This window comes from Tenacibaculum sp. MEBiC06402 (genome assembly GCF_049239625.1).
Classification (GTDB): domain Bacteria; phylum Bacteroidota; class Bacteroidia; order Flavobacteriales; family Flavobacteriaceae; genus Polaribacter.
The window spans coordinates 115344-173014 of sequence record NZ_JBMKKT010000105.1 but is presented as its reverse complement, the minus strand read 5'-3'; the positions used below and the strand labels follow the sequence as shown (position 1 = coordinate 173014).

The following is a 57671-nucleotide window of genomic DNA, read 5'->3' as shown; positions in this document are numbered from 1 at the left end:
CATAATAATTCGTTCCGTTTCTTTTTGATGTTGCTCCATTTCCACCACCCATTCTATAACTTTCTTTTGGTTTGAACATAAAAAAGTCTTTATCAGTGATAGATGTATTTAATTGATGAAGCGGAGTTAAATCATCAATAATCCATAATGATCTACCTTGAGTAGCCGCAATTAAGTTATTTTCTTTTACTGCTAAATCAGTAACAGGAACAATGGGTAAATTCAATTGGAATTTCTGCCACTCTTTTCCATCATTGAAAGAAACGTACATTCCTCTTTCTGTTCCAGCATATAACAATCCTTTTCTTTTTGGATCCGCTCTTAAAGCTCTGGTAAAATCTTCATTTCCGATACCATTTGTAATTTTTTTCCAAGAAGCACCGTAATCTTCAGTTTTATAAATGTATGGCTGATAATCTCCCGTTTTATATTTCGTTCCAACAATGTAAGCTCCTCCTTTTGTGAAAGGATCAATTTCAATACAATTAATCATCATCCATTCAGGCATTTTTTTAGGAGTAATGTTTGTCCAGTTTTTACCGCCATCTCTAGTGATATGCACCAAACCATCATCAGATCCTGTATAAATTACACCATCCTCATTAGGAACTTCTGCTATTGCGAAAATTGTTCCGTAATATTCAACTCCAGTATTATCTTTTGTGATTGGTCCACCTGAAGGTCCTAATGTTTTCGGATCATTTCTAGTTAAATCTGGACTAATAATTTCCCAAGATTGCCCTTCGTTTGTAGTGGCATGAACATGATTAGAAGTTGCATATAATTTTTTAGGATTATTCGGTGAAAATAACACTGGAAAATTCCACTGGAAACGATATTTAAAATCTTCAGCTCCATGTCCCATTGGATCATCTGGCCAAACGTTAATAGCTCTTACCGATCCTGTTTTATGATTAACACGGGTTAGCAATCCTCCATAACTACCTCCGTAGGCAATATCATTATTTAAAGGATCTACTGCAATATGCGCACTTTCTCCTCCTGCTGTACTTTCCCAATCTTGACTGGTAATAAATCTTCCATCTGTTCTATGTGAAATTCTAATCGTTGAATTATCCTGTTGAGCCGCATAAATTCTATAAGGAAAATGATTATCGGTTGTTACACGGTAAAATTGGGAAGTTGGTTGATTCAAATACGTTGACCAGTTTTCTCCAGCATCAAAAGAAATTTGTCCTCCACCATCATCAGCAATTATCATTCTTTGATTGTCTTCAGGAGCAATCCATAAATCATGATGATCTCCATGCGGAGCATTATAAGTTTTATATGTTTTTCCTCCATCAGTAGATTTATGGTAACGAACATTCATCACATAAACAATATTTTCATCTTGAGTATCTGCATAAATACGAGTGTAGTACCAAGCTCTTTGACGTAATTTACGTTCACTATTAATCAATTTCCATGTTTTTCCTGCATCCGTAGATTTATAAACTCCACCTTTTTCATTTTCTATTAAAGCATATACTATTTCTGAGTTTACTGGAGAAACCGTTAAACCTGAAATTCCCCAAATGCCTTTTGGTAATCCGTCATTTTCAGAAATATTTGTCCAAGTCTCACCTTCATCAGTACTTTTCCAAATAGCAGAACCTTCACCACCACTTGATAAACTATACGGAGTTCTTCTAACATTCCAAGTTGAAGCGTATAAAACTCTTGGATTATTAGGATCGATAATTAAATCAATAGCACCAGCATCTGCATTACTGAATAAAACTCTTTTCCATGTTTTACCACCATCAATTGTTTTATAAACACCTCTTTCTTCAGTAGATTTATATAAATCTCCTAAAACAGCTGCAAACGCAATATCAGGATTTTTAGGGTGAATTCTTACTCTTGGAATATGTCTAGAATTTGGTAATCCCATATGTGTCCATGTTTTTCCCGCATTTTCTGATTTCCAAACCCCATCTCCAGAAGAAACGTTTCCACGAACTGTTTTTTCTCCCATTCCAACATAAATAATGTTGTTGTCCCATTCGCTAACAGCTATCGATCCTACAGATCCTCCGAAAAATCCATCAGAAATATTTTGCCAAGTATTACCGGCGTCAATTGTTTTCCAAATTCCACCTCCGGTTGTTCCCATGTAGAATAAATTTGGTTTTTTGGAAACTCCTGTTACAGCACAACTCCTTCCACCACGAAATGGACCAATGTTTCTCCATTCGATTGCGTTAAAATATTCTTCAGAAAATTTGCTATTGTTTTTTTGAGCGTTAACTTTGAAATTTAAGAATAGGAGGAAACATACTCCTATAAAAAGTAGTTTTTTCATTTGATTTAGTTGATTAAGATGCTAAATATAAAATTTTGTTAATGGACTTATTGTTAAAGATTCCTAAAAATCAATTATTTAAAGATAGTATTGTTGTTTCTGGTTCAAAAAGTGAGTCAAACAGACTATTAATTTTACAACAATTATATCCTGAACTAGTAATCGAAAATTTATCTAATTCAGATGATGCTGTTCACATGCAACATGCCTTAAAAGGAGAAGGAGAAGTCGCAGACATTGGTCATGCAGGAACGGCAATGCGGTTTTTAACTGCTTTTTTTGCGTCTCAAGAAGGAACTACAAAAATTTTACAAGGATCGGAAAGAATGCATAATCGTCCGATTAAAATTTTAGTTGATGCGCTAAAAGATTTAGGTGGAGATATTACCTATTTAGAAAAAGAAGGATATCCACCACTAAAGATTAATGGTAAAAAACTTGAGAAGAGTAAAGTTGCAATACAAGGAAATGTGAGCAGTCAATATATTTCGGCTCTATTATTAATTGCATCAAGTTTACCAAATGGTTTAGAGATTGAATTATTAGGTGAAATCACATCGATTCCATACATAAAAATGACGTTGAGTTTACTCAGTCAATTAGGAATAAAAAATTCATTTGAAGGGAATTTGATTAAGGTAAACCCGTTAGAAAGCATTGAAGCAAAGAAAGTGGTTGTTGAGGCTGATTGGAGTTCTGCATCTTACTTTTATTCTCTGGTTGCGTTAAGTGAAATTGGTACAGAAATTTCACTATCATCATACAAAAAAGAAAGTTTACAAGGAGATAGTTGCTTGGCTGAAATTTATAAACATTTTGGTGTTACCACCACTTTTGAGGAGTACACAATCCTCCTGAAAAAAGAAAAGGAAACTGGCACTTCTTTATTAGAATTAGACTTAGTGAAAGCGCCAGATATTGCTCAAACTATTGCTGTTACATGTTTTGCGTTAGGTGTTCCTTGTAAATTAGAAGGTTTACATACGCTGAAAATTAAAGAAACTGATAGGTTGGAAGCATTGAGAGAGGAAATAACTAAGTTAGGAGGAAAGATTAAAGTTACCAATGAAGAATTGATGTTAGAGTCTTCATCCGAAATTAATGAGAATGTAGCTATCGAAACGTATAACGATCACAGAATGGCAATGGCATTTACTCCATTAGCTTTAAAAGTCCCAATAAAAATTAATGATGCTAAAGTAGTAACGAAGTCGTATCGAAACTTTTGGGAAGACTTTGAGAATATTGGAATTCCTCAGGAAGTTCTAAAATAATACATCAAACGCTTGACAAGGCCTGTTTCCAAATCGTATATTTGCGGCCACTAATAAATATTCTATAATGAAATTATCTCAATTTAACTTCGAATTACCTAAAGAGTTATTAGCCGAATACCCATCTGAGCACAGAGATGAGGCTCGTTTAATGGTATTAAATCGAAAAGAACAAACTATCGAGCATAAGTTGTTCAAAGATTTAATCAATTATTTTGATGAGGGAGATGTTATGATGTTGAATAACACTAAGGTATTCCCTGCTAGAATGTTCGGAAATAAAGAGAAAACAGGAGCGAGAATTGAAGTATTCTTATTAAGAGAATTAAATGCTGAGCATAGATTATGGGATGTATTAGTAGATCCTGCTCGTAAAATTCGTATTGGAAACAAATTGTTTTTTGGAGAAGATGAAAGTTTAGTAGCGGAAGTTATTGATAACACAACTTCAAGAGGAAGAACTTTACGTTTCTTATTTGATGGTTCTTACGAAGAGTTTCGTAAAAAGTTAATTGAATTAGGAGAAACTCCTTTACCAAAATATATCAAAAGAGAGGTTGAACCAGAAGACGAAGAACGTTACCAAACTATTTATGCGAAGCATGAAGGTGCTGTAGCTGCTCCAACTGCTGGATTACATTTCTCAAAACACTTAATGAAGCGTTTAGAAATCAAAGGTGTTGATTTTGCTGAAATGACTTTACACGTTGGTTTAGGCACTTTTAATCCTGTAGAGGTTGAGGATTTATCGAAGCATAAAATGGATTCTGAGCAAATCATTATCCCAGAAGAAGCATGTAATATTGTAAATAATGCTTTAGATAAAAAAAGAAGAGTTTGTGCGGTTGGTACAACGGTTATGAGAACAGTAGAGTCATCGGTTTCTGCTAACCACAGATTAAATGCATATAATGGCTGGACAAATAAATTTATTTTCCCTCCATATGATTTTAGTATTGCTAACTGTATGGTAACAAATTTCCATACACCAAAATCGACTTTATTAATGATGATTGCTGCTTTTGCTGGATATGACTTCGTAATGGAAGCATATGAGGAAGCTGTAAAAGAGAAGTACAAATTTTACTCTTACGGTGACGCAATGTTAATCATCTAAAGAAATAATAAAAGATTATAACATAAAAAAAGCCTCATAGATGAAACTATGAGGCTTTTTTTATATTTTGAATTTCCTTTAAGGATTAATTACGGGAGTTCCATTATCAGGTGGGAAAACTTTACACTTTCCCTGACTATTACAAGTCCCTAAAAGCCCATTTTTATCATAACACCAACTGCCAGTAGAAACTCCTTCACACCAAGGATCGGTTCCTCCGTTAATTGTTGTTTGTTCTTTTTTAGTGAGCTTTTTTCCTAAGTTAAAAATTGATTTTTTCATTTTTTTTGGTTTTAAATTTATTTTAATATAGGAGAGCAACCTATTTCAATTTTAGAAAATCTAAAAAATATCGAAAACAGGGTTTAAAATTCTTTTCTAAGTCCTTTCAGCTTCTTAAAGATAGCGATTTAATTTTGTAAGATGAAAATTTGCTATGGCAAGAATATTATTAACTTTTAAGAAAAAGTAGAAAAATCAAAAGACATAATTTTATTATTAACTCTTAATACAATAGTGTACTTTTGCACCAATGAAACCGCAGAAGAAAGATATACGTGCACTAACGAAAGATCAGCTTAGAGATTTTTTTGTTGAAAATGGTGATAAAGCATTTCGTGGAAATCAAGTTTATGAATGGTTGTGGAATAAAGCAGCACATTCTTTTGATGATATGACTAACATTTCTAAGGAAACTAGAGAAATGTTAGACGCTAACTTTGTAATTAATCATATCGAGGTTGATGCAATGCAGCGTAGTAATGATGGAACTATTAAAAATGCCATTAAATTACATGATGGTTTAATTGTAGAATCGGTTTTAATTCCAACAGATAAAAGAACCACGGCTTGCGTTTCAAGTCAAGTAGGTTGTAGTTTGGATTGTAAATTTTGTGCGACAGCGCGATTAAAGCGAATGAGAAATTTAAACGCAGACGAAATTTATGATCAAGTTGTAGCAATTGATAAACAAAGTAGATTATATCATAATCATAAATTAACGAATATCGTTTTTATGGGAATGGGAGAGCCCTTGATGAATTATAATAATGTTATCAAAGCAATCGATAAAATTACTTCTCCTGAAGGTTTAGGGATGTCTGCAAAGAGAATTACACTCTCTACTTCTGGAGTTCCTAAAATGATCAAAAAAATGGCAGATGATGAAGTGAAGTTTAATCTTGCTGTTTCTTTACATTCAGCCATAGATGATGTAAGAACCTCTATAATGCCATTCAATAAAACTTTTCCGCTGACAGATTTAAAAGAAGCGTTAGAGTATTGGTTTGAAAAGACGAAGCGAAAAATCACTTATGAATACGTTGTATGGCAGGGAATTAATGACCGCAAAGAAGATATTGATGCATTGGTTAAATTCTGTAAATATGTGCCTTCAAAAGTTAATTTAATTGAATATAATCCAATTGATGATGGAGAGTTTCAACAAGCCTCAGAACGTGCTTTGAATAATTATATTTCTAATTTAGAAATGAATGATATCGTTGTGAATGTTCGTCGTTCTAGAGGAAAAGATATTGATGCTGCTTGCGGCCAACTTGCAAATAAATCTTAAATGAAACAGGTGTACGATGTTATTATAATTGGAGCTGGTCCGGGAGGAGGGCAATGCGCGAGAGTGTTATCAAAAAAAGGATATAAGGTCTTATTAGTAGAAAAATTCGCAAGTTTTAGAGAGAACAACTATTCAAGCGCGGGTATGTCTTTAAGCCCATTGAAAGAGTTTGGTATTCCAGAATCAGTAGTCGGATCTTTTTGGAATAAAATCGATATACAGTGTACAAAGAATAAATACGCCTGGGAAAGCAAAAACATGCAAGGCGCTGTTCTTGATTTTGGTAGTTTAAAACAGTTTCTTGCAGATGAAACTTTATCAAATGGAGGCGATGTTTTGTTAGGATACAAATACTTCAAAAAGGAGCATCAAGAGGATAAAATTATCGCTCATTTTAAAAATACAAAAACAAAAGAGATCTTAACTCTAGAGTCTAAGTTATTAGTAGATGCTACCGGAGCAAATAGAAAGGTTATCTACGATAAAAAATCTGAAGAACCTGAATTTTTTATTGGCACAGGTATAGAATATCTTATTAAAGTGGAAGATGATGTTTATAAGAATTGCGATAATAAACTTACTTTTTTCTTAGGTCATAAGTGGGCAAAATATGGATATTCTTGGATTTTTCCAATGGGAGATAACATTCTTAAAGTAGGAGCAGGAAAAGTTTTTGTAGAAGACGAAAATGAGGCTAATGACAGTGTAAAAAAGTATACGCTGAAAGTTTTAGAAGATTTTTTAGGGTTGAAAAACTATGAACTTTTGGATATTCATGGCGGAGTAGTAAGGTATAGTGCTGGAATACATGATACCTTTTACAAAAATAGAGTTGTAGCCATTGGAGATGCTATTTCTGCTATTAATCCTAAAGGTGGAGAAGGAATAAAGTATGCAATGCGAAGCGCTGATACTGCCTCAAAATATATAGATTCATATTTAAAAACAGGAAAAGAAAGCTTCAACAATTACAGGAGAATTTGGCGTATGAAGTATTGGTTTTCTTGGAAATTAAGTGAAATAGCAGCAAGAAAAATTTATTATAAATATTCTGATGAAAAAATTGAGTACCGTATGAGTACTTATAACAAAACTTCAAATATGCAGGTTTTGGTTGATTCATTATTCGAGTTTAAACCACATAAAATATTCTATAAAATTCTAGCATTATATTTTCTCGATTTAAAATCAAAAGTGACTGGAGTTTTTAAATGATTTTTTTGTTTAAAAACTTCATTTAATGTGCTGTAAAGATTATAAACTAATGTATCTAGTTTAATTTATTTCAGTACTTTTGATCATTCACAGAGAAAGGAGAACTCTAATGAAACCTGTTGAAGAAATAAAACTTCCTATAGCTAAAGAAATGGAACTTTTTGAGTCTAAATTTAAAGACTCAATGCTTTCTAAGGTCCCTTTATTAAACAGAATTACTTATTATATCGTTAGAAGAAAAGGAAAGCAGATGCGACCAATGTTTGTGTTTTTGGTTGCGAAAATGGTTTCAAATGGAGGTTTCGATGAAAGGACCTATAGAGGAGCTTCTGTAGTGGAATTGATTCATACAGCTACCTTAGTGCACGATGATGTAGTAGATGATAGTAATAGACGAAGAGGTTTTTTCTCGATAAATGCGCTTTGGAAAAACAAAATTGCCGTTTTAGTAGGAGATTTTTTATTATCGAAAGGATTATTACTTTCAATAGATAATGAAGATTTTGATTTATTGAAACTGATTTCTATTGCAGTTAGAGAAATGAGTGAAGGGGAACTTCTTCAAATTGAAAAAGCTCGAAAATTAGATATTACAGAAGATGTGTACTTCGAAATCATCCGACAAAAAACAGCAACTCTAATAGCGGCATGTTGTGGTATTGGAGCAGCCTCAGTAGGGGCAAGTAACGATACTGTTCAAAAAATGAGGAAGTTTGGAGAGTATATAGGAATAGCCTTTCAGATTAAAGATGACTTGTTTGATTACACAGATGATAAAATAGGGAAACCTACAGGAATCGATATCAAAGAACAAAAGATGACCCTACCATTAATTTATACGCTTAATAATTGTTCTTCAGAAAAGAAAAAGTGGCTAATTAATTCGGTAAAGAAACATAATAAGAACAAGAAAAGAGTAAAAGAAGTTATTTCATTTGTTAAAGAGAGTGGAGGTATCGATTATACAGTTGAAAAAATGCACAAGTATAAGAATAGGGCATTAGCTATTTTAGATAATTATCCTGATTCTGAATACAAAAAATCACTACTTCAAATGATCGATTATGTTGTAAATCGAAAAATATAGCGAAAACACACGAATAGCAAATCATCGATTAAATTTTACCAATCAACCAAATATTATTACCGAAAAGTTAAAAAGTAAAGGCTTTTTCATGAGCTTTTTTATCTTTGTATATATGAAATCTGTTATTTCTAAAATATCATCAGTATTAATGGCACTTTTAGTGCTTTTTTCTACCTTTTCTTTTACGATAGAAAAGCATTATTGCGGTGATTTTTTAGTTGCAATTTCGTTTTTTGGAGAAGCTAATAATTGCGCAGATGAATTAGAAGAAGATGATTGCGACAGTCCAGAAGTGTTACAAGAAAAGAACTGTTGTAAAAATGAAATTCAAAACATTGAAGGGCAGGACGATTTAAGAAACTCTCTAGAGAAATTTGATCTTGATAAGCAGCAATTTTTAGTTGCATTTGTCACTTCATTCAACGATTTATTTCTTCCAGAAAAACAAGAAAAGAAGGAGAATATACATCATCTTCCTCCCAAACTTATTCAAGACCTACAAGTACTTCACGAAGTTTACATCATATGATTTAGAACATTTTTTCAAGCTAAAAAGCAAACAAAAAATGTAAAATATAAATCATATTAAATTCATGAAATTTAAAATTATCTTTTGTGCATTGCTAATGCTGTATGCTCAATTGATAGCTCAAAACTCATTCAAAGGAAGGATTATGGATAAAACGAATCCAAAAGAAAATCTAGGTGTTTTTGGAGCTAACATATACTGGTTAAATACCACAGTCGGAACCACAACAAATGAAAATGGTTGGTTCGAAATCCCTTATAGAAAAGAATATAAAAAATTAGTAATTAGTTTTGTTGGGTATAAAACGGATACTGTCGAAGTAAATAGTTTAAAGCCTTTGCATCACTTTATTTCGGAAGAAAATACACTTCAAGAAATTTCAATAGAAACGCAAAAGCAGGCTACGTCAAGATCATTTTTACAAACTCAAAATGTGTTTACAGTCAATAGTGATGAGCTTTTAAAAGCTGCTTGTTGTAATTTGGCTGAGAGTTTCGAAACGAATCCATCTATCGATGTAAACTTTTCTGATGCCTTAACTGGAACTCGTCAAATACAAATGTTAGGACTAAATAGTCCTTATTTACTTATCGCGCAAGAGAATATTCCAATGGTCCGCGGAGCTTCACAGGTGTACGGACTTACTTTTACACCAGGAACTTGGGTTGAAAGTATTCAAATTGGAAAAGGAGCTGGAAGTGTTGTAAACGGGTATGAAAGTATTTCAGGACAAATTAATGCAGAATTGGTAAAACCTCTTACAGATAAAAAGTTTTTTGTTAATGGTTACGGAAACTTAAATGGTCGATTAGAGTTGAATACTCATTTTAATCAGAAAGTAAGTGAAAAGTGGTATACAGGTTTGTATCTGCATGGTAATTTACGAAGTCAGAAATTTGATAATAACAACGATAATTTTCTTGATGCACCATTAGCAGAACAAATTAATGTAATGAATCGTTGGCAATATATAAATAACGAATCTGGTTGGGTGAGCTTCTTTAACTTACGCTTTTTAAATGACCGTAAACAGACGGGAGAATTAGGGTTTAATCCAGAAACAAATAAAGGTTCTAATACAATCTGGGGAAGTGAAATTAAAACCAAGCGTTTAGACTTTTCTGGAAAAGTGGGATATGTCTTTCCTGAGTTACCATTTCAAAGTATGGGGTTTCAATTATCTTATAGTAATCACGACCAGGAGTCTTATTTCGGATTGAGAGATTACAATATTAAACAGCAAAGTATTTACGCAAACTATATTTTTAACTCAATTATAGGAGATACTCGAAACAAATTTAAAACCGGAATTAGCTTTACCTACGATGATTATGAAGAATTGGTAGAAACTGCTGATTTTTCTAGAGACGAAAACTCTATCGGAGTCTTCTTTGAGTACGCATATGACAATAGCGATGATTTCAGTTTAACTGCTGGTCTTAGATTGGATAAACATAATTTAATCGGAACATTTGTAACTCCTAGATTGCATTTAAGATACGTTCCTTGGGAAAAAGGCGTGTTCAGAGCTTCAGTTGGAAGAGGTGTTAGAAGTGCTAATATTTTTGCGGAAAATCAACAGTTGTTTGCGTCCTCACGTCAAATTAATATAATAAACGGAGGAGGCAATATTTATGGTTTAAATCCTGAGAAAGCCTGGAATTATGGAGTTTCTTTTTTACAAGGATTTAGATTGTTCAATAAAAAAGGAGATATAACTTTCGATTTTTATCAAACGAATTTTGAAAATCAGATCGTTGTAGATTGGGAAAATCCTCAAGAAATATCGTTCTATAATTTAAATGGAAACAGTGTTGCAAATAGTTTTCAAGTAGAAACAAATTATACGCCTTTTAAACATTTTAATGTTAGAGCAGCATATAAATTTTTTGATGTATCCACAGATTATAATTCAGGAAATTTGACGAAACCAATTCAACCACAAAATCGTTTTTTTACAAATCTTTCTTACGAGACTTGTAAAACAGACAAATTGAGTTCTTGGAAATTTGATGTAACTTATAATTTTATAGGTAAACAGCGTTTACCAAATACTGCATCAAATCCTCTAAACTTTCAATTGCCGGAATACTCAAAAGGATTTAGTTTATTAAATACTCAAATCACTAAGGTTTTTTCTAAGAAGTTCGAAGTGTATATTGGAGGTGAAAATATTACAAATGTTAAACAACAAAACCCAATTTTAGGAAGTGAAGATCCATTTGGGGCTAATTTTGATAGTACAATAGTGTATGCTCCAATTTTTGGAAGTGCATACTACGCAGGGTTTAGATTTAAAATCAATTAAAAATTAAGACATGAAAAAAATTATAACAATTATTTGTCTAGTACTTATAGGATTTACCGGGCAAGCTCAAAAAAAGAGGAAAAATGCAAAATTAACCTTCGAAGTAGATGGTGTTTGTATGATGTGTAAAAAAAGGATAGAAAAAGCTGCACTTAATACAAAAGGTGTAAAATTTGCAAATTGGGATGTAAATAATCATCAGTTAATGGTGATTATTGATGAACGCAAAACAGACAAGAAAAAAGTATGTGAAAGTATGGCGAAAGCTGGACACGATACAAAAGAAATAAAAGCTACAGACGAGGCATACGATAAATTACATGCATGTTGTAAATATAGAGATGAAGAAATAAAAGAGCAACATCAAGAAAAACAACAATAAATGTAATGCTTACAATATTCTTACGACCTTATTTCTTATGAGGTCGTTTTTTTTTATTTTTTCACTACTTCTTTTAGTGTTACCAACTAATGCTCAAACTTGTTGTTCAGGAGGAGTTCCTTTGTCTAATAATATTGGATTACCTTTTTTGGATAAGGGTGCTTATCAGTTCGGGTTGTTTTACGACTACAATAATTTAAATACATTAAATGAAGGGTCAAAGGTCTTGAATGATGATTCTCGGCGAAGAATTACAAATTCGATATTGTTCAACTTTAGCTATAATTTTTCAGAGCGACTGTTGGTAGAAAGTTTGTTTACTTGGGTAAATCAACAACGAGAAATTACACTTGGTAATAATGTGAATTTTGATGAGACTTTTGGAATTGGTGACGCTATTTTGTTGCTGCGCTATATGCTTGTTAAAAAAGAATACTCGAGTTTGATAGTAGGAGTTGGTGGTAAAATCCCATTAGGTTCTACTGAAGAGGTAAATAGCTTAGGAATTCTATTAAATGCCGATTTACAGCCTGGAAGTAATGCCTTCGATTATGTTTTCACTTCTACATACTCCAAGATTTTTGATTTTAGAAAATCATTACAGTTTTACTCTCGAGCTACTTATAGAAATACTGGTGTAAATAATTCTTATTTAGGTGCTAGCGATTATAAATTTGGTAATGAGTTTCAACTATTTTTTGGAGCGACTGATTCATTTATTATTTGGAGGCAAATTGTAAATCCAAGTCTAGAGTTTAAATACAGAAATGCTCAAATGGATGAGTTAAATACCAATGATGTTGCAAATACAGGAGGAGAGTGGATTTTTTTGAATCCATCAATTAGTATTGCTATCTCTCCTAAAATAATCTTTTCAATACGTTTTGAATTACCTATATACAGTAATGTAACAGGAGTTCAATTAACGCCAACGTATAGAATTAATACTGGAATTTCGATTCAATTTGGTAATAATAAAATAGACAATTCACTAATAAACTAAATGATGCATTATGAATTATAAAAAGTATTTGTATCTACTATTTTCACTAGTTATTATAGTAGCTTGTTCTTCAAGTCCTGAAAATGATGTTGTTTCTGATGATGGAAACAATCCTGTTTCAGGAGGAAACGGAGGAAGTGGTTCAGATCCTAATAATGGAGGGGGAAACCCTTCTTCAAGCACTTGGTCAATTCCTAAAGATCAAATTGTAGATGTATCTGGAAAAGATGGAATACCATCAATTGATAATCCTGTTTTTATTTCTGCTGATGATAGTCGAGTAAGTACATATATGGATGATAATGATTTGGTTGTCGGAGTTAAACTTGGGAATGTAATTAAAGCTTATCCGCATAAAATTCTGGATTGGCATGAAGTGGTAAATGATGAGTTTTCGGGAAGAAAAATTACCATCAATTACTGTCCGCTAACAGGAACAGCATTTGCATGGGAATTTAAAAAAGATAATACCCCTTATACTTTCGGAGTTTCTGGGTTATTATATAAATCAAACTTAATTCTTTATGATAGAGAAACTGATAGTAATTGGTCTCAAATGGAGTTAGCTTGCGTAAATGGTGCTGAAAGAGGAAAATTACCTAGCTTAATTCAATTAGTAGAAACAAACTGGAAAACATGGAAGAATAGTTATCCAGAAACAGAGATAATGTTGAATCAACAAGGCTTTGATCGAAATTATCAAATTTATCCCTATGTTGGTTATTTAGATACTGATGATTTTTTGATTTTTCCAGTGACACCACTAGATAATCGATTGTTGTTAAAAGAGAGAGTTCATGGCTTAATAGAGGGAGGTAATGTAAAAGCGTTTAGGTTTCAGGAATTCGTAGATGGTAATACTATTAAAGACAAATATCAGGCAAAGGATTTCTTGCTCGTCGGAAATGAAAACGTGATTAAGAGTTTTATACTTTCTCCCGATTTGAAAGATGTAGAATTTACCTATTCATATGCTGATAACACTGAGTTTTTCCAAGATAGTTTAGGTAATAAGTGGTCTATAATAGGAGAAGCAATTGAAGGGCCAATGATAGGTAGAAAGTTGCAAGATGCTACTTCTGTTACCGGATTTTGGTTTTCATTAGCATCTTTTTATCCAAATCCTGCGATTTATTAAAGCACGAAGTAATAGATATAATAAAAAACTCCCAACTTAATTGGGAGTTCTTTCTGTTGTTATTTTATATCTAATGTAATTTTTTTCGAAATTAGTTTACCAGATTCAGTGATTCCTTCAATATAAACTTGCATTGCTTTTTGTGCATTGGTTGGTATTGTAATTGTTTCACTTTCTTTTCCTTCTAAATGAATATTTGGTTCCCAAAAAACACTACCAAATTTTTGATAAGTATCATCTGTAAAAGATGGGTATAATGGATTATAATATTCCTTTTCAGCTACAAAACCTATGGGAGCTTTTACATGAGCAAAACGAGATGTTTTATTTATATATTCAAGAGGAGAAAGACTAAAAATATGAATTTCTTCACCAAACCCACCAGGGTGTCTTCCATAAAAAATCTCCTTAACAGTATCCAAATAGGTCATTTCTGCTATCCAGGTACTAAAAGTAATCTCATCGTTGTCAAGAAACATTCTTACTGCTGATCTACCTCTATTCGAACCTATCTTGCCAAAGCCTCTTGGTATAATTACAGGAGCTCCAATTGCATTATATCCAATACCATAATTTTTAGAGCGTAAAAAGTCTATCACCGTTTCACCAGAAGCTATAATTCTTTTGTCAAGATTTCCTCTTCTAAACATGGTAGCTCGTCCATAAAACTTGTAATCTTCTTTCTTTTTTTTCTTTGCTTTAACTTCTACTTCGTCTAAATCTTCAAATTCACTTTTAAGTTGTTTAAAATTACTTACTTCTAGCTCAGTTCTTCGCTCTGATTCTATTTCTGAATCGTCAATATCTTCATATAATTTACCACCAGTGAAGGATAGTGCTGGTGAAATTTTGTAGTAATTATCTCTGCTATTTAAACCAAAATTTAAGGTTGAATTCTTTTTAACAAAAGAATTTTCTAGCTTGTATGGAGTTTCATTATGAGCGATAACTCTAACTAAGTTATTAGCTTTTGACGAAAGCAAAATAGATTGCTTTGACGACAAGCTTTTATTAATTCTTGCAGTTATATCAATTCCGTTTTCAAAATCAAAAAGTGTTTTAGGAGGAGAGTTAAAAATCAAGTTCCAATTGTATTTACTCCATCCTTGAATAAGTAGTAATAAATCTAAATCTCTTTGTTGACCTTTATAGCTTTTTCCTAGTAGTTTTGATGGACTCTGGATATCACCTTTAATATAAGGTTTTAATAGAAAGGAAGAAATGATATTATTTTTTGGCTTATAAGCTTTGCTATTTTCTGGAAGGAAAGAAGCACTGACGCGCGCAGCTTCGTTTGCAAAATTTTTAAGTTTTACATCAAGCGAGTCCTTTGTTCTATTTCTAGTATCACTAATGTTAACTTCTTGAAATAATTCCTCAGACTTAACGAAAAATAATCTTTCTGAAATAGGTTTGTCTTCTTCATTAAAAACCGTTACGATATTTATTCCAGGTTGAAAATTGTCTTTATTTAAAAGTAAAGCATGATTTAAGTGGTTTTCATGTAATTTAAAAGGATAGTTCTTAAAACTCCTAGTATTATGAATCATCACTCTATATTGTTTACCGGCTATTGTTTTTAAAGTTTCATTGTTAGTAATAACATTAATACTTACTTTTTTCGAATCTTTACTATTAACAATTAAAGAGATACCTCTAGATTCAGGTTTTGGTAGATTTGCTTTTAATTCAGTTCCGTTTTCTAGAATTACATGAAATGAATAAGACTCGTTTTCTTTCAAGAAAAGTTTAACACTATTCATTCCAAATAAGTTAGTAGAAAAATGACGAACCGTATTATCGTTTTGGTCCTTGATAATACCTTTAGCTATTTTAACACCTTGGTTTTTGTCGTTTTTAACAAGTATACCTATGTTATTTAATGTATTAGATACTAAATGACCTCCTTCTGGAAACAATTTAAATTCGTAAAAGTCTGTTTCTCTAAGTATAGTTCGTTTATTGTTCTTGTCTGAACTAACAATCTTTATTTTTTGATAGAAAGCATTATCGTCTTCAAAATTTTTCATCCACTTTGTCGAAGCTTTCAAATAATAGGAATCACCAGTAAAAGTAGAATCTACAAGAATATTTCCTCGACCTGTTCCATCTGTAATATGAACAAGTTGTTGATCTTTTAAGGCACCATTTTTATTGAATATTGATACATAAAGATTTGTGGTAGTTGGATGAAGTTTTTGCGTGTTTTGCTCTTGAACATAAGCTTTGTACCAAATTTCTTCTCCTCTTAAAAAACTAGTTTTGTTTAAATGTAAGAAAGGAATTTCCCTAGTGTTTTCAAAGTAATTGACATAGCTAGAGTCAATTGTTTTTTGCGCGAAAACATTGTAGTACTGGATAACCAGTAAAAAAAGTAATAGTGTTTTTTTCATAGTAAAATAGGTTGATTAAAGGTCGAAAAATATCAAGAATGATGCCGAAACCCTTTTTTTACTATTTAATTATAAGTTCCACTTTTTTTGAAATTAATTTTCCAGATTCAGTAATTCCTTCAATATAAACCTGCACTTTTTCCTGAAGATTAGCGGGTATTTGAATGGTTTCATTTAAGTATCCTTGGAGTTTTATATTTGGTTCCCAAAACATACATCCATACTTTTGATATGTCTCATTTGTAAAGGAGGGATAAATAGGGTTGTAATATTCTTTTTCAGTTGCAAAACCTATCGGGATTTTTATATGTGAAAACTCAGCTCTTTTATCGATATATTCAGCAGGATTTAACCTGAAAATATGTATTTCTTCACCAAGTTTTCCAGGATTTCTGCCGTAAAAAATTTCCTTGATTGTATTTAGATAAACTTGTTCCAAAACCCAATGTTCCTGTGATATATCATACCCATCAAGAAAAATTCGTAGAAGAGGTCTTCCAAATCTATCGGACTCTTCAACACTATCTGTAATTAATGAGGCTTTAGGCCCTAATCCTCTAGGGACAACTTTTTCCTGAGCATAATCGTAATATCCTTTTTCTTTGAAAAAATCAAGAAGCGTCTCACCTGAGGCAATCATTTTATTTTCTAACCTTGCACTAGTGAGCATGGTTATCCCTCCGTAAACTTTGTCATGATTTTCAGTTTTTCTTCTTTTTTTATTAGCGTCAACTTCTACTTCATTTAAATTTTCATATTCATTTTTAAGCGGTTTAAAATTACTTACTTCAAGTTCTAGTCTTTTGGATAATTCCATTTGAGAGTTAGTAATCTTCTCTCGTAATATACCTCCAGAGTAGGATAGTGCTGGAGCTATTTTAAAGTAATTATCATTACTACTTAATCCAAAATTTAATATTGAGTTTTTCTTTAGAAAAGAATTCTTTAAAACCCAAGGATTCTCTTTGTGAGTAATTATTCTGATTAACTTGTTTTTATTTGATGATAAAACAATTGATTGTTTCGAGGATAACGTTTTATTCAATCTGGCCGTTAGATCAATCCCGTTTTCAAATTCAAAATTGGTTTTAGGTGGATTGTAAAAAATGTTATTCCAATTGTATTTACTCCATCCTTGAATTAGTAATAACAAATCTAAATCTCTTTGCTGACCTTTGTAGGTTTCTCCTAAAAGTTTAGTTGGGTTTTGTATGGAACCTTTTATATAAGGTCTTAATAAATAAGTTGAAATAATATTATTTTTAGGTCGATAAGCTTGGGTGTTTCCAGGCAAGAAAGAGGCACTTAAGTACACTTTTTCTTTGGTAGGATTTGTGAATTTTACAGCAACCGAATCATTGCGCATTCTTTTAGTGTTACTAACTCGAATGTTTTGGAATAAATCATCAGATTTTATATAAATCAATCGCTCAGAAATAGGTTTGTTTTCATTATTAAACACTGTAATTATGTTTATTCCAGGACTCAATTCTTCTGGTTTTAAAAGTAAAGCATGGTTGTAGTTGTTTTCTTTAAAAGTAAATGGAAAGTTTCTATAATTACGGGTATTATGAACCAATATGCGATATTGTTTTCCTGCAATTTCTTTGAGTGTTTCTTTGTTCGTAATAACATTAACAGTTACTTGATTTTTATCTTTACTGTTAACTATCAAAGAAATTCCTTTTGACTCTGGTAATGGAGTTGAAGCTTTAATTTTAGAGCCGTTTGAGAGCGTTGCATGAAAGGTATAACTTGTGTTTTCTTTTATAAATAATCGAATATTGTTCATTCCGAACTCATTAGTGTTGAACTTTCTAATGATATTGTTGTTCTGATCTTTGATAACTCCTTTCTGAATTTTTACACCTCTATTTTGATAGTCCTTGATAAGAACTCCTATATTGTTTAAAGTGTTTGCTACAAAATGACCTCCTTCGGGAAATAATTTAAACTCAAAAAAATCTTTTTCGGATACAGTAATTTTTTTTTCTTCTTCATTAGAGGATACAATGCTAATTTTTTGATAAAAGGCGTTATCCTCATTAAAGTTTTTCATCCATTTTGTAGAAGCTTTTATGTAATAATTTTTACCATTGTAAGTGGAGTCTAAAAGAATGCTTCCATAACCTACACCATTTATGATATGAATTAATTGCTGATCTTTAAAACTGGTATTTTCATTAAATATGGAAACATAAAGATTGGTAGTGGTAGTGTGTAATTTTTGAGAATTTTGTTCTTGTATATAAGCTTTAAACCAAATCTCCTCTCCTTGTAAATAGCTTGTTTTATTAAGATGTAAATAAGGGACTTCTCTAGTGTTTTGGAAATACTTGACGTAACTACTATCAATTTCCTGTTGAGCAAAAATTGAGTATTGAAATACTAATGTTCCGATTAGGAGGATAAATATATTTTTTTTTCTAAGCATTTTGAGATGTTAATAGGTTAATTTTATTTGGATAAAATGACTTCTTGTGAGATTAATTTTCCTGATTTTGTAATTCCCTCTAAGTGAATTTTTATTTTCTTTTGTGCATTCAAAGGAACTTTTACCTCTTTAGTTGAATTCGCTTCAATGTCAATTATTGGTTCCCAAAAAACACTACCATATTTTTTATACGTTTCGTTGGTGAAAGAAGGGTAAACAGGATTGTAATATTCTTTTTCAGTAGCAAATCCAACAGGTATTTGAATGTTTGAGAAATTTGCTCTTTTATCAATATACTCGGTAGGATTTAATCTGTAGATGTGAATCTGTTCACCAAATCTTGAAGGATCTCGACCGTAAAAAATTTCTTTCACAGTATTTAAATATATCATTTCTAACATCCATAAAGATTGTGATATTTCTTCGCCGTCCAAAAATACTCTAACAGCAGGCCTTCCAAATCTTTCGTTAAACTCATCTCCTCCTTCTGGTGCGGAATTTAATCCAGAGTTATTTGATCCTGACAGAGAATTAATACCTCTTCGAGTTATAGTTAAGTCTCCAATTTCATTTCGAAGTACAGAATAATTTTTAGATCGAATAAAGTCTACTACTGTCTCACCTGAGGCAATAATTATATTATCCATTTTTGCACTCGTTAGCATCGTTACTCCACCATAAATATTATCTTGGTTTTTGGTTTTTCTTCTGTTTCTTATAGCTGTAACTTCTACTTCGTTTAAATCTTCGAATTCACTTTTTAATGATTTAAAATTACTTACTTCGAGTTCTAAATTTCTAAAAGTTGGAAATTGAGAAATATCAATGTTTTCCAATAAAGAATTGTTAGAGTAGGAAATTGCAGGAAAAACTTTGAAATAGTTGCCGTTACTACTTAATCCAAGTTTAAGAGTAGAGTTTTTCTTAATGAAAGAGTTTTTAAGAATCCAAGGATTTTCAGTAGGATTAATTATTCGAATAAGATTATTTTCCTTTGATGTTAAAACAATAGATTGTTTTGAGGTTAAACATTTATTTAGTCTCAATGTTAGATCTATTCCGTTTTCAAAAGTATAGTTTGTTGCTGGGGGAGTTGTGAAAATGGAATTCCAGTTATATTTACTCCATCCTTGAGTAAGTAAAAGAAGATCCAAGTCTCGTTCTTGTCCTTTGTAAGGTTTTCCTAAAAGTTGCATAGCGTTTTGGATATCTCCCTTTACATATGGCTTAAGTAAAAAAGACGATATAATATTATTGTTAGGATTATAAGCTTGTGTGTTTTCGGGTAAAAAAGAAGCACTTAAGTGCACTTCTTCTTTTGAAGGGTTCGTAAACTTTACAGTAATTGAATCATTACGTATTTTTTTTGTGTTGCTAATTTTAATATTTTGAAACAAATCATCTGATTTCACGAATATAATGCGCTCCAAAATAGGTTGATTTTGATCATTAAAAACAGTAATAATATTAATACCTGGATTTACTTCTTGTTCTTTTAAAATTAATCCATAATTGATTTGATTTGCATCTAGCGTAAAAAGAAAGTTTCGGTAACTACGAGTGTTATGAACTAAAACTCGATATTGCTTCCCCGAAAAATCCTTCAAGGTTTCTTGATTCGTAATTATATTTAAACTTATGCTTTTAGGGTTTTTATTATTTACAATTAATGAGAATCCTTTTGGTTCTGGTTTCGGAAGAACTGCTTCTATTTCTGATCCATTATCTAAAATAGCATAGAAAGTATAAACATCGTTTTCTCTGAGAAATAATCGTATGCTATTCATACCGAGAGAATTCGTGTTGAAATGACGAATAGTATTTCCATTTTGGTCTTTAATTATACCTTTTTGGATTTTTACTCCTTGGTTTTCATAGTCTTTAATTAATACTCCGATGTTATTTAAAGTATTTGCAACATAATGACCACCTTCAGGAAATAATTTAAACTCATAGAAGTCTTGTTTAGTAGCCGTTACTTTTTCCTGGTCTTCAACTTGTCTAATAAGTTTTATTTTTTGATAATAAGCGTTATCCTCTTTGAAATTTTTCATCCATTTTGTAGATGCTTTTAAATAATATTCTTTATCAGTATAGGTTGAGTCAAGAAGAAAACTCCCACGTCCAACACCATTAGTAATATGAATTAGTTTTTGTTTAATCAAAGAGGCATTCTCATTAAAAACAGAAACATAAAGATTGGTGGTAGTAGGATGTAGTTTTTGAGAATTTTGTTCTTGTACATATGCTTTAAACCAAATTTCTTCTCCTTGCAAAAAACTCGTTTTGTTTAAATGTAAAAATGGAATTTCTCGTGTATTTTCAAAATATTCTTGATATTTCTCATCTGTAGCTTTTTTCTGAGCAAAAGAACTCAAAACAAATAATATGCAGAATGTTAGTATGTAATTTTTTTTCATATTGAATTTTTGAAATGTTTCTCTTAAAGATATTAAATAATTAGTTTGATAGCAAGATGAATGAGTGAACGATACGTTTCAATGAGTGAACATGATTTCGCAAAAAAAAAAGCAACCCCGAAAGGGATTGCTTCAATAAGTTATAAGAAAGATTATTTGGACTTTGTAAACAAATATATTTCTCTATCGTAACTCGGATTTGAAACATAAATTTTGCTAAACTCTTTTAATCTTCTATTATCTAAAAGATAAAGTCTGTTTATACCCATTCCGAGTATTTGTGTATTGTCTAGGTAAATAGAAGTTACTCCTCTACTAACACTCCCGAAGCTTTTTTCACGATACATCTTACTGCCGTCTTCAATCGTATTGAAAGCTGTAGATTGTTCGGTTAGTTTTTTTAGTTCAGACATACTAAAGCCACCTTCTTTTCTCAAAAATGTGAATACAAATTGATTTAAGTTAAAGGATTCGTCAATATCATATGCTTTAAAACTGATAAAGTCTTTTTCTTTTGAAATATTTTCAGCGACTTGTTGTGCTGTAAGACCAGTTAAAATAAAGAAAGCAATAACGAATGACTTGAATGAAAGTTTTTTTGTGTTCATAGCGTTTAAATTTAATAGTTAGTAATGACTGAATATCATCAAGAATCAGACCAAAAAAATAAGCTTTGGAAAAGGACCAAAGCTTATTTAATATATTTAACTCTTAAATGTAATCTACAGAGATTACATCATTCCTGGCATTCCACCACCCATAGGAGGCATTCCACCACCTGGATTATCTTCTTTAATATCAACTAAAGCACATTCAGTAGTAAGAATCATTCCAGCAACAGAAGCTGCATTTTCTAATGCAACACGAGTTACTTTTTTAGGATCGATAATCCCAGCCTCAAGCATATCAACATACTCTTCGGTCTTAGCATCATATCCGAAGTTGCTTTCACCTTCTAATACTTTATTGATTACTACAGAACCTTCACCACCGGCATTTTCTACGATTGTACGTAAAGGAGCTTCAATTGCACGATTTACAATTTGAATTCCAGTAGTTTCATCTAAGTTTTCAGTGGTTAATGTTTCTAATACTTTTTTAGCTCTAACTAAAGCAACTCCACCACCAGCAACAATTCCTTCTTCCACCGCAGCACGAGTAGCATGTAAAGCATCATCAACACGATCTTTCTTTTCTTTCATTTCAACCTCAGAAGCGGCTCCAACGTATAATACAGCAACTCCTCCAGCTAATTTAGCCAAACGCTCTTGTAATTTCTCACGATCGTAGTCAGAAGTTGTAGTTTCGATTTGAGCTTTAATTTGGTTTACACGAGCTTTGATTTGAGTTTCATCTCCAGCTCCGTTTACTACTGTAGTGTTATCTTTGTCAATAGTTACTGTTTCAGCAGTTCCTAATAAATCTAAAGTAGCATTTTCTAAAGAGAATCCTCTTTCTTCTGAAATTACAGTTCCTCCTGTTAAGATTGCGATGTCCTCTAACATTGCTTTTCTTCTATCTCCAAATCCTGGAGCTTTCACAGCTGCAATTTTTAATCCACCTCTTAACTTGTTTACTACTAAAGTAGCTAATGCTTGTCCATCAACATCTTCAGCAATAATTAATAAAGGACGACCTGATTGTGCTACTGGCTCTAGGATTGGTAAAATCTCTTGTAAGTTAGAAATCTTCTTATCGAATAATAAGATGTAAGGATTTTCTAACTCAGCGATCATTTTATCAGCATTAGTTACGAAGTAAGGAGATAAATATCCTCTGTCAAATTGCATTCCTTCTACAACATCAACATACGTATCTGTTCCTTTAGCTTCTTCTACAGTGATAACTCCTTCTTTGCCAACTTTACCAAAAGCAGTTGCAATTAAATCACCAATAACAGAATCGTTATTAGCAGAAATAGATGCAACTTGTTGAATTTTCTCAGAAGAATCTCCAACTTCTTTAGATTGCTTTGCTAAATCTTCAGTTAAAGCTATTACCGCCTTATCAATTCCTCTTTTTAAATCCATTGGATTTGCTCCAGCTGCAACATTTTTTAATCCTTCTTTTACGATTGCTTGTGCTAAAACAGTTGCAGTTGTTGTTCCGTCTCCCGCTAAATCATTTGTTTTTGAAGCAACTTCTTTAACCATTTGTGCTCCCATATTTTCTAGAGCATCTTCTAATTCTACTTCTTTTGCAACAGAAACTCCATCTTTTGTTACGTGAGGAGCTCCGAATGATTTAGAAATAATTACGTTACGTCCTTTTGGACCTAATGTTACTTTTACTGCGTTTGCTAATGCGTCAACACCACGTTTTAATCCGTCGCGTGCATCAATATCGAATTTAATATCTTTTGCCATTATGATTCTTTTTTAGTTAGTTTGAAATTAAATGATAGCCATGATGTCTGACTCTCTCATCATTAAGTAATCTTTTCCTTCGAACTTAAGCTCTGTTCCAGAGTACTTGCCATATAAAACAGTATCTCCAACTTTTACAGTTAAAGGTTCGTCTTTTTTACCAGTTCCGATGGCAACTACAGTTCCTTTTTGTGGTTTTTCTTTTGCGTTATCAGGTATAATAATTCCTGATGCAGTAGTAGTTTCAGCTGCAGCTGGTTCTACTAGAACTCTATCTGCTAAAGGTTTGATGTTTAATCCCATTTTATTTAAAAATTTTGATTAATCTGTGTTTAAATTTTCAGTTTATATTTTGTCAGAAACTATGCCAATGCTATAAAACTGACATTTTTTCTTAGCTTGATTATTTTTAAAATTTGATATAAAAAAAAATGCCAACGTGTCATCGTTGGCATTTTAAATATTTTCTTACAAAACGTACTATTGAACTGAGTCTTTAGTAGTATCAGGAACAGTAGTAGTTGCAGGAGCAGTAGTTTCAACTCCATCCAATGTTTTTGTTAAATCTGGAGTATTGTTTCCATTACCTCTATCAATTGCAAAATTTGATAATAAAATTAATGCAAACATAGCGATTGCTAATGTCCAAGTTGTTCTGTCTAAAAAGTTGTTTGTGTTTTGAACACCACCAATGTTTGATCCACCACCTCCGAAAGTAGAAGATAACCCTCCACCTTTTGGATTTTGAACCATAACGATTAAAATTAATGCAATCGCAACAATGATTATTAAAATTAAAATTGGTAAATACATATCTTTATTATGATTTTTGTAAAATTCTTATCTTTTTAATTTGGTCTGCAAAGAAAGTACTTTTTTCTGGATATTTCAAACTTAAAATTTCATAAGCTTTAATAGCGTTATCATATTTCTTTTGCTCCAAATAAATTTTGGCTAAAGTTTCCGTCATTAAGAGCGGTTCATGCACAGTTTCAATAGCTGTATTCGTTGGATTCGCGTTTTTATTTACACGAGATATTTTTGGATTGTTTGAAATAAATCTATCAATAATATTATCCTGTAAGCTCTTTTCTTTTGGTGGATTTACTTTTTTAACTGATCCCGTTGATAATTGTAACCATTGATTGAAAGAATGTGTTTCATTCTTTTCAAAAGTAAATGGTTGCCCGATTTTTAAATCATCTTTTACTTGTTCAACAGAAGTCTTGTTCTTGTTGTCAAAACTTGATTTTTCATGTAACGATTCCTTTTTATTATTAAAATGGTCGGATGTAATGAAATCAAATAAAATAGATCTATCGGCAGTGTAAGCCGCAGTAACCTTTAGCTCGTTATTATATTTAAAGCTTTCTTGATCTTTTAAGGCCTTTAATAAAAGCGCTCTTGCCGATTGGAAATATGGATATTTATCAACTAAAGATTTTAGTTCGTTGATATTTTCCTTTTGAATTAATTTCGGATTATTTAAAAATGATATGTAATTGCTCTTTACCATTTTGCAATTGACGCGTTAAAAATATCTTGGGTAATTCTAGGTAGTATTTCTTCATAAGCGGCTTCCAGTACACTTCCTGTTAATTGCTGGGAAGCGCTGTAATCGTCGTAAAAAGAAAATTGCTTTTCGAAATCGTCTTCTTCCTTTTTTGCATTATAAAAACGAACGTTTACGGTTATTGTAAGTCTGTTTTCAGCTGCGGTTTGATTTGAAGTAGCACTCGTTGGAGTAATTCTATATCCAACTATTTCACCTTCAAAACGCAAATCTCCTCCAGATCTTACTAATGTTAAATTGGTTTGCCTCGTAAATAAATCTTGTAAATCTTGTGTAAAGCGTTGACTCAAAGATGGCTCAACAAGAGCCGCTTGATTTGGGAAAAAATCAACTTGAATTGTTTTAGCATCACCAGTATTACCGCCAGTAAAAGAGTATGCTCCACATCCAGCTATTAATAACAGGGTAGCAGATAAAAAAAGTAAGAGTAGTTTTTTCATTTTAAAATTTCTTAAAAACGAGTTTATAGAATTTTTTATAAGTCGTATTGTTTGATTTTTCTGTATAGCGTTCTTTCAGAGATACCTAATTCTTTGGCTGCAAGTTTTCTTTTACCCTTATTTCTTTCTAATGATTTTTTTATCATTTCAATCTCTTTTTCCTGTAAAGATAAGTTTTCGTGCTCTTCTATCGTCTCAATGAAATCATAATTGTTTTCAGACGACGATTTTGGAATTTGAACAACTTCTACATTGCTTGACATTTCTTGATCATCATATATACGCTGAATTAAACCTCGGTTTTCTTCTTGAACTTCTTGAATGTCTCCATTTTGCATTAAATCAAGCGTGAGTTTTTTTAGGTCATTAATATCGTTTCGCATATCAAATAAAATCTTATACATGATATCGCGTTCACTTGAAAAGTCACTTGATGATGACGTGTTTCCTATGACTGCAGGAAGGTTATTTACAGAATTGTTCGGTAAGTATTGAGCGAGTATTTCAGGTGAAATAACTCTGTTTTCTTCCATAATAGACACCTGTTCTGCAATATTTTTTAACTGACGTATGTTTCCAGGAAAACGATAGTTTAATAACATTTTACTGGCATTCTCATCTAATCTTATCACAGGTATTCTGTTTTTTTGAGCAAAATCAGAAGCGAATTTTCTAAATAACAAATGAATATCATTTCCTCTTTCACGAAGTGGAGGAAGTGAAATTTCGATGGTGCTTAACCTATAGTATAAATCTTCGCGAAACTTTCCTTTGTTAATAGCTTCTTGCATTTTAACATTGGTAGCTGCAACAATACGTACATTGGTTTTTTGTACTTGAGAAGACCCAACTTTAATGAATTCTCCATTTTCTAAAACACGTAATAGCCTAACTTGAGTTGTTAACGGTAATTCACCAACTTCATCTAAAAAAATGGTTCCGCCATCGGCAACTTCAAAATATCCTTTTCTAGTTTGGGTAGCACCAGTAAATGCACCTTTTTCATGACCAAACAATTCACTATCGATTGTTCCTTCTGGAATTGCTCCACAGTTTACAGCAATGTATTTGGCGTGTTTTCTGTGTGAGAGTTGATGGATTATTTTTGGTATATTTTCTTTACCAACACCACTTTCACCAGTAACTAAAACTGAAATATCAGTAGGTGCAACTCGAACAGCTTTTTCAATTGCTCTATCAAGTTGAACATCGTTTCCGATAATTCCAAATCTTTGTTTTACTGATTGTAAGTTCTCCATCCTTTTTCTTTATTTTTTAGTTATTATCCGAATACCCAACAGCGGTTCCTTTTAATGTAGTTGATGTGCAATCGTCAATTCTTACATTTACAAAGTCGCCTAATTTGTAGTGCTCTTTAGGGAAGACTACAACTGTATTTTGAGTATTTCTTCCTTTCCATTCGTTTTCACTTTTTTTCGAAGTTCCTTCAATTAAAACTTCTTGAATTCTTCCAACATGTTCTTTGGCTCTGTACAAGCTGTGTTCCTGTTGTAAATTGATTATCTCTTGTAAGCGACGTTTTTTTGTTTCTAAAGGAACATCATCCTCCATCTTTTTAGCTGCTAACGTTCCTGGTCTCTCCGAATAAGCGAACATAAATCCAAAACTATATTTTACTTTTTCCATTAAATCAAGAGTGTCTTTATGATCTTCTTCTGTTTCACCACAGAAACCAGCAATCATATCCTGACTTAAATTCATTTCAGGTATAATTTTGTAGATATTTTCTACTAGCTCCAAATATTCTTCACGAGTATGTAAACGATTCATGGCTTTTAACATTCTATTACTTCCACTTTGAATAGGTAAGTGAATGTATTTACAGATGTTTTTATGCTTTGCCATCACATGAATTACATCTAAAGTCATGTCTTGTGGGTTAGAAGTTGAGAAACGGAAACGCATCTTTGGAAACTCAGTAGCACACATATCTAAAAGTTGAGCAAAATCAACCGCCGTTGCTTGTGCCATTTCTGAAGCTTTCTTGAAATCTTTTTTGAGTCCACCACCATACCATAAATAAGAATCTACGTTTTGACCTAAAAGTGTTATTTCTTTGAAGTTTTGATCGTGCATTGAACGGATTTCTTCTATAATACTTTTAGGATCTCTACTTCGCTCTCTACCTCTTGTAAAAGGTACAACGCAGAAAGTACACATATTATCGCATCCTCGTGTTATAGAAACAAAAGCAGAAACACCATTTGAGTTTAAACGAACAGGAGAAACATCAGCATAGGTTTCTTCTTTTGATAAAATTACGTTTACAGCATCTCTTCCGGCTTCAACTTCTTCCACTAAATTAGGTAGGTCTCTGTATGCGTCTGGTCCAACTACTAAATCAACAATCTTTTCTTCTTCTAAAAATTTCGCTTTTAATCGTTCCGCCATACATCCTAGAACTCCAACTTTCATTTTTGGATTTCGTTTCTTTGCATGGTTGTATTTTTGTAGTCTATTTCGAACAGTTTGCTCTGCTTTTTCTCGAATAGAGCAAGTGTTTACTAAAACTAGATCGGCTTCTTCAATATTTCCAGTAGTATTAAAACCTTCTTCAGCAAGAATTGCAGCAACAATCTCACTGTCATTCATATTCATTTGGCAACCGTAACTTTCAATGAAAAGTTTTTTGGCATTACCTTCTTTTTGTTCCGTTAACAAAGGTTTCCCTTGTTTGTTTTCGTCTATAACTTTTTCAATCTGATCCATGTTCAAAAACTCGTTGTAAGTGGACGGCAAAGATACAACCAATTTTATGATTATGTGACAAATTGTCATAAAATAATTCTTTCTTAGAATTTAAATTAGCGTTAATTCTTTGAAAACAATTCTTAATAAAAAAAAACTATATACTTTTGCAACTTGAAAGGCACTGTTTAATGGTGTAAAACCAAATAAAAATTATGGCGAAAAATTTAGTAATTGTAGAGTCACCTGCCAAGGCTAAAACAATAGAGAAATTTTTAGGAAAAGATTTTCAAGTTGAATCAAGTTTTGGACATATAGCGGATTTACCATCTAAAGAATTAGGTGTTGATGTAGAGGGAGATTTTAAGCCGAAGTACATTGTTTCCTCAGATAAAAAAACGGTAGTTAAAAAACTAAAGGATTTAGCAAAAAAAGCAGAAATAGTTTGGTTAGCATCCGATGAGGATCGTGAGGGAGAAGCTATCGCATGGCACTTAGCGGAACAATTAAAATTAAACAAAGAAAATACGAAAAGAATTGTTTTTAATTCAATTACCAAGAATGCAATTCTTAAAGCAATTGAAAACCCACGTTCGATTAATTATGATTTAGTAGATGCACAACAAGCTCGTAGAGTTTTGGATAGGATTGTTGGATATGAACTTTCACCAGTTTTATGGAGAAAAGTTAAGGCGGGATTATCAGCTGGGCGTGTTCAATCAGTTGCAGTTAGACTAATTGTTGAGCGTGAACGTGAAATAGATAATTTTACACCTGTAGCATCTTACAGAATTGATGCCGAGTTTTTGAATGAAGAAGGAAAGTCATTCAAAGCAAAGCTTCCAAAGAATTTTAGCACTAAAGAAGAGGCAGAGAGCTTTTTAAATTCATGTTTGTCAGCAGATTTCAAAGTTGATGATTTACAGACGAAACCAGCAAAGAAGTCGCCAGCAGCACCTTTTACTACTTCTACTTTGCAGCAGGAAGCATCAAGGAAATTAGGTTTCCCTGTGGCCAAGACAATGATGATGGCGCAACGTTTATATGAAGCAGGTTTGATTACTTATATGAGAACTGATAGCGTTAATTTATCTAATGAAGCTAAAGAAGCAGCGGCAGAAGAAATCACCAAATCATATGGTAAAGAATATAGCAAGCCAAGAAATTATGCTACGAAATCAAAAGGAGCTCAAGAAGCGCACGAAGCTATTCGTCCGACGAATATGGGGCAGCATGAGGTTTCGGTTGATTATGATCAGGACAGATTATATAGTCTGATTTGGAAGCGTACACTTGCTTCTCAAATGAGCGACGCTCAACTAGAAAGGACTAGTTTAAAGATTAGTAACAATAAAAACGATCAACGTTTCTCTGCAAATGGAGAGGTGATTACTTTTGAAGGTTTCTTAAAAGTCTATTTGGAAGGAACTGATGACGAAGATGTAGAGCAAGATGGAATGTTGCCAAAGATGAAAGTTGGAGAGCAACTTTTAAATGAATTTATTTCTGCCACAGAAAGATATACGAGACCACCAGCTCGCTTTACAGAAGCTTCTCTGGTTAAAAGATTAGAAGAGCTTGGTATTGGTCGACCTTCTACATATGCTCCAACAATTTCAACAGTTCAAAGAAGAGGTTATGTTGAAAAAGGAACAGCAGAAGGTGTGGAGAGAAATTATGCGCAGCTAGTCCTGACAAAAGGGGGTATAACTGAGAAGCAATTGTCCGAAAAGGTTGGTTCAGATAAAGGAAAATTAATGCCTACAGATATTGGTAATGTGGTTAATGATTTCTTAGTAGAAAATTTCTCGAATATTTTGGATTATGGTTTTACTGCTAAAGTAGAGTCTGATTTTGATGAAATTGCCGAAGGAAAAGAAGATTGGACTGCTATTATCAAAGAATTTTATAAAGATTTTCATCATACAGTAGAGGATGTTGCTGAGAATGCTGAAAGAGCGAGTGGTCAGCGCTTGTTGGGTATTGATCCTGAATCTGGGAAAAATGTATACGTACGTTTAGGTAGATTCGGAGCAATGGTCCAGATAGGGGAAGCAACAGATGAAGAAAAACCTAAGTTTGCAAGTTTGCAAGGAGATCAAACAATGGGGTCAATTACTTTTGAGCAAGCGATGGATTTATTTAAGTTGCCAAAAACAATTGGAGAGTATGAAAATAAGGAAGTGATTGTTGCGAATGGTAGATTCGGGCCTTACATTAAATTCGATGGGAAATATGTTTCTCTAGAGAAAGATGAGAATCCAATGTCTGTTGATATGGATAGAGCAATCGAGTTAATTGAAGCTAAGAGGAAAGCAGATGCTCCGATTGGTGAATATGAAGGAATGCCGATTCAAAAAGGAGTTGGTAGATTTGGTCCTTTCATAAAATGGAACTCCATATTTATTAATGTTAACAAAAAGTATGACTTTGATAATTTGTCTCAGTCAGATTTAGAGGAACTTATAGAGGATAAGAAGAAGAAGGAACGTGAGAAATTAATTCACAATTGGGAAGATGTTGGTATTAGAGTGGAAAAAGCTAGATGGGGTAGGTTTAATGTTATTAAAGGGAAATCTAAAGTAGAACTTCCAAAGACTACAGAAATAGATAAGTTTACTAAAGAAGAGGCTGTTAAGCTTTTTGAGGCTAAAAAAAGCACTAAAAAGACAAGTAAAAGAACAACAAAAAAGAAATAAATTTATATATTGCTCCAGTTCACTAATCCCCTAAATTAATGAATAGCGATTTTTTATCACCAATAGATGAAAAAGTTGTTGCTCATTTAGAGCTTCAGTCATCTAATTCCATTGGAAAAAACATGGAAATTCACACAGCTCAAAACGGCTTCCCGGATTTGGATGGCGTTGCTATGGCTATAATTGGTGTTAAAGAAGGAAGAAATTCAGTTAATAATAATGGTTGTGGGGAGGATATCTCAGAAATTAGAAAAAATCTGTATCAACTTTTTCCTGGGAAATGGAATTTAAAAATTACAGATTTAGGAAATATTGAAGCAGGAAATAAAGTAGAAGATACTTATTATGCTGTTTCAGACGTGACCGCATCTTTGCTAAAAAAAAATATCACAGTTGTTTTAATTGGAGGAAGTCAAGATTTGACTTATGCAAATTATAGAGCATATGATAAACTTGAACAAACCATTAATTTAACAGCTGTAGATAATCGTTTTGATTTAGGAACAATCGAGGAAGATTTGAATGCAAATTCCTATTTGAGTAAAATCATAATGGAAGAGCCTAATAATTTATTTAATTATAGTAATATTGGGTATCAGACTTATTTTAATTCTCAAGAAGAAATTAATTTGCTTCAAAATTTATATTTTGATACCTTTAGACTAGGTCAAGTAAAACCTTTGGAATTGGTTGAGCCGATTCTAAGAGATGCTGATATTGTGAGTGTTGATATTGGAGCTGTTCGCTCAAGTGATGCGCCAGGAAACAAGAATGCTGTTCCAAATGGTTTTTATGGTGAAGATTTGTGTGCAATAGCCAGATATGCCGGTATTAGTGACAAAGTTACTTCTTTTGGTATTTATGAATATAATAGCAGGTATGATAACAATAACCAAACATCTAGTTTAATTGCCCAAACAATTTGGTATTTCATCGAAGGTTTGAATTTTCGTGCCAAAGATTATCCTTATTCTTGCAAACAGAATTATCAAAAATTCAGCGTTATTTTAGAAGATGATGATCCTATTAATTTCTATAAAAGCGATAAAAGTGGCAGATGGTGGATGGAGATAAATTTAATATCGGATAATAAATACAAGAGACATGCGTTAATACCATGTGCATATCAAGATTATGTTCAGGCGTTAGAGCAAAAAATTCCTGAAAGATGGTACAAGGCGCAGCAAAAACTTACGTAAAAAAAAGTTATATTTGCATCCCTTGATAGTAAATGTTGAAAAAATAATAATTCATTAATAAGAAAGTTACGAACTCTTTAATAAGTTTAAAGTATGAAGAAAGTAGCACTATTTGCCCTAATATTGGTTTTTTTCTATAGTTGTGGATCAAGCAATGATAGAGGGGAATTAGTTGGAGTTAAGTCTAAAAGAAAATGGTTTGCCGAAAAGCCTTACGGTATGGTATATATAAAAGGAGGTTCGTTTACAATGGGTAAACAAGATGAAGATCCTTTAGGGGCTATGAACGCTCCTACTAGAACTGTTACAGTTCAACCATTTTATATGGACGAAACTGAAATTACAAATAGCGAATACAAACAGTTTGTTTTTTGGGTTAGAGATTCTATCGTAAGAACAAAGTTAGCATACCAAGCAGAGTTTGCTTCACCAGCAGACGGAACTGAAGGTGCTAAGCCAACAGGTATTCAATTATATGCTTTTGCTTCTAAAGATACAGTAGGTGAATCTCCATATGAAAAATATATGAGAGAAAACTACTACGAAATAGGTCAAGGTCTTGATTCTATTAAGCCTTTAAACTGGGAAGAAGAGATTATATGGAATAAAGAGGATTTTCCTGATGCCGATTATGTAGAGGTAATGGACTCATTATTTTTAAGCAAAGACGAAGCCTTGAATGGTATTCCTACTTTCAATACAAAATTACTAAACTATAGATATTACTGGTTCGACAATGAAGAAGCGGCTAGAACAGGTGGTAATAGAAAAGCTTTTTTAAGAGATAAAGTGTTAAACGTTTATCCTGATACTACAGTTTGGATTAAAGACTTCAACTATTCTTACAATGATCCAATGCATCAAGAATATTTTGCTCATAAAGCATTTGAAGATTATCCAGTTGTGGGTGTAGATTGGTTTCAAGCAAGAGCTTTCTGTCACTGGAGAACAAAGAATAAGAATGCGTACCAACGTTCTAAGAAAAACTTGGGTTTGGTTCCTTCATTTAGATTACCAACAGAGGCAGAATGGGAATATGCAGCACGTGGAGGTTTAGATTATGCTAAGTATCCATGGGGAGGTCCAAGTACTACAAGTGATAGAGGTTGTTTCTTGGCTAACTTTAAACCAGTTCGTGGAGACTATGCTGCAGATGGTGCATTGTATACTGTTGAAGCAATGTCTTACAATCCAAATGGATTTGGTTTATACAATATGGCAGGAAATGTTGCAGAGTGGACACATACTGCTTATAATCAAATGTCTTACTACATGGGTTCTACTATGAATCCTAATGTAGAGAACATTAAGAACCGTCGTAAAATTGTACGTGGAGGTTCATGGAAAGATGTAGCTTACTTTTTAGAAGTTGGTTCTCGTGATTGGGAATATGCTGATACTTCAAGAAGTTATATCGGATTCAGAACTGTACAGGATTACCTTGGTGCAAAAAAACAATAAGAACAATTAATAAGTAATAAATAAATATCCCTAATTAAAAACAATTATTATTATGGCACAATCAAAATCGACTAAGAGATTATTTAACATGGCTTATGGTTTAGGAGCAGCAGTTGTAATCCTAGGAGCATTATTTAAAATCATGCACTTTAAGATTGGACCTTTAACAGGAGGTGTAATGTTAACTATAGGTATGGCTGTAGAAGCTATTGTATTCGCATTATCTGCTTTTGAACCTGTTGAAGACGAGTTAGATTGGACTAAAGTGTATCCTGAATTAGCTGACGGAACATCTGCTGGAAGAGGTGGTAAAAAAGAAGCAACTCCAGAAGAAGCGCAGTCAATGTTATCTAAAAAATTAGATGATATCTTACAAGAAGCTAAGTTAGATGCACAATTAGTATCTAGATTAGGATCTAGTATTAAAGATTTCCAAGGAGCGGTAGAGCCATTAGCATCTGCATCACAATCTATTTCTGCTACAAATAATTATAACGAGCAAATGTCTAAAGCAGCAGCTCAAATGGCTTCTTTAAATAGTTTATACCAAACTCAAGTAGAGAATGCTTCTAAGCAAGCAGATTTAAATACTGCAATGGTTGAAAATTCTCAACGTTTACAAGAACAGATGCAATCGTTAGCTACAAACTTATCTTCGTTAAACGGAGTATATGGTGGAATGTTATCTGCAATGAGCACTAAGTAATTTAATATTAACTAAACAAACTAATTTTAAATTATGGCAGGCGGAAAACAATCTCCAAGGCAGAAGATGATTAACCTTATGTATCTTATTTTCATTGCGATGTTAGCAATGAACATGAGTAAAGAGGTTCTATCAGCTTTTGGTTTGATGAATGAAAAATTATCAGTAGCAAATCAAAAAGCAACTGAACAAAATGCGAAAGCATACGAGAATTTAGCTAGGAAAGCATCTGAGCAAGCTAAACAATACGGAGAAGCAAAGGAAAAAACAGATGTTTTAAAATCGAAGGCGAATGAATTTTACACTTATCTTGAAGATTTAAAGGGTAAAATGACCTCTGATCTTAAAGATAAAACAGATTACGAAACAATGGATAAGTCTAAGTTTTTAGACGAGTATTTCTTCGTGAGTGGTACCATCACTCCTAAAGGAAAGGAATTTGTTTCTAAAATGGACGAGTTTAGAAAGGCAGCTTTAGAAGTATTAGGAGAAACAGAATTAGCTGGAACAGTTAATGAGCGTTTCAGTACAAATCCTGTTACAAATAAAGACAACGTTAAAATCAGTTGGTTAAACTATCATTATGAAGGTTTCCCTTTAATTGCTTCGTTAACAAAGTTAACTCAAATTCAAGCAGACGTTAAAGCGACTGAAACTGATGCATTATCTGCTTTATTACAAGGAGAGTTGGAAAGTGCTGTATCTATGACAAACTACGATGCAATGGTAGTTTTTGATAAGAATGCATATTATCCTGGTGAAAAATTATCTGGTAAAATTGTATTAGGTAAAAACGATCCAAATTTAACGGCTGAAAAAGTTGTTATTAATGGAAATGACTGGCCAGAAGATAAAATCAAAGCAGGTCAGGTTATTTTAGACGGACCAGCAGGTGGAGTTGGAGATAGAGAAATTAAGGGTTCTTTCTTCTTTAAAGAGAATGACTCATTAGTTGAAATCCCAATCCAAGGTGGTTATTCGGTAATTCCAAGACCAAATGAAGCAGTAATTTCTGCTGACAAAATGAATGCTGTTTATCGTGGTTTATCTAACCCAATGACAATTTCTATGCCTGGAGTTCCTTCTAATAAGGTTTCTGCTTCTGCAGCTGGATTAAAGAGAGTTAAGGGAGATAGCTATATGATGAGACCAGGAAAAGGTAATGAAGTAACAATTAGAGTTACAGGTACCTTACCTGATGGTAAAAAAGTTAGTTCTAATAAGAAATTTAGAATTAAAGAAATTCCACCAGCAGTTGGAATGGTTAGAGGCCAGTACGGAACGGTTTCTATGCCTAAATCAAGTGTAGGTAAAATTAGAGTAGGAGCTGGATTACCTGATTTCTTATTTGATCTTAAATTAAATGTAACTGCGTTTAAAATTAAAGTTCCTGGTCAAGTTGCTATTCCAGTAACAGGTACAAACATGAACTCTAGAGCGAAACAAGCAATTAACAAGGCGAGAAGAGGAGATCAAATTACAATTTACGATATTCAAGCTACAACTTCTGGTTATAAATTAAAGAAAGTATTACCAGTAGTTATTAAAGTTTCAAACTAATAATTAAAATTAAAGAGTATGAATTGGAAGCGTTTTTATATGGTTATTATAGCTGTGTCTACAACAATAGTAGGGACCGCTCAGACCAATCTATTAAATGCTAATAAAGTAGAGCAGATTGGTGTGAAGACTCAACAAGAAATAGAGTTAGATGCTGCTGCAGACAAGCCTTTACCTTATGGATACATTAGCGACAGAGATGTGCTATGGTCTAAGGTGGTTTGGGAGTATGTAGATTTAAATCAAAAGATTAATCTGCCTTACTATTATCCAATTGATACAATGAATACTTCTAGTACAAGACGTTCTTTGTATGATACTTTATTAAAAGGTATTAAAACGGGTAAGATTACCGAGGTATATCAAGATTCTTATTTTACCACAAAGATTGGTATAAAAGAAATTGAAGAAATGACGAAAAGTGTTAGAGTCATTGATGGAGGTGAAGAGCAAGGAGGGTATACAGATACTTATGAAATTAAACCAGAATTTATTAAAGGTTATTTAATCAAAGGAATTTGGTATTTCGATAAGCGTCAAGGAGAATTAAAGTACAGAATGTTAGCAATTGCTCCGATGGGTCCAGACGTACAGGTTATGGGGGTTGAAGAGATTGACGATAAGGATAATGTATACGAATTATTCTGGGTATTTTTCCCAGATGCAAGAGAGGTATTACACGATTCTAAAGTTTTCAATCCAAAAAACTCTGCACACCCTATTTCTTATGACAATTTGTTGAACGCTCGTCGTTTTAATGCAACGGTTGTTAAAGAAGAAAACTTATATGGAGACAGAAAGATTGCTGACTATATTAGAGGTAATTCATTATTCCAATTATTAGAAGCTGATAGAATTAAAGAAGGTATCCGTAACCGTGAAATGGATATGTGGAACTATTAAATTCTATTTTAAAATAAATAATAAAGCGCTCTTTTAAGAGCGCTTTTTTTATGGAATTATATATTACTTTTGGCATATGAAAGTGGATTACATTGTAGTAGGTTTAGGATTAGCAGGATTAGCCTTTATAGAACAATTAGAGAGACATAATAAAACGTATATAGTTTTTGAAAATGATTCTCAAAATTCTTCTAGTGTAGCTGGCGGAACGTATAATCCAGTTATTTTGAAACGCTTTACACCTGTTTGGAATGGTCATGAACAGTTGGAGCTAGCAATGCCCTTTTATGATAATCTTTCTAAAAAATTCAAGACAGAATTTGATAAAAAATTTGTAACAAAAAAAGTGTTTAACTCTGTCGGTGATGAGAATAATTGGTTTGCCGCACTCGATAAACCAATGCTTGCCAATTATATGAGTCCTACACTGTCAAAAGACAAAATTCCGGGAGTTATCGGGGATTATGGGTTTGGTGAACTCATTGGAACGGGAAGGATTGATACAAAAAAGTTAATTGAGAATTATCGTGCTCATTTACTGGAGAAGAACTTACTGCTAAAAGAAACATTTTCTCATGACGAACTTAATCTATTAGAAGAGAAAGTTAAGTATAAGAATATTGAAGCGAATAGAGTAGTTTTTGCTGAAGGTTTCGGTTTAAAGTTAAATCCGTTTTTTAGTTATTTACCGCTTAATGGAACAAAAGGTGAAATCATCACTATTCATGCACCTGAATTGAAAATTGATTTTTTATTAAAATCAGCTGTTTTTGTTTTACCCTTAGGTGATGATTATTATAAAGTTGGTGCTACTTTCAATTGGACGGATAAATCTACTCAGCCAACGGATGAAGGTAGAAACGAACTCATTGAGAAGTTAAATAAAACAATTGATGTTCCCTTTAAAGTAGTCGACCAAACAGCAGGAATTCGTCCAACAGTAAAAGATAGAAGACCTTTAGTTGGAACTCATCCAAAACATTCGCAATTAAGTGTTTTAAACGGCTTAGGAACAAGAGGTGTTATGATAGCACCAACAATAGCTAAAAACCTCTTTAATCACTTAGAAAGACGTGAGCAATTAGATAAGGATATCGATATTAAAAGATTTGTAGTTTAACCTTGAGAAGTAGTATCTTTTTGAATTGCCACATCTTTTTTATAGCTCACAAATAAATTAATCCAAATAATTCTCGAAAGTCTTAATGTAAAAGGAGTTAGTAATAATGAAACGATTACAACAGCAATAAAACTTGTCAAAATATCCTGCTGTAAAAATACCTTAGAAACAATAAAAACACCTACAAATAATGCCACAGCAAGGGCATAATTAACGTACATGGCACCAAAGAAAAATGATGGTTCCATCATATATTTTAATTTACAATGCGAACAATGTTCATGTAAGGCAGTAACTTTATTAAAGTTAAAAGAAGCTTTATGTTTAAAAAAATCACCTTCATGGCATTTAGGACATTTATTATTTAAAATGCTGTACAATTTGTTTCCTTTACCAAACATATATTCTTGTATTTTTTTCTGCTGAAGATTTTCAGTTTTGTAAGTTTGTACAAATTTCAGAAAAATTAAAAGGATTCGTTAAGCATTTTGATAAAATATGCTTATTCATACATCTTATTTAACAATTAATTATGCTAAATGTACATAACCTTACGGTGTCTTTTATGGGAACAGATTTGTTCTCTGGTATTACTTTTAAATTAATCAAAGGAGATCGTGTTGGATTGATAGGGAAAAATGGAGCAGGAAAATCAACTTTATTAAAAGTATTATCGAAGGATATAGAAAGCAGCGGAGGAACTTTAGCATTCGATAAAGATGTAAAAATTGGCTTTTTAAGACAGGATATCGATTTTGTTCAAGGAAGAACAATTTTAGAAGAAGCTTATCAAGCTTTTGAAGAAATTATTGAAATCGAAGGAAAATTAGCGGAAATCAATCAACAACTCGCAGAAAGAACTGATTACGAAAGTGAAAGTTATAATCAACTAATTATCGATTTAAACGAACTTACAGAGCGTTATGAATTGTTAGGAGGATATAATTATCAAGGCGATACCGAAAAGATTCTTCAAGGTTTAGGTTTTCAAAGAGAGGATTTTGACAAGTTAACGGATACTTTTTCAGGTGGATGGAGAATGCGTATTGAATTAGCAAAATTATTACTTCAAAATAATGATATTCTGTTGCTTGATGAGCCTACGAACCACTTAGATATTGAGTCAATTATTTGGTTAGAGAATTTTTTAAAAAATTACTCAGGAGCTATTGTGTTGGTATCTCACGATAAAATGTTTTTAGATAATGTAACGAATCGAACTATTGAGATATCATTAGGTCAGATTTATGATTATAAGAAACCATATTCGCAATATTTAGAACAACGAGCAGATATTAAAGAAAAACAATTACAGGCCCAAAAGAATCAAGAAAAAGAAATAAAGCGAACTGAGCAATTAATTGAGAAATTCAGAGCAAAAGCCAGCAAGGCTTCTATGGCACAATCGCTTATTAAGAAGTTAGATAAAGTTGAAAGAATTGAAGTAGATCAAGACGAAAATGCGGTAATGAATGTTCGTTTTGAAATTTCCAAGGAACCTGGAAAAATTATTGCTGAAGTTGAGAATGTTTCTAAAAGTTATGGGTCTAAAGAAGTTTTACGCGATGTAAATTTAATGATTGAACGAAACGCAAAGGTTGCTTTCGTAGGTCAAAATGGACAAGGAAAATCTACCTTAGCTAAAATGATGGTTGGTGAAATTCCTTTTGAAGGAAATTTAAAACTAGGTCATAATGTTGAAGTTGGTTATTTCGCTCAAAATCAATCAGAATATTTACCACCAGAAAAAACAGTTTTAGAGATTGTAGAAGAGGCAGCAAACGATAGCAATAGAGTTCGAGCTAGAGATATGCTTGGTGCATTTTTATTTAGTGGAGATGCCGTAGAAAAGAAAGCAAAAGTATTGTCAGGAGGGGAAAGAAACCGATTGGCATTATGTAAGTTGTTAATGACACCATTTAATGTTTTAATAATGGATGAGCCAACAAACCACTTAGATATTGCCTCAAAAAATGTACTGAAAAAAGCGCTACAAAACTTTAATGGAACTTTAATTTTGGTTTCCCATGATCGAGAATTTTTGCAAGGTTTAGCAAATAAAGTATATGGATTTAAAGACAAGATCATCAAAGAGTATTTAGGTGATATTGATTATTTCTTAGAGCAACATAAAATTGATAACCTAAGAGAAGCCGAAAAAAGAACAGTTGTTGAACAGGTTAAAGATAGCAGTAAAAAAGAAGCGTATAAACTTTCAAAAGAACAGGAAAAAGAGCTTAGAAAGCTTAGAAATCGCTCTTCAAAAATTGAAAATTTAATTGCAGACTTAGAGTCTGAAATTGAAAAGACTGATTTGGAATTAGCCCAGAATTATGATGAAGTTTCTGCTCGCCCAAACTTTTTTGAGGAGTATAAAGCCAAAAAAGCGAAACTAGATGATTTAATGCTGGAGTGGGAAGAAGTGGAAGAAAAAATAGCAAGTTATTAGGCTTAAATATTCTTAGATAAATAACTTGCTTATTTATTTAGCACTGGTCCGTAAAAATTACGAGTTCACCGTTGTACTGTTTAATTACGATACCAGTTTTTTCAACGTTAGATTTTTCTCCTAACAGAAATTCAATAGTGCCGATAATGGTAAAATCCGATTCAGTATTTACAATCATTTTTTGCTTATAGGTTGTTTTTGAATCAAGAGCGTCTAAAAAACTCCCAACAAAAGATTTTGAACTTCTATTATCGATAGTTTCATGAACTTCAATCATGTCCTCTTGAATGTCTATTAAATCGGTTTCTTGAATTTTAATTTTAAAGTTATTTCGTAATTCTTTTGAGGAATTTGAGGATGCCAAATATGCACCACATTTCTCAGTAATATCAGTAAAAATAGTATAGGAGTTATTAGAAGTTTTCTCCACATGAAATCTAACAGAGTAGGGATTTTTGGTATTTATTCTTTTGCTCGATTTCTGATACTCGTAAGAACCAAGATTTTTGATATTTTGAGATGTTGTTTCATTTCGACTGCAAGAAAGAAATAATATCAATGCGAAAAATAAAAGTAACTTATTCATATTGTTATCATTAAATTAGATGTTTGTTTTTGTTTGATGTCGTAAAACTAGTTGAAAGACATTCAAAAAGTGTCAAAAAAGTGTAAAACAAGTGTCAAGTAGTGCAAAAAGTCTATAAAAAGTAAGTTATTTGTAAAATCTATGAATAAATTTTTTCCTCTAATACTGGTTTGTGGTTTTATTTTGTCTTCATGTGGTAAAAATGAAGCAGAGTTTTCCGAGAAAGTAAAGTTATCTTTACGTAATGTTGGACATCAATTATTGCTTTCTCAAAAAGACTCGACTACTTTAGTTTTACCTATTAAACAAATTCACAAGGAGAAGTACAAGTTAACTTTTCAAAAAGATTTACAAATAGAACCAAGTCAATTGGTAAATATTATCAATGAGAATTTCAAGAAATCGGAATTATCAAATAATTACTTAGTTGAAGTTGAAAATTGTATTGATAATGAAGTGGCTTACAGTTTTGAAATGTTCTATAACGAGGAAAAGTCTATCATTCCATGTAGTGGAAGAAATTTACCCAATAATTGCTATGTAATTACGGTTAAGTTTATTTCAGAAAACTCTTCAAGTAGTTATTGGGTTTATTTGATTGTTTCATTGTTCTTTTCTGGATTTATATTTTTGTTTTTATGGTACAAAAAGAAATACAATTCGCATGCCGGAAAAGAGGAAAATGATAGTCAAAGATTGGGAAGCTTTTTGTTTTATCCTGAGCAAAATAAATTAGTAAAGCAAGCCACAGAAATTCCACTTTCAAAGAAAGAATGTGAACTATTATCAATATTTATATCAAGACCAAATCAAATTATAAAAAGAGAAGAGTTAACTAAAAAAGTTTGGGAAGATAATGGTGTTTTTGTTGGTAGGAGTCTCGATACTTATATTTCAAAAATTCGCAAAAAAATTAAAGAAGATTCTTCTATTCGATTAGTAAATGTCCATGGAGTTGGGTATAAATTAGAAGTTGATTAAAAAATAAAGTTGTGAAAGTTTCTGGCCAGTTCAATTTAAACATAAAGAATCAACAAATTCATTTGCCATTTTTGGAGGAATTTGAAGTTGAATTATGGATGAAAAGAGAAGATCAAATTCATCCAGAAATTTCTGGAAATAAGTTCAGAAAATTAAAATATAATGTTGTTGAAGCTTCAAAACAAAACAAACAAATACTACTAACTTTCGGAGGAGCGTATTCAAATCATATCTTAGCTACAGCTGCGACAGGAAAATTAAATAATCTTCAAACAATAGGTGTTATTCGTGGTGAAGAACTAGCGAGTAATTTAGAGAAGGTTTTACAGGAAAATCAAACCCTTGCTGGTGCAAAGTCATTCGGAATGGAATTTGAATTTGTTTCAAGAGAAGTATATAAAAATAAGTCTTCAGAAATGTTTTTAAACGAATTAAAAAAGAAGTTTGGCGACTTTTATTTAATTCCAGAAGGAGGTACTAATATACTGGCTATTAAAGGTTGTGAAGAAATCTTAACAGTTGAAGATGAAAAATTCGATTATATTTGCTTGGCTGTTGGAACAGGAGGAACAATTTCAGGAATTATTAATTCTGTAAAAGATTATCAGAATGTAATTGGTTTTCCTGCCTTGAAAGGTGATTTTTTAAGAAAAGAGATTAAAAACTTAATTTCTAGTGCAAACCAATGGAACATAGAAGAGAGTTATCACTTTGGAGGATATGGAAAATTTAACTCAAATTTGATTCATTTCATCAATGAGTTCAAAGAAGAAACAAGTATTCAATTAGATCCAATATACACGGGAAAGATGATGTTCGGAGTTATTGATTTAATTAAACGAGGTAAGTTCCCAAAAGGAACTAAGATTTTAACTATTCATACAGGAGGAATTCAAGGAATTTCTGGGGTTAATAAGAAGTTAAGAAAGAAAAATTTAGAGGAAATAAAGTTATAGATGAAGCTGAGAGTAGTATTTTTTATTGTTTTAGGAATTGTTTTAACAGGTTGTGGTTCGAAAAAACAAGTAGTATCAAAACCAACACAGAAACCAATTATTGTTACAGCTCCTAAAAAAGAAAGCAAGATTGAGATTCCGGAAATTGAGCATAAAAAAACAGTAAAGAAAACCAAAGCCAGTGTAACAGCAACAACCAAAGAGTATATTGAAAAATTTGCTCCGATAGCTGTAAGAGAAATGCATCGATATAAAATTCCGGCGAGTATAACTTTGGCACAAGGAATTTTAGAATCAGGAAGTGGTAGAAGTCCTTTAGCAATTCGTTCTAACAATCACTTCGGAATAAAGTGCCACAAAGGATGGGAGGGTAAAAGTGTTACTCATGACGATGATGAAATCGGGGAATGTTTTAGAAAATATCAACATCCAGAAACTTCATACGAAGACCATTCACAGTTTTTAATAACAAGAAAACGCTACGCGAGATTATTCAAATTAAATACAACAGACTATAAAGGTTGGGCTTATGGTTTAAAGAGAGCAGGATATGCTACTGATAAGAAATATCCGAATAAATTAATTGGTCTTATTAAAAAGTATAATTTAGATAAGTACGATAGGTCTTCAAAACCAGAGAAAGAGGCAAAAAGCTATAATCAAGAAACTACAAAAACGAATTTTTACTATAAAGTAATAAAAGGAGATACTTTATACTCAATTGCAAGAAAGTTTAACACTACAGTTTCCAATTTAAAAAAAATTAATGGACTCCGAGGAAATACTATAAGTGTTGGTCAAGAGTTAATTTTAAAATAAAAAAAAGAGCAGTTTACTGCTCTTTTTTTAGATTAACTTTCCCTTCCTCAATTTGATTTCTAATTTAACATAGCTAAGAAATCTTTATATTATTTGTGAGTTTATTTCTGATTTATACTCAAATGTAAGACTAACTTTTTTTGAAAAAAATCTATGATGAGTTATACTAGCTTGTCGTTTAGTAAAGTTGTTGTTTTAATGAGTGAAGTAATGTTTTTGGCCATATTTCGTAAAGGAATCTCTAGTTTGGCATTTTTTTTATTGACTTTTTGGTAATAAGTTTACATAAGATTATAATCTAATAAGTAAGAAGTGGGAGATATAAAATCCATATTAATATTAGTACTATTTACCTTGGTTGGATGGAAGGTAAAAGCACAGAATGCTTTTAATGAAGATGAAAAGCTTTTAACAATCAAGATTCGAATATTAGATAAAACCAATAAGAGGTTAATTAAAGACGCTCAGGTGAGTGTAAACTCTTTTGTATTATTCAAGTCTGATTTTACTGGAGTGTACGAAGTAAAAGCAAGATTAGATGATGAATTAGTTGTTAGACATCCAGATTTTGAAACTGTTAGGCATGTTATTTCTTCTAAAGAAGATATTAGAGTTGAAATAAAGGAAATAGAGAAATTAAATAAAAGACTTTTTTCGAGTGTTAAAAAAAGGGAGAAAAATTACCTTCAACTAATTGATTCTGTAAGGTTTTATAAAGAAAAGGATATTGATAAAAGTTTAAGTTTTATTCAAGAGCTTTTAAAATCTGAGCAATCCAAAAATAGACACGCAAATACATACAAAGTATTAGCAGATGTATATATGTATTGGAAACAGTATGATATCGCAATAAGTAACTATAAGATTTCTTTGCGAATTTTTGAAAAGATAGAAACAATGCTGCAATTGGCTAAAGCGCAGTATTTAGCTAAGAAATATGATGAAAGTAGAATAACCTATGACGAGCTGAAAACAAAAGACTTGAGTAATTATGAAAGGGTTCAGGTTTTTCAAGGAATAGCAGATGTGTTTTTAGCACAAAATGAGTTTGAAAAGGCAAAACGAAATTATAAAGAAGGTTTAGAAATTGCAGAGGAAAAATCTATAAAAGAGCAAATCCCTGATTTAAACGCAAAAATCGCAAATATTTACGCCAAAGAAGGAAATCTAGTTGAAGCTAATACAGCAATCAATAAAACATTAAAACAAGCATCTGAACTCGATGAAGAGCCTTCCTTAAAAGTTCAGCAAGAGGTTGCCGATTTTTACAATGAAACTGAGCAGTACGATAACGAAATTAAACTTCGAAAAGAAATACTTGAGAATGTCGATAAAAATTCAAAAAGTAAAGTTAAAAGAAATAGAGCTAGAAAATCGAAAGAAATTAAAGAGGAAGACAAAGAAGTTTCTAAAGATTCTTTAACATCCCAAAAACTAAACTATAAAATTGGTAACGCATATGTACTTCAAGAAAAATATGAAGAAGCAATAGAGTATTTAAAAAAGAGCATTAAGGAGGCTGATATTAAAGAAGATTTTGAGGTAAAGAAGCACGCAACAAGAAAATTATCTGAAGTATATGCTGCCGTTGGATTATCTTTCGAGGCTTTAAAAACTTATCGAGATTTTGTAGAAGTTGTGGATACCTTATATTTAAGGAAAGAGCAAGAAATTTATCAGATTCAAAGATTAAGTAATAAAATTACCGAGAATCAAAGTAGAATAGCTATTCTTGAAAAAGATAAAGAATTGTCTGAAAGTAAATTAGATGTAGCGTATAAAGACAAAGAATTAACTGCAGAAAGAAATAGAAAACAACAAATTGTAATTTATTCATTAATATTTGGATTAGTTTTAATGACTTTGTTAAGTTATTATTCTCACAGAGCGAATCAAAAACAAAAATTAGCCAACAATCTACTTGCACTGAAGTCTATGCGTTCTCAAATGAATCCGCATTTCATATTCAATGCGTTAAATTCTGTAAATAGTTTCATTGCAGTTAATGATGAACGCAATGCAAACAGATATCTTTCCGAGTTCTCTGTTTTAATGCGTTCTGTTTTAGAAAATTCCGATGAAGATTTTATTCCATTTACGAAAGAAATTGAGCTGTTAGAGTTGTATGTAAAATTAGAGCATAATCGTTTTCAGGATAAGTTTGATTATGAGATTACCGTTGATGAATCGATAGATTTAGATGAATATAAAATTCCGCCAATGCTTTTACAGCCTTACATTGAAAATGCTATTTGGCATGGATTAAGATATAAGAAAGATAAGGGAAATTTAAGTATTTCCATAACTAAAGAAACTGATGAAATGATTAAAATTACAATTCAGGATAATGGAATTGGAAGGAAGAAATCAATGGAGATGAAAACTAAAAATCAGTTAAAACAAAAGTCAAAAGGAATGAGTACCATTAAAAATAGAATAGCTATTTTAAATGACATGTATCAAGACAAAGTAGCAGTACAAATTTCTGATATTTTTGAAGACGAATCAGGAACTAAAGTAGAAGTAACATTAAAAAAATAAACTATGAAATTGAAAACTATTATTGTAGAAGACGAGCAGATTAGTAGAGAAATTCTAAGAAATTACATAGGTAAATATTGTCCGAATTTAGAATTATTAGGAGAAGCTAGTAATATTCAAGAGGCATATGAACTAATTCAAAAACACGAGTTGGATTTAGTTTTTCTAGATGTTGAAATGCCATTTGGTAATGGATTTGATTTGTTAGAGAAAGTAGAAAATAGAACGTTCGAAACTATCTTTGTAACGGCTTATGATCATTATGCAATTGAAGCGTTAAATAACCAAGCCACGTACTATTTGCTGAAACCAATATCTATTGATGAATTAATTAAGTCGGTAAATTTAGTTTCGGAGATAAAAGAAAAAGAAAATCAGCTTCAGAATACTGTTCTTCAGCCAAACACTTCTGCCATAAACGGTAAAATTACCATCCCACTACAAGATGGTTTTGAGGTAATTAATGTAGAGGAAATTGTTTTTTGCAAAGCAGATGACAACTATACTGAAATTCATTTTGCGAGTTCGAGGAAAATAGTGAGTAAAACATTAAAACATTTTGAAGAAGTACTGAAAGAGTACCCCTTTGCGCGAATTCACAAGTCATTTCTAGTCAATATCAATGAAATTACTAAATACAAAAAAGGAAAAGGTGGAAGCGTAGAACTTACAAATGGGAAAGAAATTTTGGTTTCTGCATCTAAAAAAGGTAATTTATTAGCCTATTTTAAATAAAAAAGTAATGCCTGTAATAAAAGCAGTAAGAGGTAAGGAGCCCCACATCCCAAAGGATTGTTTTGTAGCTGAGAATGCCACAATTGTCGGAGACGTAACCATGGGAAATGAATGCAGTGTTTGGTTTAATGCCGTTATACGAGGAGACGTTCATTTCATTAAAATGGGAAATAAGGTAAACGTGCAAGATGGTGCCGTAATTCATGCCACTTACGAAAAGTCACCAACAACAATTGGAAACAATGTTTCAATCGGACATAATGCTATAGTTCACGGTTGTACAATTCATGATAATGTATTGGTTGGAATGGGAAGTATTATTATGGATGATTGTATTGTTGAGAGTAATACAATTATTGCGGCTGGCGCTGTTGTTACGAAAAATACTAGAGTAGAAAGTGGAAGTATTTATGCTGGAGTTCCTGCAAAAAAAGTAAAAGATATTTCACCAGAATTAACCTCAGGAGAAGTTGATAGAATAGCCAACAATTATGTGAAATACGCAAGTTGGTTTAAGGAAGAATAGTATAATAAATATAAGTTTTTTTGGAAGACATATTTGCAATTTTATTTTTAGTAATTCTTTTTTCTTTAATTGTTTGGAGAATAATCAAATCAATAATTAAGGAAAAGAAGGAGAAAGAAAAACTTAAAGGAATCCCTTTTGGAAAAAGGTTGAGAGGTAAGTTAGAGTTTGATATAGAAGAGGTTAACTCTGTGGTTAACATTGAATACAAAGAAAAGTTTTTAGTTCAAATTCTCGATAGAAGAATGTTTTTGTCGGAGAGTGATGAATCAGGATATTTAATTTATTTTCCAATTTCCTTTTGTTCAAATAGAGAAATAAGCAGTTTTAAAAATTTAGATTCTTTTTACTTGTTTAAAAGAATAATAGACGAAGAAAATGATGGTACTGTTTACACGGCAGATTTGAAGAATGATATAGGTTTAATTGTGGAAGTAGTTTTGGATATTATAACGAACGTTTTCGATTATCACAGAGCAGACAGGAATTTAGAAATAAATTAAAAAGAAGTTTAACCAATGCATACTTAATTAAACTTCTTCTAAAAACCAATTAATCACTAAAAACTATATTACCCTCTGTCATCTTCCATTTCTCTTCTGTCATGCCTCGCTCTTCTATGCTTTCCTCTTCTCTTCATTTTATGTTTCTTACGAGCCGCTACTTTTTCAAAACGTTCATATTGTTTATCGTTTAAAATGTCTTTCATATTAGCTTTAAAAGCTATCATTTTGTCTAAACGAGCCATTTCTCTTTTAAAACGTTCATCAGAACTTAATTTTTCGCGTTCTCCTTTTTTTGCTTCTCTATTCTTTCTATGTGAATCTCTATCATTAATTTTTTCGGCTAATAGAGGTCTGATTTTATTTACTTGACGATCGGAAAGATCTAAATCTAAAGTCATTTTTTTCAAAGCTAATTCCGTTTTTTGCTCAACTGTAAAGTCTTTACCTTTCTTTCTTTTTTGCGCTGAAACTGTTAATGATAATGTCAGTGCCATTAGTGCTAATCCTATTTTTTTCATGTTATGTTTTTTTTAATATTTATTACAACTCTAAGACAACGGAATTGAGAAAAGGTTTAATTTTTAAGAAAAAACTTTTTGAATCTGTATTTTAGCAACTCAATCAAAAATTGAAACTTAAGAAGATGATTAAAAGAATTGTATCGTATTTTTTGAAATTAGTTTTAATATTAGCAGCTTTTGTTGTTCTGTTCTATTTCTGGGGTTCTAGTGCAACGATGAAAAAAAGCGAATACAAAAAAGTGATTGCTAACAATTATGAAGTTAAAAAGACGGGCGATTCAATTTTTTCGATTGTCACTTACAACATAGGTTATTTAAGTGGAATGACAAACAATACAACAAAGGCAAGACCAAAAGAGTTGTTTGACACTAATTTGCTAAAGGTGAAAAAACTTTTTAAAGATATAAATCCAGACTTTATCGCCTTTCAGGAAATTGATTATGATGCGAAGCGTTCATACCAAATTAATCAAGAAGAAGAACTATCAAAACTTGGTTATAATCATGTTGCTAGAGCTGTAAATTGGGACAAAAAATATGTGCCATTTCCATATTTTCCTCCTTCAGCGCATTTTAGTCAAGTTGTTTCTGGTCAATCCTTTCTGAGTAAATATAACATTGTTAATCATGAAAGAGTTGTTTTAGATAGAGTCGAAAATACACCGTTTTTTAAAGATGCATTTTACATTGATAGACTTCTTCAGATTTTAGAGGTTACAGTTCAAGGAACAAAAATGGTAATAATGAACGTTCACTTAGAGGCTTTTGATAAAGAAACAAGAGTAAAACAATTGAAAAAAGTAGTAAAAAAGTTTAAAGAGTATTCTAAATCACAACCAACCATTTTATTAGGAGATTTCAATAGTGATCCCAATTTTGAAGATCCAGCTATTGCACAAGTTTTAAACCTTGAGAATGTTGGAAATGCGGCTTTTTCAAAAGACAATTTTGCGAATACTTTTGATGCTGAAAACCCATACAAGAGACTAGATTATATCTTTTATTCTAAGCAATTTATAGAGTATGTAAATGGTGATGTTTTAGAGGAATTTGGTCAAGCTTCGGATCACTTGCCAGTACTGATGAAATTCAAGTTGAAATAATTTTTTTTCAAAAAAAAAGGTTAAAAATTTGGATTTTAAATTTTTATGAACAAATATTTGCAGACGTAAAGTTCAAACACTTATCGATTTAATGTTATCAAGAAAGGTGGAGGGAATAGACCCTATGAAACCTTAGCAACCCTTGGTTAGACTGAAGTCTTTTCAGTATTTCAAAGAAGGTGCTAAATTCTACCCTAAAAATTTTGGGATAGATAACAACAGAAGTTTTTCGTATTTCTTACGAAATATAAATTTCTATAAATTCTTAATAACATTTTTCTATAAGCATCATCGTAAAAGATGTGTTTTGACTTTTGGTTTAATTATTAATTATTTCAAAAAGAAGAAAAATGAGTACGCAAAAATTTGAAACTTTAGCATTACATGCAGGACACGATGTTCAACAAACCTTAGGAACGAGAGCAGTTCCAATTTATCAATCTAGCTCTTATGTTTTCAACAATTCAGACCATGCAGCAAATCTATTTTCATTAAAAGAATTAGGATTTATTTACACCCGTCTGAACAATCCAACAAACCAGATATTACAAGATCGCTTAGCCGCTTTAGAAGGCGGTGTTGGTGCTGTAGTATTTGCTTCAGGAACTGCTGCAATTTCAACAGGATTATTAACGTTATTAAAGGCTGGAGATCATATTGTCGCATCTAGTAGTTTGTATGGAGGAACGTATAATTTATTAAAAGTTACCTTACCAAGATTAGGAATTACAACCACATTTGTAGATGCATCAGATCCAGAGAACTTTAAGGAAGCTGTTCAGGAAAATACGAGAGCTTTCTTTGTTGAATCGTTAGGAAATCCAAAACTTGATGTATTAGATTTAGAGGGAATTGCTGAGGTTTCTGAAACAGCAAAAGTTCCGTTTATTGTTGATAATACAGTAGCAACACCATCATTATTAAATCCATTAAAACACGGAGCGAATATTGTAATTCATTCACTTACAAAATATATTGGTGGACAAGGAAACTCTTTAGGAGGAGTAATTATCGACGGTGGAAATTTTGATTGGGATAATGGAAAGTTTCCTGAATTTACGGAGCCATCGGCAGGATATCACGGATTAAAATACTACGAAACACTTGGGCAATTATCATTCACTTTTAAATTAATTCTTGAAGGATTAAGAGATTTCGGAGGAGCGTTAAGTCCAACAAATGCATTCCAAATTATTCAAGGATTAGAAACGTTAGGTGTTCGAATCAAGCAACATAGTGAAAACGCCTTGGCTTTAGCAAAATGGTTAGAGCAGCAAGACGAAGTTGCTTGGGTAAATTATCCTGGATTAGAAAGTAGTCCATATAAAAAATTAGCAGATAAATATTTACCGAAAGGTCAAAGTGGAATTGTAACCTTTGGTGTAAAAGGAGGATACGAAAGCGCGAAAACAGTGGCAGATAATACAGAGTTATTCTCATTACTAGCCAATATTGGAGATACAAAATCTTTAATTATTCATCCAGCGAGTACAACTCATCAGCAATTAACAGATGAAGAACAAGAAGCTTCTGGAGTTACTAAAGATCTAATTCGATTATCAGTTGGTATTGAAAATCTTGAAGATTTAAAACAAGATTTACAAGAAGCATTTGCCAAAATTCCAAAATCAGTTTTAGCGTAGTACGGTGAAAAACAATTTATCTCATATAAATATTCTTAGTTATGTTACTGAGAGTGGTACTCAGTTCTCTGATATCCGATTAAGTTATCAATTATTTGGAAGAGAATTGGGTACTGCACCAGTAATTCTAGTAAATCATGCGCTAACAGGAAATAGCAATGTTGCTGGAGATTCTGGATGGTGGAAAGATATTATTGGAGTCGATAAAGTTATTGATATCAATTCATATTCTATTCTTTGTTTTAATATTCCAGGAAATGGTTACGATGATTTTTTAATCGACGATTATAAAAGTTTTGTTGCTAGGGATATTGCAAAAATTTTCCTTGTGGGATTAAAAGAGTTAGGAGTTAAGCAATTATTTGCTTTAGTTGGTGGGTCACTTGGTGGAGGAATTGCTTGGGAAATGGCAGTTTTACATCCAAATATTACTAAGCATTTAATTCCGATTGCGACAGATTGGAAATCTACAGATTGGTTAATCGCAAATTGTCAAATTCAAGAATTATTTCTGACAAATTCAAATAATCCAGTACATGATGCTAGAATGCATGCAATGTTGTGTTATCGAACTCCTGAGTCATTTAAACAACGTTTTCATCGAAGTAAAAATGAAGAGTCAGCTTTGTTTAATGTAGAAAGTTGGTTGTTGCATCATGGAAAAAAATTACAAGAAAGATATCAATTAGCTTCTTATAAATTAATGAATCAATTATTGAAAACGATTGATGTTACGGATGGAAATAACGACGAGGATAAACTAGTAAATATCAATGCAGAAATTCACATCATAGGAGTAGATTCTGACTTGTTTTTTACCGCAGAAGAGAATAGAGAAACGTTTAAAGAGTTAGCTCAAAACAATGCGAATGTGACGTATAATGAGATTAATTCGGTACATGGACACGATGCGTTTTTAATTGAATACAATCAATTAGAAAACATATTTACACCAATATTTAACGAGAACGAAAAGACTAAAAAAATGAAGGTTTTAAAGTTTGGAGGGAAATCATTATCAAACGAAGGAATATCAAAAGTTATAGATATTATTGAAAGTAAAATTGATAGTGGTGATAGAATTACAGTAGTTGTATCCGCAAGAGGAAACGCTACAAATGAATTAGAATCAATATTAAAGAAAGCTTCTTCAAATGAAGTATATCAAGATCAACTAGAGGCATTTAAGTTGAACCAAAGACAAATTACTCCATTATTAGATTTTAGTAATGAGTTTAATAAGCTAGAGAAGTTGTTAGAAGGAGTTAGTTTGCTGGAAGATTTCAGTGTAAAAGTAAAAGATGAAGTTTTAGCTCAAGGTGAATTAATTGCCATAAAAACGGTAACTGAGTTATTACAACAAAGAGGAATAAATGCTAATGCTACAGATGCTCGCTCATTATTAAAAACAGATGAGAGTTTTGGAAATGCGCAACCTATAGAAGAAGTTTCTAAAGAAAATATTGTCAACTATTATAAAAAACATAATGGCACAACGGTAAATGTAGTTTCTGGGTTTATTGGTTCTAACTTGAAGAATGAAACAACAACTTTAGGTCGAAATGGAAGTAATTATACAGCATCATTATTAGCAAATTATTTAGATGCAGATGAATTACAAAACTATACACATGTAGATGGAATATTTACTGCGAATCCTGATTTGGTTTCGGATGCAAAGAAAATTGAAGAATTATCATTTTCTGAAGCGAATGAATTAGCAAATTTTGGAGCAAATATTTTACATGCAAAAACTATTATTCCGTTAATTGAGAAGAATATCAATTTAAGAATCTTAAATACCTTCAATCAAAAAGATGAGGGAACTTTAATAACAGCAAAGTCTTCAGCAAAAGGAATCAAATCAATTTCTGTTTTAGATAAGGTAGCCTTATTAAATTTTGAAGGAAGAGGTTTGTTAGGAAAAGTAGGTGTCGATGCAAGGATATTTAAATCTTTGGGAAGTCATGATATTAGTGTGAGTATTATTTCTCAAGGATCTTCTGAAAGAGGAATTGGATTGGTAGTTGACAAAGAAAAAGCGGAATTAGCTGTTAAAGCATTGAAACATGAGTTTGAGTATGACTTACAAACCAAAGATGTGAATCACATTAGTATTGTGAATGATGTAGCAGTAATTTCAATAATTGGTCAAGATTTAAGCGAGTTTCATCTACCATATAATGCACTTATTCAAAACCAAATAGTCCCGTTGTTATTCAACAATACCATTACCGGTAAAAATGTAAGTTTAGTTGTAAAGAAAGAAGAACTTCATAAAGCCGTAAATGTAATACACGGACAAATTTTTGGGGTAGCTAAGAAAATAAATATTGCTGTTTTTGGTAAAGGTTTAGTGGGAGGAACTTTAATTGAACAAATCATTAAAAGTACGCCCGCAATTTTAGATAGAAGAAAAATTCAATTGAATATTTTCGCAGTTGCAAATTCTAAAAAGGTTTTGCTTTCTCAACACGGAATAGATGAAAATTGGCAAACGAAATTAAATGAAAGTTCGATTGAAAGCTCTGTAGATGAAGTTATTGATTTTGCAAAAGCTCATCACTTAGAAAATTTAATTGCTGTAGATAATACTGCAAATCAAGATTTTATTGAGAATTATATTCCATTAGTTGAAAATGGGTTCGATTTAGTTTCATCGAACAAAATAGCCAATACCGTTTCTCATTCTTTTTATAAAAAACTAAGGGAAGTTTTAGAGAATAATAAGAAAACATATCTCTATGAAACTAACGTTGGAGCTGGATTACCTTTAATCGATACGATTAAATTATTACATGATTCTGGAGAAAATATTACCCGAATTAGAGGTGTGTTCTCTGGTTCGTTAAGTTTTATTTTTAATAAATACTCAGAGGAAAATATTCCGTTTGCAACTGTACTGAAAGAGGCAATAGAGAATGGGTATACCGAACCAGATCCTAGAGAAGATTTATGTGGTAATGATGTAGCAAGGAAACTTTTGATTTTAGCCAGAGAACTGGATTTAGAAAACGAATTTGAAGACATCCATATTGAGAATTTAATTCCAGAAGAGTTTAGAGATTCAAGTGCAGCTGAGTTTATTGATAATTGTGATAAACTAAATGATCATTTCAATGAAATTAAAGATGGCCAGCAAGAAAATCATGTATTACGATATATAGGAGATTTACATGGAGACCTTCAACAAACTAAAGGAAATTTAGATGTAAAACTAGTTTCTGTAGCAGAAAACACTCCTTTAGGAAGCTTAAAAGGATCAGATGCCATATTTGAAATATACACAGAATCTTATGGAGACCAACCGATAGTTATTCAAGGAGCAGGCGCTGGAGCCGAAGTTACAGCAAGAGGTGTTTTCGGAGATATTTTAAGATTAACCAAAAAATAAAAAAATGAATATTGAATTATCCAATTATAACAAACATTTAGTTTTTGAAGCTAAAAATCAAACAGGGTATTCATTGCTAGTTGGGCAAACAGCAGATCATACGCAAGTAAATGCGATTCGTCCAATGGAATTAATGTTAGTGAGTTTAGCAAGTTGCAGTAGTATTGATGTTGTTAAAATTTTGAATAAACAAAAAGTTGTTGATTTTGATTATAAAGTTTCAATAGATGCTTCTAGAGAAGAAGATCAAATTCCATCAATCTTTAAAGAAATTACAATTACCTACAGTTTCGATGGTGAAATAAGTAGTAACAAAGTTAAAAAAGCAACAAATTTAGCATTAGAAAAATATTGTTCAGTAGCAAAAATTATAGAACAAACAGCTAAAATTAAGTATAAAATAGTTTTAAACAAGGAGGAAATATGAGCCAGAATTTTGAAACACAAGCGGTAAGAATTCAAACAGAAAGATCTCAGTTTTCTGAGCATTCAACGCCATTATATTTAACATCGAGTTTTATTTTTGATGATGCTGAAGATATGAGAGCTTCGTTTGCGGAAGAAAAACAGCGTAATTTATATAGCCGATTTTCAAATCCAAATACCACTGAGTTTGTAGATAAAATTGTCGCTATGGAAGGAGCAGAAGCTGGTTATGCTTTTGCAACAGGAATGTCTGCTGTGTTCTCAACTTTTGTGGCGTTGTTAAATTCAGGAGATCATATTGTTTCTTCTCGTTCTGTGTTTGGATCTACTCATAGTTTATTTACAAAGTATTTACCAAAATGGAATATTGAAACAAGTTATTTCAAGGTAAATGAAATAGACAAAGTAGAATCATTAATTCAACCGAATACAAAAATATTATATGCAGAATCACCAACAAATCCTGCTGTTGATGTTTTAGATTTAGAGTTATTATCAACAATTGCAAAAAAGCACAATTTGTTATTGGTTGTCGATAATTGTTTTGCTACACCATACCTTCAAAATCCTATTAAGTTTGGTGCTGATTTAGTAATTCATTCAGCAACTAAGTTAATTGATGGTCAAGGTCGTGTTTTAGGCGGAGTTACAGTTGGAAAAGCTGATTTGGTTAAAGAAATCTATTTGTTTTCACGAAATACCGGGCCAGCAATGTCACCATTCAATGCTTGGGTACTGTCTAAAAGTTTAGAAACTTTAGCAGTTAGAGCAGATAAGCATTGTGAAAACGCATTAAAAGTTGCCCAGTTTTTAGAGAATCATCCAGAAGTGAATTTTGTGAAATACCCATTTTTGAAATCTCATCCACAATATGAGGTTGCGAAAAAACAAATGCGTTTAGGAGGTAATATTGTGGCATTTGAAATTAAAGGTGGAGTAGAAGCAGGAAGAAGGTTTTTAGATCGAATTAAGTTATGTTCTTTGTCTGCCAATTTAGGAGATAGCAGAACAATTGTTACGCATCCTTCATCTACAACTCATAGTAAATTAAGTACAGAAGATCGATTGGAAGTGGGAATTACAGATGGTTTAGTACGATGTTCGGTAGGGTTGGAATTTGTAGATGATGTAATTGAAGATTTAAACCAAGCTTTGAAACCAATTTAATTGGTAGCTGAGCGGAGTCGAAGCTAAAAATAATTAGAAATTTAATTTCGACTCTGCTCAATTACCAAAAGGACTTTAGTAAATAAAATTAATTAAAAGAAGAAAGTATATATTTGTAATATGCTTTCTAAAAAGACAAAATATGGTATAAAAGCACTCACTTTTATTGCTAGGCAAGAAAAAGGAGTTAAGGTTCAGATAGCTACAATATCTGAAAGCGAAAACATATCACATAAATTTTTAGAAAGTATCTTACTTACCTTAAGAAAAGCAGGCGTTTTAGGAGCTAAAAAAGGAAAAGGAGGCGGATATTATTTATTACAAGAAGCTTCCGAAGTTAAAATGACAAAAGTGATTAGAACACTTGAAGGCCCCATTGCAATGGTTCCTTGTGTGAGTCTAAATTTTTATGAAAAGTGTGCTGATTGTCCAGATGAAGACAAATGCTCCGTTCATAAATTAATGATTCAAGTTCGTGATAATACCCTTGATATCCTAAGAAATACAACACTTGCAGACTTAGTATAGATTTTACAAATATTACCATAGTGTTAATTTTTCAACTTTAGTTTTGATATTTAATTTAGGAATGTATATTTGTTGAATATTAAAACCTACTAACCCGATAGGGTAAATGTATTTTAATAAGATGATTGTAGAACAAGTACTAGAAAGTAAAACGAATTATAAAGAAGATAAGGATTCCGAAAAACCTATCAGAAGTATCGTAAAGTCGATTAGCTGGCGCGCTGTTGGAACTATAGATACGATATTAATTTCTTGGATTATAACAAGAAAAATAGATACGGCCTTATCAATAGGAGCGATTGAATTAATAACAAAAATGATATTATACTTTTTTCACGAAAGAGTTTGGAATACCATAAAATGGGGTAAAAGATGAGTTTAGAAAAAATAGATATAGTAGAAATCAATAAACAACTGGAAGGAAAGTCTCCAGAGGAAATTATAAAGTGGAGTTTGAGTGTTGCTAAAAATCCGGTAATCACTACAAATTTCAGACCTTATGAAAGTGCGATTTTACATCTCGTAGTTTCTCAAAATAAAGATATTCCTGTGGTTTGGTGTGATACAGGGTACAATACACCGCAAACGTATAAGCATGCTGAGGAACTTATTCATAGTTTACAGTTGAATGTTCAATTGTATGTCCCGAGACAAACAGTTGCGCATAGAAATGTTGTATTGGGATTACCAAAGATTGATGATCCGAATCATGCAATTTTTACTGAACAAGTAAAATTAGAGCCTTTTAAAAGAGCCATGAATGAACACCAGCCAGATGTTTGGTTTACAAATTTGAGAAAAGGTCAAACAGCGTTTAGAGATAGTATAGATATTGTATCTGTAAGTAAAGATGGTATTATTAAAGTTAGTCCG

General features: G+C 32.0%; 49 protein-coding genes and 1 riboswitch (2 of these 50 cut by a window edge). Of the genes, 33 read left to right on the top strand and 16 right to left on the bottom strand.

The window, feature by feature from the left end:
• A protein-coding gene (locus ACOSP6_RS16585) for a VPS10 domain-containing protein (protein ID WP_422095350.1) crosses the window boundary here: on the bottom strand, positions 1–2308 show its 5' portion. It extends 800 nt beyond the left edge of the window; the window shows 2308 of its 3108 coding nt (coding positions 1–2308); its start codon is at positions 2306–2308; the stop codon falls past the left edge of the window.
• Positions 2309–2349: 41 nt separating this feature from the next.
• Between ACOSP6_RS16585 and ACOSP6_RS16580 the strand changes: the two genes are divergently transcribed.
• Together ACOSP6_RS16580 and queA are read left to right on the top strand one after the other, a co-directional pair.
• On the top strand, positions 2350–3582 hold the full coding sequence (locus tag ACOSP6_RS16580) for a 3-phosphoshikimate 1-carboxyvinyltransferase (RefSeq protein ID WP_422095351.1): 1233 nt from the start codon (positions 2350–2352) through the stop codon (positions 3580–3582).
• Between the two features lie 67 nt (positions 3583–3649).
• Positions 3650–4699 carry a tRNA preQ1(34) S-adenosylmethionine ribosyltransferase-isomerase QueA gene (queA, locus tag ACOSP6_RS16575; protein ID WP_422095352.1) on the top strand — a complete coding sequence of 350 codons (1050 nt, stop codon included), beginning with the start codon at positions 3650–3652 and terminating at the stop codon, positions 4697–4699.
• A 78-nt stretch (positions 4700–4777) separates the two neighbouring features.
• Here queA and ACOSP6_RS16570 read toward each other — a convergent pair whose 3' ends face one another.
• Positions 4778–4981, bottom strand: coding sequence for a hypothetical protein (locus ACOSP6_RS16570; RefSeq protein ID WP_422095353.1), 204 nt, complete (start codon positions 4979–4981; stop codon positions 4778–4780).
• A 250-nt stretch (positions 4982–5231) separates the two neighbouring features.
• Between ACOSP6_RS16570 and rlmN the strand changes: the two genes are divergently transcribed.
• The 8 genes from rlmN to ACOSP6_RS16530 all read left to right on the top strand — a co-directional run bounded on the left by rlmN (position 5232) and on the right by ACOSP6_RS16530 (position 13934).
• The gene (gene rlmN, locus ACOSP6_RS16565) at positions 5232–6272 is read left to right on the top strand and encodes a 23S rRNA (adenine(2503)-C(2))-methyltransferase RlmN (RefSeq protein ID WP_422095354.1); all 1041 of its coding nucleotides are present in this window, start codon (positions 5232–5234) and stop codon (positions 6270–6272) included.
• Entirely contained in the window at positions 6273–7487 is a 1215-nt protein-coding gene (locus tag ACOSP6_RS16560) for an NAD(P)/FAD-dependent oxidoreductase (RefSeq protein WP_422095355.1), read from the top strand.
• 109 nt (positions 7488–7596) lie between these two features.
• On the top strand, positions 7597–8574 hold the full coding sequence (locus tag ACOSP6_RS16555; protein WP_422095356.1) for a polyprenyl synthetase family protein: 978 nt from the start codon (positions 7597–7599) through the stop codon (positions 8572–8574).
• A 112-nt stretch (positions 8575–8686) separates the two neighbouring features.
• Positions 8687–9103, top strand: a complete 417-nt coding sequence (locus tag ACOSP6_RS16550) for an HYC_CC_PP family protein (protein ID WP_422095357.1) — start codon at positions 8687–8689, stop codon at positions 9101–9103.
• A 64-nt stretch (positions 9104–9167) separates the two neighbouring features.
• Entirely contained in the window at positions 9168–11411 is a 2244-nt protein-coding gene (locus ACOSP6_RS16545; RefSeq protein ID WP_422095358.1) for a TonB-dependent receptor, read from the top strand.
• A gap of 10 nt (positions 11412–11421) precedes the next feature.
• Entirely contained in the window at positions 11422–11793 is a 372-nt protein-coding gene (locus tag ACOSP6_RS16540) for a heavy-metal-associated domain-containing protein (RefSeq protein ID WP_422095359.1), read from the top strand.
• A gap of 37 nt (positions 11794–11830) precedes the next feature.
• Positions 11831–12796, top strand: a complete 966-nt coding sequence (locus ACOSP6_RS16535) for a hypothetical protein (RefSeq protein ID WP_422095360.1) — start codon at positions 11831–11833, stop codon at positions 12794–12796.
• Between the two features lie 10 nt (positions 12797–12806).
• Positions 12807–13934 (top strand): DUF3179 domain-containing protein, encoded by a 1128-nt coding sequence (locus tag ACOSP6_RS16530; RefSeq protein ID WP_422095361.1) that lies wholly within the window; start codon positions 12807–12809, stop codon positions 13932–13934.
• A 59-nt stretch (positions 13935–13993) separates the two neighbouring features.
• Here ACOSP6_RS16530 and ACOSP6_RS16525 read toward each other — a convergent pair whose 3' ends face one another.
• From ACOSP6_RS16525 to miaB, 11 genes are all read right to left on the bottom strand, one after another.
• The gene (locus ACOSP6_RS16525) at positions 13994–16327 is read right to left on the bottom strand and encodes a hypothetical protein (RefSeq protein ID WP_422095362.1); all 2334 of its coding nucleotides are present in this window, start codon (positions 16325–16327) and stop codon (positions 13994–13996) included.
• A 61-nt stretch (positions 16328–16388) separates the two neighbouring features.
• Positions 16389–18761, bottom strand: a complete 2373-nt coding sequence (locus ACOSP6_RS16520) for a hypothetical protein (protein WP_422095363.1) — start codon at positions 18759–18761, stop codon at positions 16389–16391.
• Between the two features lie 23 nt (positions 18762–18784).
• Positions 18785–21181 (bottom strand): hypothetical protein, encoded by a 2397-nt coding sequence (locus tag ACOSP6_RS16515; RefSeq protein WP_422095364.1) that lies wholly within the window; start codon positions 21179–21181, stop codon positions 18785–18787.
• Between the two features lie 152 nt (positions 21182–21333).
• Positions 21334–21789, bottom strand: a complete 456-nt coding sequence (locus tag ACOSP6_RS16510; protein ID WP_422095365.1) for a hypothetical protein — start codon at positions 21787–21789, stop codon at positions 21334–21336.
• Between the two features lie 123 nt (positions 21790–21912).
• Positions 21913–23547: a chaperonin GroEL gene (gene groL / locus ACOSP6_RS16505; RefSeq protein WP_422095366.1), complete on the bottom strand. Its 1635-nt coding sequence runs from the start codon at positions 23545–23547 to the stop codon at positions 21913–21915.
• Between the two features lie 27 nt (positions 23548–23574).
• Positions 23575–23850, bottom strand: a complete 276-nt coding sequence (locus ACOSP6_RS16500) for a co-chaperone GroES (RefSeq protein WP_422095367.1) — start codon at positions 23848–23850, stop codon at positions 23575–23577.
• A 177-nt stretch (positions 23851–24027) separates the two neighbouring features.
• Positions 24028–24360, bottom strand: coding sequence for a preprotein translocase subunit SecG (secG, locus tag ACOSP6_RS16495; RefSeq protein WP_422095368.1), 333 nt, complete (start codon positions 24358–24360; stop codon positions 24028–24030).
• 7 nt (positions 24361–24367) lie between these two features.
• Positions 24368–25063, bottom strand: coding sequence for a hypothetical protein (locus ACOSP6_RS16490; protein ID WP_422095369.1), 696 nt, complete (start codon positions 25061–25063; stop codon positions 24368–24370).
• Complete coding sequence (locus ACOSP6_RS16485) at positions 25057–25560, bottom strand: LptE family protein (RefSeq protein ID WP_422095370.1); 504 nt, start codon at positions 25558–25560, stop codon at positions 25057–25059. The genes ACOSP6_RS16490 and ACOSP6_RS16485 overlap by 7 nt, the downstream gene beginning before the upstream one ends.
• A 35-nt stretch (positions 25561–25595) precedes the next feature.
• A complete protein-coding gene (locus tag ACOSP6_RS16480) occupies positions 25596–26819 on the bottom strand; it encodes a sigma-54 interaction domain-containing protein (RefSeq protein WP_422095371.1) in 1224 nt (407 codons plus the stop codon).
• A 16-nt stretch (positions 26820–26835) separates the two neighbouring features.
• Entirely contained in the window at positions 26836–28290 is a 1455-nt protein-coding gene (miaB, locus tag ACOSP6_RS16475; protein ID WP_422095372.1) for a tRNA (N6-isopentenyl adenosine(37)-C2)-methylthiotransferase MiaB, read from the bottom strand.
• A gap of 194 nt (positions 28291–28484) precedes the next feature.
• Between miaB and topA the strand changes: the two genes are divergently transcribed.
• The 7 genes from topA to ACOSP6_RS16440 all read left to right on the top strand — a co-directional run bounded on the left by topA (position 28485) and on the right by ACOSP6_RS16440 (position 37917).
• The gene (topA, locus tag ACOSP6_RS16470) at positions 28485–30968 is read left to right on the top strand and encodes a type I DNA topoisomerase (protein ID WP_422095373.1); all 2484 of its coding nucleotides are present in this window, start codon (positions 28485–28487) and stop codon (positions 30966–30968) included.
• A 38-nt stretch (positions 30969–31006) separates the two neighbouring features.
• Positions 31007–32167: a formimidoylglutamase gene (locus ACOSP6_RS16465; RefSeq protein WP_422095374.1), complete on the top strand. Its 1161-nt coding sequence runs from the start codon at positions 31007–31009 to the stop codon at positions 32165–32167.
• Between the two features lie 93 nt (positions 32168–32260).
• Positions 32261–33628 carry a gliding motility lipoprotein GldK gene (gene gldK, locus ACOSP6_RS16460; RefSeq protein WP_422095375.1) on the top strand — a complete coding sequence of 456 codons (1368 nt, stop codon included), beginning with the start codon at positions 32261–32263 and terminating at the stop codon, positions 33626–33628.
• A gap of 52 nt (positions 33629–33680) precedes the next feature.
• Positions 33681–34334, top strand: coding sequence for a gliding motility protein GldL (gldL, locus tag ACOSP6_RS16455; protein WP_422095376.1), 654 nt, complete (start codon positions 33681–33683; stop codon positions 34332–34334).
• 33 nt (positions 34335–34367) lie between these two features.
• Entirely contained in the window at positions 34368–35894 is a 1527-nt protein-coding gene (gldM, locus tag ACOSP6_RS16450) for a gliding motility protein GldM (RefSeq protein ID WP_422095377.1), read from the top strand.
• Between the two features lie 18 nt (positions 35895–35912).
• The gene (gene gldN / locus ACOSP6_RS16445; protein WP_422095378.1) at positions 35913–36797 is read left to right on the top strand and encodes a gliding motility protein GldN; all 885 of its coding nucleotides are present in this window, start codon (positions 35913–35915) and stop codon (positions 36795–36797) included.
• A gap of 76 nt (positions 36798–36873) precedes the next feature.
• Positions 36874–37917, top strand: a complete 1044-nt coding sequence (locus tag ACOSP6_RS16440) for an NAD(P)/FAD-dependent oxidoreductase (protein WP_422095379.1) — start codon at positions 36874–36876, stop codon at positions 37915–37917.
• Here the strand turns inward: ACOSP6_RS16440 and ACOSP6_RS16435 are convergent.
• Positions 37914–38318 (bottom strand): DUF983 domain-containing protein, encoded by a 405-nt coding sequence (locus ACOSP6_RS16435; protein ID WP_422095380.1) that lies wholly within the window; start codon positions 38316–38318, stop codon positions 37914–37916. The two genes, ACOSP6_RS16440 and ACOSP6_RS16435, sit on opposite strands and share 4 nt — an antisense overlap.
• A 131-nt stretch (positions 38319–38449) precedes the next feature.
• On the opposite strand from ACOSP6_RS16435, the gene abc-f reads away from it, so the two are divergent.
• On the top strand, positions 38450–40366 hold the full coding sequence (gene abc-f / locus ACOSP6_RS16430) for a ribosomal protection-like ABC-F family protein (RefSeq protein WP_422095381.1): 1917 nt from the start codon (positions 38450–38452) through the stop codon (positions 40364–40366).
• A 37-nt stretch (positions 40367–40403) separates the two neighbouring features.
• Here the strand turns inward: abc-f and ACOSP6_RS16425 are convergent, their stop codons facing one another.
• Positions 40404–40952, bottom strand: a complete 549-nt coding sequence (locus ACOSP6_RS16425; protein WP_422095382.1) for a hypothetical protein — start codon at positions 40950–40952, stop codon at positions 40404–40406.
• Between the two features lie 141 nt (positions 40953–41093).
• On the opposite strand from ACOSP6_RS16425, the gene ACOSP6_RS16420 reads away from it, so the two are divergent.
• The 7 genes from ACOSP6_RS16420 to ACOSP6_RS16390 all read left to right on the top strand — a co-directional run bounded on the left by ACOSP6_RS16420 (position 41094) and on the right by ACOSP6_RS16390 (position 48013).
• Positions 41094–41933, top strand: a complete 840-nt coding sequence (locus tag ACOSP6_RS16420) for a winged helix-turn-helix domain-containing protein (RefSeq protein ID WP_422095383.1) — start codon at positions 41094–41096, stop codon at positions 41931–41933.
• Positions 41934–41944: 11 nt separating this feature from the next.
• Positions 41945–42889 carry a 1-aminocyclopropane-1-carboxylate deaminase/D-cysteine desulfhydrase gene (locus tag ACOSP6_RS16415; protein ID WP_422095384.1) on the top strand — a complete coding sequence of 315 codons (945 nt, stop codon included), beginning with the start codon at positions 41945–41947 and terminating at the stop codon, positions 42887–42889.
• Positions 42890–43708, top strand: a complete 819-nt coding sequence (locus tag ACOSP6_RS16410; protein ID WP_422095385.1) for a glucosaminidase domain-containing protein — start codon at positions 42890–42892, stop codon at positions 43706–43708.
• 312 nt (positions 43709–44020) lie between these two features.
• Positions 44021–46249, top strand: coding sequence for a tetratricopeptide repeat-containing sensor histidine kinase (locus ACOSP6_RS16405; RefSeq protein WP_422095386.1), 2229 nt, complete (start codon positions 44021–44023; stop codon positions 46247–46249).
• 3 nt (positions 46250–46252) lie between these two features.
• Positions 46253–46984 carry a LytR/AlgR family response regulator transcription factor gene (locus ACOSP6_RS16400; RefSeq protein WP_422095387.1) on the top strand — a complete coding sequence of 244 codons (732 nt, stop codon included), beginning with the start codon at positions 46253–46255 and terminating at the stop codon, positions 46982–46984.
• A 7-nt stretch (positions 46985–46991) separates the two neighbouring features.
• Positions 46992–47510 carry a gamma carbonic anhydrase family protein gene (locus tag ACOSP6_RS16395; protein WP_422095388.1) on the top strand — a complete coding sequence of 173 codons (519 nt, stop codon included), beginning with the start codon at positions 46992–46994 and terminating at the stop codon, positions 47508–47510.
• Positions 47511–47530: 20 nt separating this feature from the next.
• A complete protein-coding gene (locus ACOSP6_RS16390) occupies positions 47531–48013 on the top strand; it encodes a hypothetical protein (RefSeq protein ID WP_422095389.1) in 483 nt (160 codons plus the stop codon).
• Positions 48014–48081: 68 nt separating this feature from the next.
• Here the strand turns inward: ACOSP6_RS16390 and ACOSP6_RS16385 are convergent, their stop codons facing one another.
• Positions 48082–48534: a hypothetical protein gene (locus ACOSP6_RS16385; protein ID WP_422095390.1), complete on the bottom strand. Its 453-nt coding sequence runs from the start codon at positions 48532–48534 to the stop codon at positions 48082–48084.
• A gap of 125 nt (positions 48535–48659) precedes the next feature.
• Between ACOSP6_RS16385 and ACOSP6_RS16380 the strand changes: the two genes are divergently transcribed.
• From ACOSP6_RS16380 to ACOSP6_RS16345, 8 genes are all read left to right on the top strand, one after another.
• Entirely contained in the window at positions 48660–49640 is a 981-nt protein-coding gene (locus ACOSP6_RS16380) for an endonuclease/exonuclease/phosphatase family protein (protein ID WP_422095391.1), read from the top strand.
• Positions 49641–49731: 91 nt separating this feature from the next.
• Positions 49732–49859, top strand: a riboswitch (SAM riboswitch).
• A gap of 131 nt (positions 49860–49990) precedes the next feature.
• Entirely contained in the window at positions 49991–51283 is a 1293-nt protein-coding gene (locus tag ACOSP6_RS16375; protein ID WP_422095392.1) for an O-acetylhomoserine aminocarboxypropyltransferase/cysteine synthase family protein, read from the top strand.
• A gap of 4 nt (positions 51284–51287) precedes the next feature.
• On the top strand, positions 51288–54677 hold the full coding sequence (thrA, locus tag ACOSP6_RS16370) for a bifunctional aspartate kinase/homoserine dehydrogenase I (RefSeq protein WP_422095393.1): 3390 nt from the start codon (positions 51288–51290) through the stop codon (positions 54675–54677).
• Positions 54678–54681: 4 nt separating this feature from the next.
• Entirely contained in the window at positions 54682–55104 is a 423-nt protein-coding gene (locus ACOSP6_RS16365; protein WP_422095394.1) for an OsmC family protein, read from the top strand.
• Complete coding sequence (locus ACOSP6_RS16360; RefSeq protein ID WP_422095395.1) at positions 55101–56270, top strand: trans-sulfuration enzyme family protein; 1170 nt, start codon at positions 55101–55103, stop codon at positions 56268–56270. The genes ACOSP6_RS16365 and ACOSP6_RS16360 overlap by 4 nt, the downstream gene beginning before the upstream one ends.
• 120 nt (positions 56271–56390) lie before the next feature.
• Positions 56391–56798, top strand: a complete 408-nt coding sequence (locus ACOSP6_RS16355; RefSeq protein WP_348709926.1) for an RrF2 family transcriptional regulator — start codon at positions 56391–56393, stop codon at positions 56796–56798.
• Between the two features lie 121 nt (positions 56799–56919).
• Positions 56920–57174 carry a DUF2061 domain-containing protein gene (locus ACOSP6_RS16350; protein ID WP_422095598.1) on the top strand — a complete coding sequence of 85 codons (255 nt, stop codon included), beginning with the start codon at positions 56920–56922 and terminating at the stop codon, positions 57172–57174.
• Positions 57171–57671 carry the 5' portion of a phosphoadenosine phosphosulfate reductase family protein gene (locus tag ACOSP6_RS16345; protein WP_422095396.1) on the top strand. The gene runs 123 nt beyond the window's last position, so only the first 501 of its 624 coding nucleotides appear in the window; it begins with the start codon at positions 57171–57173; its stop codon lies beyond the right edge, outside the window. The genes ACOSP6_RS16350 and ACOSP6_RS16345 overlap by 4 nt, the downstream gene beginning before the upstream one ends.

Coding starts and splice junctions, on each gene's coding strand:
- abc-f (WP_422095381.1), top strand. CDS start 38,450: ATGCTAAATGTACATAACCTTACGGTGTCTTTTATGGGAACAGATTTG.
- ACOSP6_RS16380 (WP_422095391.1), top strand. CDS start 48,660: ATGATTAAAAGAATTGTATCGTATTTTTTGAAATTAGTTTTAATATTA.
- ACOSP6_RS16540 (WP_422095359.1), top strand. CDS start 11,422: ATGAAAAAAATTATAACAATTATTTGTCTAGTACTTATAGGATTTACC.
- ACOSP6_RS16490 (WP_422095369.1), bottom strand. CDS start 25,063: ATGGTAAAGAGCAATTACATATCATTTTTAAATAATCCGAAATTAATT.
- ACOSP6_RS16500 (WP_422095367.1), bottom strand. CDS start 23,850: ATGGGATTAAACATCAAACCTTTAGCAGATAGAGTTCTAGTAGAACCA.
- ACOSP6_RS16410 (WP_422095385.1), top strand. CDS start 42,890: ATGAAGCTGAGAGTAGTATTTTTTATTGTTTTAGGAATTGTTTTAACA.
- ACOSP6_RS16355 (WP_348709926.1), top strand. CDS start 56,391: ATGCTTTCTAAAAAGACAAAATATGGTATAAAAGCACTCACTTTTATT.
- ACOSP6_RS16555 (WP_422095356.1), top strand. CDS start 7,597: ATGAAACCTGTTGAAGAAATAAAACTTCCTATAGCTAAAGAAATGGAA.
- ACOSP6_RS16525 (WP_422095362.1), bottom strand. CDS start 16,327: ATGAAAAAAACACTATTACTTTTTTTACTGGTTATCCAGTACTACAAT.
- ACOSP6_RS16580 (WP_422095351.1), top strand. CDS start 2,350: ATGGACTTATTGTTAAAGATTCCTAAAAATCAATTATTTAAAGATAGT.
- ACOSP6_RS16360 (WP_422095395.1), top strand. CDS start 55,101: ATGAGCCAGAATTTTGAAACACAAGCGGTAAGAATTCAAACAGAAAGA.
- ACOSP6_RS16515 (WP_422095364.1), bottom strand. CDS start 21,181: ATGAAAAAAAATTACATACTAACATTCTGCATATTATTTGTTTTGAGT.
- ACOSP6_RS16535 (WP_422095360.1), top strand. CDS start 11,831: ATGAGGTCGTTTTTTTTTATTTTTTCACTACTTCTTTTAGTGTTACCA.
- miaB (WP_422095372.1), bottom strand. CDS start 28,290: ATGGATCAGATTGAAAAAGTTATAGACGAAAACAAACAAGGGAAACCT.
- gldM (WP_422095377.1), top strand. CDS start 34,368: ATGGCAGGCGGAAAACAATCTCCAAGGCAGAAGATGATTAACCTTATG.
- ACOSP6_RS16520 (WP_422095363.1), bottom strand. CDS start 18,761: ATGCTTAGAAAAAAAAATATATTTATCCTCCTAATCGGAACATTAGTA.
- rlmN (WP_422095354.1), top strand. CDS start 5,232: ATGAAACCGCAGAAGAAAGATATACGTGCACTAACGAAAGATCAGCTT.
- gldN (WP_422095378.1), top strand. CDS start 35,913: ATGAATTGGAAGCGTTTTTATATGGTTATTATAGCTGTGTCTACAACA.
- gldL (WP_422095376.1), top strand. CDS start 33,681: ATGGCACAATCAAAATCGACTAAGAGATTATTTAACATGGCTTATGGT.
- ACOSP6_RS16465 (WP_422095374.1), top strand. CDS start 31,007: ATGAATAGCGATTTTTTATCACCAATAGATGAAAAAGTTGTTGCTCAT.
- ACOSP6_RS16480 (WP_422095371.1), bottom strand. CDS start 26,819: ATGGAGAACTTACAATCAGTAAAACAAAGATTTGGAATTATCGGAAAC.
- ACOSP6_RS16550 (WP_422095357.1), top strand. CDS start 8,687: ATGAAATCTGTTATTTCTAAAATATCATCAGTATTAATGGCACTTTTA.
- ACOSP6_RS16560 (WP_422095355.1), top strand. CDS start 6,273: ATGAAACAGGTGTACGATGTTATTATAATTGGAGCTGGTCCGGGAGGA.
- ACOSP6_RS16485 (WP_422095370.1), bottom strand. CDS start 25,560: ATGAAAAAACTACTCTTACTTTTTTTATCTGCTACCCTGTTATTAATA.
- ACOSP6_RS16530 (WP_422095361.1), top strand. CDS start 12,807: ATGAATTATAAAAAGTATTTGTATCTACTATTTTCACTAGTTATTATA.
- ACOSP6_RS16400 (WP_422095387.1), top strand. CDS start 46,253: ATGAAATTGAAAACTATTATTGTAGAAGACGAGCAGATTAGTAGAGAA.
- secG (WP_422095368.1), bottom strand. CDS start 24,360: ATGTATTTACCAATTTTAATTTTAATAATCATTGTTGCGATTGCATTA.
- queA (WP_422095352.1), top strand. CDS start 3,650: ATGAAATTATCTCAATTTAACTTCGAATTACCTAAAGAGTTATTAGCC.
- ACOSP6_RS16545 (WP_422095358.1), top strand. CDS start 9,168: ATGAAATTTAAAATTATCTTTTGTGCATTGCTAATGCTGTATGCTCAA.
- ACOSP6_RS16435 (WP_422095380.1), bottom strand. CDS start 38,318: ATGTTTGGTAAAGGAAACAAATTGTACAGCATTTTAAATAATAAATGT.
- gldK (WP_422095375.1), top strand. CDS start 32,261: ATGAAGAAAGTAGCACTATTTGCCCTAATATTGGTTTTTTTCTATAGT.
- topA (WP_422095373.1), top strand. CDS start 28,485: ATGGCGAAAAATTTAGTAATTGTAGAGTCACCTGCCAAGGCTAAAACA.
- ACOSP6_RS16510 (WP_422095365.1), bottom strand. CDS start 21,789: ATGAACACAAAAAAACTTTCATTCAAGTCATTCGTTATTGCTTTCTTT.
- ACOSP6_RS16440 (WP_422095379.1), top strand. CDS start 36,874: ATGAAAGTGGATTACATTGTAGTAGGTTTAGGATTAGCAGGATTAGCC.
- ACOSP6_RS16570 (WP_422095353.1), bottom strand. CDS start 4,981: ATGAAAAAATCAATTTTTAACTTAGGAAAAAAGCTCACTAAAAAAGAA.
- ACOSP6_RS16425 (WP_422095382.1), bottom strand. CDS start 40,952: ATGAATAAGTTACTTTTATTTTTCGCATTGATATTATTTCTTTCTTGC.
- ACOSP6_RS16420 (WP_422095383.1), top strand. CDS start 41,094: ATGAATAAATTTTTTCCTCTAATACTGGTTTGTGGTTTTATTTTGTCT.
- ACOSP6_RS16395 (WP_422095388.1), top strand. CDS start 46,992: ATGCCTGTAATAAAAGCAGTAAGAGGTAAGGAGCCCCACATCCCAAAG.
- ACOSP6_RS16375 (WP_422095392.1), top strand. CDS start 49,991: ATGAGTACGCAAAAATTTGAAACTTTAGCATTACATGCAGGACACGAT.
- ACOSP6_RS16350 (WP_422095598.1), top strand. CDS start 56,920: ATGATTGTAGAACAAGTACTAGAAAGTAAAACGAATTATAAAGAAGAT.
- ACOSP6_RS16385 (WP_422095390.1), bottom strand. CDS start 48,534: ATGAAAAAAATAGGATTAGCACTAATGGCACTGACATTATCATTAACA.
- ACOSP6_RS16365 (WP_422095394.1), top strand. CDS start 54,682: ATGAATATTGAATTATCCAATTATAACAAACATTTAGTTTTTGAAGCT.
- groL (WP_422095366.1), bottom strand. CDS start 23,547: ATGGCAAAAGATATTAAATTCGATATTGATGCACGCGACGGATTAAAA.